The organism is Bacteroidetes Order II. bacterium (assembly GCA_016788705.1).
Lineage (GTDB): Bacteria > Bacteroidota > Rhodothermia > Rhodothermales > UBA2364 > UBA2364.
Genome location: JAEUSQ010000021.1, coordinates 115,344 through 158,560, shown reverse-complemented (window position 1 = coordinate 158,560; position 43,217 = coordinate 115,344). Strand labels below are relative to the sequence as shown.

Here is a 43,217-nt window from a genome sequence, read left to right as displayed (position 1 = left end):
GTTGCTGCCGGAGTGGGGCATCACATGCGGATTGATTCGGGTAGCTACTGGGCCTCTGGGACGTACCTTGTGGTCTTAACCGCACAACAAGGCAACCAAACCTTGGTACAAAGAAGCAAAATTGTGCTGCTGAAGTAGGGGTACCACAAACCCACTTAAATTCAGGGCTACCTCTTCTTATGGGGTGGCTCTTTTTTTAAATAGGCACATAACGATTAACAAAAAACAACTACAAACCGCTTGTCCAAACTCATCAAAAAATTAAATAACTACTTAATACGCCTCACCACTTGCGGTGACGATATTTCCTTTTGAGAATGTTATATTCGGAATAAGTCTAATGTATCCAACTTTCCCGTTCCTCATCAACACCATTATGAGCAATTTACGCTTTCTCTCCCTCCTGCTGCCCTTAGCCACCAAAACGGCGGCGCAATAGAGGTGACGCGGAATAAGTTCATCGGGGCGCAACAAGGGGTCATCGTTTCGGGAAGCGGCGGGGTTGAGTTTGTCGAAAACGAAGTAACTTTGTACAAAGGCGGCGTTCATTTTGCCGATGCACCCCCTGGCATGAGGCTCATCGGCAATCGGATCACCGCAGAAGAACAGGGCATTTACCTCAATAATTGTCGCGCCACTGCCGATAGCATTGGGGTGATTGCCAATAACTTTATTCGCATTACAGGCGAAGGCCATACGGATGGCATGCGCTTCAACAACTCGCCTTATTACCGCCTCTACCACAATACGATCCGTATGGCTAGCTCTGATCCGCTTTCGGCTGCTGTAAAAGTAGAAGGCACGGACACTCATAACCTCGACTTACGCAATAACATTTTTTACCATGCGGGCGCGGGAGCCGCTTTTCAGGCAGATCGCTTAGCGGCGTTTTCGCACCTGAACTACAACGCCTACTGGACAACTTCCGGCCCGATTGCAAGATGGGCAGGAACCAACTATAACACCTTGGCCGACTGGCACGCCGCAGTTCCAAGCGTGAATACCCAGAGCATACAGGTTCCCATTTTCTTTACTTCGGCTACTGATCTCCACCTCACGGGAGCCTCCGTAGGAGACGGACGACTGAAGGGCGAAACCAATTTACCACATCCCATTACACAAGACATTGACAAGCAGACGCGGAATAGTCCCTACATGGGAGCTGATGAAGCCTTGGGTGCTGTTTTGCCCATCCTCCTAACCACTTTTAGCGCACAAGTAGCAGCGGAAAGCGTAACCCTGAACTGGCAGACAGCCCAAGAACTGCATACCGACCAATATGTCATTGAGCGCAAAATGGGGAATCAATGGCAAGAAATGGGAGCGGTCAAAGCCGTTGGCACAACTTCCGAACCTCAGACCTATCGCTACGAAATCAAAAACCTGCCTCCAGGGCGACATGTTTTCCGGCTCCGTGTGGAAGACATCGGCGGGCAAAAAACATTTAGCCCCGAAACCGAATTGGAGTTAAGCCTAAAAGGAGCCTACTTCTTGTCCGCAGCTTACCCCAATCCCTTTAATCCACAAACCACCTTCACACTGACTGTAGCGCGCACACAAACGGTACGGATAGAGGTATATGATGCCGTCGGGCGGCGGGTGCGGGTATTGCATCAGGGCGAACTCGGCGCAACCGAAGCCCATACCTTCCGCATAGACGCACAAGGGCTTTCGAGCGGAACCTATTTTATCCGTGCGACGGGCGAGGGTTTTAGTGGAACCCAAAAAGTGATGTTCGTGAAGTAAGTATCTATCCAACCAAACAATCATCTCTCAAACACACTTCTCTCGTGGGTTTAAGGCGGTCTCAAAGGAGGTCGCCTTTCTTGGTTGGTATAGGCAACCCCCGCCTATGGAAGGCCGTTTCGGCGATGCCCCGCTTGCAAAAGACCTCTTTGAGGGGTCCATAAAATATTTTCCTTACTGTATTTATTCAAACAGATTGATAAACAAAAAATGTTTTTAACACATTAAACAAATTCAATAATTGGCTATCAAATAACATTTTTTAAACAAAAAAAGACAACACCCCGTAAGATGTTGTCTTTTTCCTATTCCAAACACGAAACATTTACCCAATTTTATTATTTTGCCGTAGGCGTATGCAATTCAATGACATCGTAGGTTTTTTCTTTAACCCAAGTTGACTTCTCAGACTTGACCGATCTCTCTAAGAAATCATTGGCCCAAGGGTTATTGATGCTCGAAAGGGCGGAGAGTGCCAGAATACGCATGGATTCATTTTGGCTATTGCGGTATATTTTAACGATTTCGAATACGGCAGCCTGATCTACTTTGAGGTCTTGACCATACATAACATATTGTTGGAGTGCGCTCTGACGTACTCCGAGATTATCAGACGTCAAGGCAATTTTTAATCCTTTCGCAAACAGTACTTTATTAACCGTTTGGGGAATATAATTATTTGCAAAAACAGGAGTTAAAAAACCAAACACTAACGTGATGGCAACCAAGAGTGATTTGAGATTTTTCATGGCGATTATGTAGTTTGTGATTAATTGTTTTTGTATTTACAACATACACTACGGCCATGAAAATCATTTTGTTACAAATATTTTTTATCAAGTTTAGATGGTGTTTTCGTGTTCTTTAAATGAATCTTGACTGAACGGTGTAACTTTGCAGGTGAATGGTTTTTCAGGACTATCCATGATGATGGCCAAACACAGTAAGCCCATACGCAATACCCAGCCCAGCCAAAATCAGTAGTGTGGGCCGCCATCCGGGTTTATGAGCTGCTTCGGGGAGCAAATCCGCAGCTCCGATATAAAACAGTGAACCTGTTGCAAGCGCCATGGCCCAGCCCAGCACATCATGACGTTCGGCAGGCAATATCATAAAGCTCAAGACCGCCATAACGGGCGTAATGGCGGCGACCAACAGTGCCTTTCGGAAAGCCGCTTGCTCAGAATGGCCACTATACCGAAGAATGGCATACGTAGCAATGCCTTCCGGTATTTCATGAACCAAAATTGCCAGTGCAGCCATCAGGCCAATCTGCCAGTCGTATGCAAAGCCGGCACCAATGGCCAGTCCATCGAACACAGAATGAACCCCAAACCCGATGGCGGTCATCAGCCCCACTTGTTTGTGGTGATTTTCACAATCATCGTGCGAGTGACCATGATGAAAATGTGGCGCAAAATGGTGCTCTAATACATACAGACTCAGAAACGGAACCAGCATCCAAGCAAATTGCTCCGGCGCATGATGGGCCAGTTCTGGACCAAAATGCAAAAAAGCAATGCCCACCACGAGCCCAGCGGCAACCGAAATCAGGTCATGTTCAAAACGTTTGGCCCATGCTCCACGGCGACTAACCAGCCAAATACCCAGCCAATTGGCCGCAAAAGCTGCCATTCCAGTAAGAAAAACAGGTAAAAACGTCATCATTTTAAAAAGTAAACCCTAAAAAATTACCCAGCCATGTGCGAGACATTTTTGTTATACGCAGATAGGTTCCCGCACAACCATATTATGTTACAGTAGATGTCGGTCGTTTCGGGAATCCTCATCAAAAAGGCAAGAACAAAGCGACAGGCTCATGGTGTAAACTTAGTGCCAAAGTGTCAAGGTAGGTCTTTGAGATTGAGAAAAAACGGACTATCTTACAAGTTTATATCTGCCATAATTACAATCGGCAAGGTGTTTGCCGGGTTCATTCTTAGAAAGACGGAGCAACGATGACGCATTCTTCTTCTACCAACAGCGGGAGAATTCTGACTGATCGTGAACAGGCGGTATTACGTGCTGTGGTGCAGCGGTTTATCCAGACGGCAGACCCCGTAGGCTCTCGAACGCTTTCCAAGGAATTTATTCCAGGGCTGAGCGCGGCTACGATCCGCAATACCATGAGCGATCTCGAAGAATGGGGTTATCTGGATCATCCCTACACATCTGCGGGGCGGGTCCCCACGGATATGGGCTATCGGACGTATGTGGACGAATTGATGGATGTGGTTCAGATTCCGGCCTCCGAAGCCCTCTTTATACGGGAAGAGATTGCTTCTTCGGCACGGGATACCGAGCGGCTTTTGCGGGAAACAGCCAAGTTAATGGGGAAGTTCACCAATTTACTGGCCATTGCCCTCACGCCCCGTCTCTCAAAAGGTATTTTGCATCGGTTAGATGTGGTTCCATTGGCCTCCGATCGGGCGATGTTTATCATTAGCGTGGAAGGAGGTTTAGTGAAAACGATTGTTATGGAAGTGGCTTCGGCACTCAACCGTTTTGCCTTAGACCGAGTTGTACAATTGCTCAATGAACGACTTTCCGGACTATCGTTAGACGAGATCCGTCGAACCTTTGCCCCACGAATGCGAGACCTAAGTGAATCGGATCCGACAGGCGTGGTGAGGTTGGTGATGCAAAAAGCGGATGTATTGTTCAATGAATTGCCCGAAGAGCGTCGTGTACAGTTAAGTGGAACCACCCATCTAATGCACCAACCGGAGTTTCGGGAGCCAGAACAGATTCAGCGGATTATGGGCCTGATTGAGCATGAAGAAGTGGTTGTGCAGCTACTGGAACGCCATGCGCACCTCACAAGAGGTGGCAAGGAGCAAATCCGCATCACTATAGGGCGGGAAAATGAAACAGAGGCGGTGGATTCGTACTCTTTGGTTACGGCCAATTATAAGATGCAAAATGCCATTGGTACCATTAGCCTCATTGGGCCGCGCCGGATGGACTATGCCCGTGCCGTCGCCTTGATTGAATATGTTTCAAAACTTTTGGGAAAACTCTGAAGCATCCAGAACAGATTTAAAGAACAGATTTAACCATACAAATTTGAATCACAACATGGAACAAACGAAAAAGTTGGACGAGGCCCTGCAAAACGGTACCGAGAAGGTGACTGTGGAGCAGGAAGTTGCCGCGATGATGGATGACGAGGAAGCAGCCCGGATTGCCGTGGCGGCGGTGGATGAACTGGCTGAAAAAGACCAACAGATTGCGGCCCTTCAGGAAGAGCTTGGTCACATGAAAGACATGCTCACCCGTCAGGTAGCAGATTTTCAAAACTATCGGCGGAGAATGGAACAAGAAAGCAGCCGCCAAAAGCAATTTGGACGTGAGGAAGTATTAGTCGGTTTTTTAGAGGTCTATGACGACTTCCGCCGCTCGATGGATGCTGCTGAAAAAGTAGAAGCACAGGCACAAAGCCAATCTACGTTTAATGCGCTCAAATCTGGCGTGGCATTGATTTTTGAAAACTTTGGCAAACAACTCACCCGCCTTTCGGTGGAGGCTATCCCAGCCGTCGGACACCCCTTTGATGAAAACTTGCATGAAGCCCTGATGCAACAGCCCGCACCCGAAGGGACGGCATCGGGCATTGTATTGATGGAGTTACAAACTGGATATAGAATCGGAGACCGGGTAATTCGTCATGCAAAAGTAATCGTAGCTACCTAAGCCCTATTCTACGCTTTCCATCTTCAGACTACAAACGACTATGAGAGATTTTTATGAAGTGCTTGGGGTTTCCAAAACGGCAAGCGCCGATGAAATCAAAAAGGCCTACCGTACCCAAGCCATGAAGTACCACCCAGATCGGAACCCTGGGGATAAAGAGGCCGAAGCCAAATTTAAGGAGGCCGCCTCGGCCTATGAAGTGCTTTCTGATGCCGAAAAACGCCAACGCTACGACCGATTTGGCCCTGCTGGCTTGGGAGGGAATGCAAGCGGAGGTGCTGGTGGGTTTGGTGGGTTCCAAGAACGGGACATAGAAGACATTTTCCGGAACTTTGGCGATATTTTTGGTGGGCACAGCATCTTTGATGGGGTTTTTGGTGGTGGTAATAACCGCCGATCACGGGCCGGGCAACGTGGCGTTCCGGGTGGAAACCTGCGTGCCAAACTCCAGCTCTCGCTTGAGGACATCGCCGATGGCGTGGAGAAAAAAATCAATGTCAAAAAATATGTGGCCTGCAAATCTTGTAGTGCCACTGGAAGTGCCGATGGGGATGCTGGATATACCACCTGTACCACGTGTAATGGAACGGGCGAAATCCGACAAGTAGCACGCTCCGTATTTGGCCAATTTGTTAATGTAAGTGCTTGTTCTACCTGTAATGGGGAAGGACGGGTGGTCAAAAATAAGTGTCGTTCCTGCCACGGAGAAGGGCGGATTATGGGTGAGGAAGTGGTGAGCATCAATGTACCAGCCGGAGCCACCGATCAGAATACCATGACGGTACGTGGAGGCGGACATGCTGGCATCCGAGGCGGCTCCAGTGGAGACTTAAACGTAGAGTTTGAAGAAGCAAGCCATGAACATTTGGTGCGGGACGGCCTCAATCTGTTCTATGAACTGAATCTTTCGGTGGTGGATGCTGCCCTCGGTGCGGATGTAGAAATCCCCACGCTGAAAGGTCGCGTGAAGATGGTCATTGATCCGGGCACCCAATCGGGCAAACTCTTGCGCCTTCGCGGAAAGGGCATTCCCGACGTACACAACCGTGCTCAACGGGGCGATCAGATTGTTCGGGTACAAGTTTGGACGCCCAAGAACCTCACGCAGGAAGAAACCCGCCTGCTCGAAAAACTACGCCATTCGCCGGGTGTTCAGCCACCTGCCAAAAAGACAGAAGACAAGCAGTCTTTTTTTAGCCGTATGAGCGCCTTTTTCAACTGATGCGCATGAGTACAAATATAACTTCCGGAGACACGATAGACGGAGAACAACTCCGTCTGGTCATGCGGTCGGTTCCTTCTCCTATAGTGGTGGTCACCGCTGTGTATGATCAGGAAGCATGGGGCATTACGCTTGGCTCGTTCACCAGTGTATCGTTAGATCCGCCGCTAATCAGTTTTAATGTTGCACGGCAATCCCGCATGCATGACATCTTGTCTCTGGCTACACAGTATGCTGTTCATCTCCTCGGCTCGGAAGATGTGCCCCTTTCGAGCCGATTTTCGGATCCAACGCGCAGTGCAGACACACAATTTGACGGCTTACGGCATGAAGTCTCTTCAAACGGCTTGCCGTTGTTACAGGAAACGATCGGAATCCTGCTTTGCAAACCCTTTGCGTGCCACGAGGCCGGAGATCATTCCTTGTTCATCGGGCAAGTGACCGGAGCACAACAACTTCAAACCGACAAATTACCGTTGCTTTATTATAATCGTTCTTATCGAACCATCGGAGAGCCAGTGACGGGGTAGCTAACCCGATTGCCTTTTCCGTTTTATCTATCCCAATCCATAATTTTGTGCAAAAACCGCCTTACCGCAAACCCTCGCAGCCCGCAGCACCTGCCCCTTATCGGCGTCCTTCGTCCGCCAGCCACCCAACCAAAAACACCGATCAACCAAAAGCCCCCTCGAAACAATATATTGGTGGCCGGAATCCAGTACGGGAAGCACTTGAGGCGGGTCAGTCGCTCGAAAAAATTTTTTTAAAACAGGGCATGGATGACCGCGTGGCTGGCGAAATCCGGGGGCTCGCTGGTAAAGCCAATGTACCCATTATGGTGGTCCCCGTGGAAAAGCTCAATCGGTTAGACCCCAACCTTAACCATCAGGGCGTGGTGGCACAACGGGCGGCTGTTCAGTATTGGGAATTAAACGAGATGCTGGATATGATAGCACCTAATGTGGGCGCTGTTCAGAAAAAGAAGCCTTTGTTGGTCTTGCTGGACCAGATTGAAGACCCTCAGAATTTTGGTGCGATTATTCGGTCGGCGGTAGCTGCTGGGGCGTCGGGCTTGATTATTCCGGAGCGTCATATGGCCCCATTAAGTGCCGTTGCCATAAAAGCCAGTGCGGGAACCGCCCTCCGTTTACCCATTGCCAAAGTCGTCAACTTGGCCGATGTTATCCAACAACTTAAGGAAAGAGGTTATTGGGTTGCCGGATTGGCAGGAACTGGCGAGCAACATATTTGGGAGATAGATTGGGATCGCCCTTTTGCCCTAGTGATTGGAAATGAAGGGAAGGGCATGCGCGAGCGGGTTCAGAAATCCTGCGACTATGTAGCGGCGATACCGATGGCAGAGGGCATAGAGTCATTAAATGCCTCGGTTGCTGCCGGAATTGCCTTGTTTGCCGTCGTACAAAGCCGATTGACTTTGCCCGTTTAACGGATGCCATACACGATTTTACGCAACGTGTCGAACTGTAAATAGGGATAATCTTCGCGTAGGATTTCTATGGCGGCGCTTGTACTCATGCCGGATAGGCGCATCTGGCGAAAACGATCCCGCATGGCATGATCTCGGAGACCCTTTTCATCCAACACCCCTAATTCCATCAACTTCAAGAAAAGGTCATCCGAAATCAAGTCTCGTAATGGATTTGCGATGGTTTCGGCAACAGCGGTACTCATGATGATTTCCTCCTGTGGTTTCTTGATACCTTAGATTATTTTGATTTTACGCAACAATACATTGTTTACCCCCCCATTTCAGAAGAATGGGGGCGAATGGATTTTTTTTACGTTTGAATGGTGAAAGTGTCTGCCTAAGAAGTTGTATCAGACTTTAGCGGAGCTGTGTATTGAAAGAGGCCGAAAATGGTTTCACCTTGTAGGAACAAACTCACAAAACCTAAAAGGGTGTACACAATCATTTGTGCCGTGTGGGTAACAATGGCAAAGGCAATAGCATTTTCATTGGAAAAGCCCCAAAGGGAGACCATCGCCCAACGGATAATGACGTGATAGCTGCCCACTCCACCGGGTGTTGGAATCATGCTAGTGAGCGAGCCAATCACGAGCAATACCCAAGAATCCTGTATGCCCCAAGAAACCACATCGTCCAAATGTAGCAGATAGGCCGAGAAGAGTACCATCATCGTATAACTGGCCCAAATGAGCACGGTGGACAGGAGCATCTGTATTTGCTTAGGTGTTTGAAGGTAAGACACAAACCCGGCCTTAAAGCCCTTCCATATCCGCAAAAACCGCCCTTCTCCTGCACGCACATAACGTCGGGCCATCCAAAAAGCGAAACCAAAAGCGAAAGCCAATAGGGTCCAAAATAACAATCCATAACCCGATACCGCCCATGCGATTAGCGGCGAAAAATACCGAAGATAGGTGGCCAGAAGTTTATCGTGTGCCAACGGGATAAGGCTCAAAAACCCCAATAACAACACAATCACATCCGATGTACGGTCGGCCACCACTGTTCCCAACACCCCAGAAAACGATAGCCGTTCCTTGCGTGCCACACTGCCCACCCGCACAATTTCCCCTACTCGTGGTAGCACGTAGTTCACCATATAGGAAATAAAAATCGCATACAACGGAAACCGAAAAGTGGTTACACGGCTTTCGGCTCGGGCTTCTGGCAGATGATCCAGCATCAACTTCCATCGCCAAGCCCGAAACCAGTGGCTCAAAACCATCACCAGAACCGTTGGCCCCAACCACCGATATTCGGCATCACGGAGCGACATCCAAAGTTGTTCAAACGATACGCCACGAAGCGCCAGCACCATCAGCACCAACGCCAAAGCAAAACTTAGGAGATAAGTCAGTTTTTGCTTCATAACACAAAGAAACGGGTGAGCAGACGAGGTTTCGTGCCCACCCGGAAAAGAGGTATTAAAATTTTTATCGTAAATCCACTACTTGGACCCCTTTCGGAGCAGAAAAACTAAACGTGGCCGTATTAATGGCCGGATTTTTCTGAACGTTGTTCAGGGTGATGAGGGTGCGCGTATTGTTCTGGTCCAACAAACTAAGCCGAATGGGCATGTTGTCGGATTTTCTGACCCAGATGAGGGTCTCTTTCATGACGGCATCGCCGGATTTAGGGGTAAACTTCATCTGGAAACAATCTACGCCATTGATTTTTTGATCCGACAGTTTTTGCACATTGAAACGATTCGACTGTTTCATGAAAAACATATCGGGCGAGAAGGCATTTTCATCTGCCTGATAATGGTCTATCAAAACCCGTTTTTGTTGCCGTGAATAGGCCCAAGTCGTTTTGCCATCTGTCACCAAGGTTTGGTCTGTTGTCTCCACGCGGTATTTGCTTTTTTGCATGGTGATCGTCCCAGTCATGTTTCTTGATTTGGTGCCTTGGCTCATCGTTTGCGAAAAGGTGGCCTTAATGGCGCCCGTTGCATCGTATTTGGCTTTCATCCGGTTTAGTACTTCTTGTGCAGATTGGGCACTCAGGAGGGTAAATAAGCCGGTCAATAAGACCAAACTGGTTAATAAGAAGGTTTTTTTCATGTCTTTTAGGATTACAAAGTGGAGGTAGTGGTTTACACCCAATATTTCTGCAAATGGCGTGCCCAGCCTTTATGAAGGGCCAAAACAGGCTTTCTCTTAATGTTAGGGAGAAAAATAGTGTATAGAAGATAGGACGCTCCAAAAGGCTCAACTGTACAAATTAGGCAAAATCTGACGAATATACGGTTGCTTAACCAAAAGGGAACCGGAGTTCACTTTACGGGTGAAAAGTGCTTTTACATCCCAGACGTTACAATCCCCATGAAAAAACAATTCCTACTCCTGCTCTGCTTGTTGACCCCGATGTACGCCTCTTCGCAGTCCGCAGAAGAATCCCTGACGCAAGACGAAATGAGTGACCATATTCGGTTTATCGCCTCCGACGAGTTACGCGGACGAAAACCGGGCACACCGGGCATAGACGTGGCCGCCCGATATATTGCACACCACTTTGAAGCCTATGGCCTCAAACAAGTTCCGGGAGTGGAAGGATGGTTCCAAACCGTACCTTTTACAACCGTCATTCCGCCCCAGACAGGTTCCATTACCTTAGCTGGAAAAACCTATACACAAGGGGATAACTTGCTGACGCGCGATGGGCAAAAATCCATGCTAAATGCCCTTGTTGTGGTTGCAGGATATGGCTGGGTGGACGAAAAATTCGGTATAGATGATTATAAAGGGGTGGATGTACGCGGAAAGATCGTGGTTGTTAAAATGGGGACGCCCAATGAAACAAACCCCGGCGCGGCATTTAATGCAGGACGCAAAAAAAAGAAGTTTGCATCGGATCGCGGTGCGGTTGCCCTTATCGAAGTATATGACTTGGCTTTCCCGTGGAACAATGCCAAAAACTTTGTAGGACGAAGACAAGCCTCGGTGGATGATGGCGTCCGTTTCCCACATTTTTGGATCAAGCCAGATGATGCCGCCACTTTTTTACAACAAAACTTTGGCAATGCACAAGCAGCCGTGACCAGCCCAGGCGCGACCTTTGAAGGCTTCCCCAGCTATAACGTCATGGGCATCGTTGAAGGCAGTGACCCCCTCCTCAAAAACGAATACCTGATGCTAACCGCGCATTATGATCATGTGGGGGTGGGCCGACCACACCCTGTTGTTCGTGCTGACAGTATTTATAATGGTGCAAGGGACAATGGCATGGGAGCCGTGGCGCTTATTGCAGCAGCCAAAGCCCTTTCCGCACAGCGCCCAAAACGTTCTGTGTTGATTGTCGCACTTACTGCGGAAGAAATGGGTCTGTTGGGGAGTCGTTATCTGGCAGATCATCCGGTGATCCCCCTTAATAAAATTATTTTCAATTTAAATATAGACAACGGTGGCTGGAATGATACAGGGCTGATTACGGTGGTGGGATTGGAAAGAACCACTGCCGCTGCCGAAATCAAGCGAGGTATAACCGATTTTGGGCTGCGGGTGATTGATGATCCGGCAGGAGAACAAGGACTATTTGACCGTTCCGATAACGTAAGTTTTGCCGCAAAGGGGATTCCAGCCCCCACATTTAGCGCTGGTTTTACGGCTTTCGACGAGCAGATAATGAAATACTATCATCAGGCCATTGACCAGCCAGACGAAAATTTTGACTTTGCTTATTTGCTGAAATACTGCCAAACGTATGCACGAACGGCCCGCTACATTGCAAACCGAGAGACGCCGCCTTTCTGGGTGACGGGCGATAAATATGAGGCTGTGGGCAAAAGCCTGTATGGGCGATAAGCTGTCTCGCACTCGGAAAACGAATACGGAAAAGGGCGTAAAGAGGGAAAGTCCCTACCTTGCGCCCTTCTGTATTTTAGGCTAAAATATACTTTTCTGTGCAGAACCCCTCGATCATATTTAACGTATTGGAAGAAAACTTCTGACGAATAGGAGACGGGGCAGAAGATTACCCAGAAACGACCGCCCTCCTTACTGATGTAAATTAGGCAAAACCGCCAAAATCTGCTCGCGGTATGCCTCGTATTGTGGCGGCAACTTCAGCGACTCGCCCAAAGAGTCCAATGGCTCATCTACCATAAAACCGGGCATATCGGTGGCTATTTCGAACAAAACGCCGCCCGGCTCACGGAAATATAACGAGTGAAAGTAGTTCCGGTCTATCGGATCGGTTACTTGTAGGCCAGCCGATCGGATTTTTTCTAATAATGCCTGCTCTGCCGTATCATCCGGAACGCGAAAAGCCACATGATGAATGGTTCCAGCGGCATTTAGCCCTTTACGCCCACCATCCTCTTCCAGCAAGTCCACAATGCCCCCTGCTGTTGCTAACGGATTAACAAAGCGATGGTACTTGCCCTCCGTTATAACCGGCTCATACCCAAGCAATTCTGTCAGGATGCGGGCGGTGGGGGCTATGTTTTGGAGTGAGAGTGTGGTCTGGTGGAAACCCTTCAGCGCTGCTTCTGCCGGAACCTCGTTCGTTACATGCGCCAATCGGGAATCCGAGATGGACGGAATCGTGAGTTCCAGCAAGAGACCATCGGGATCCCAAAAGCCCAAAACAGGCTCTCCGAAACGTTCTGTGGGTGACAAAGAACGAATGCCGAGTGCGTCAAAGCGTTCTTTCCAAAAACCAAATGCGCCTTCTGGAACCGAGTAGCCGATACTGGTCGCTTGCCCAATCCCTGCACGCCCTTGTCGGATATTGGCCCAAGGAAAAAACGTGAGGATTGTGCCCGGCTCGGCGGCATAGTTTCCATAGTAAAAATGATACGTGCCCGGATCATCAAAATTGACGGTCTTTTTTACAAACCGCAAGCCAAGTGCCTGTGTGTAGAAGTCGTAATTTCGTTGGGCATTTCCCACAATGGCGGTGATATGATGTAACCCGGTTGTAAGGTTGTTCATGATCGTTTTGTCTAGTTTGCGTGTTATAACACACATTTACGAAAAAGTTTCCACCCGCACATTATATCTGAGAACGCCGTAGAATCGGTTCTCAGATGACCTCAAAGACACGTCAGACGATATTCTAAAGGATTTTGAGAAGAAACAGAAGGGTTCCCAAAGATGATTCCCGGTTATGTGTATTTTATGGTTCTTTGCAAGCAATACAACCCTAACCAACCAACAGACCATACATGTCGCGAGAATTAACCGATCAGGAAGTACAGCGCTACCAATCCAGAACGTGGCTTCTTGAAAACGGCCTCCAGCCCTATGGCTACGCTTGGGATGTGACCCATCAGGCCACTGAAATTTCATCTCTATTTGATGCCGCTTACCCCGAAGGCGCGAAAGAAGAACCCGCCGAGACCAAAAAAGTGAAAGTAAGTGTGGCTGGTCGTATGATGACCCAGCGCATCATGGGAAAAGCCGCATTTTTCAACCTACATGATGAAACCGGCAAAATTCAGGTTTATGTCCGACGAGATGACTTGCCAGAAGGGTATTATAATGACGTTTTTAAGAAGCGGTACGACTTGGGAGACATTGTGGGCGTATCCGGCTTTGTTTTTCGCACCAAAACCGGCGAGCTATCCATCCATGCCGAGCGTTTGGAATTGCTCACCAAAACACTGCGCCCGTTGCCCATTGTCAAGGAAACGGAGGAAAAATCTTATGGCGGTTTAGAAGACAAAGAATTGCGGTATCGCCAGCGCTATGCCGACTTGGCCATCCACCCAGAAGTGCGCGAGGTTTTCCGAAAGCGTAGCCAACTTATTAGCGCCATGCGCCGATTCTTGGACGAAAATGGATGTTTGGAAGTGGAAACGCCGGCGCTCCAACCAATCTATGGCGGCGCGGCAGCCCGACCATTTACCACCCATCACAATGCGTTAGACATGGAATTGTTTATGCGCATATCGGACGAACTATACCTAAAACGCCTGATCGTAGGCGGGTATGACCGGGTGTATGAGATCGCTAAAAACTTCCGAAACGAGGGGCTTAGTCGTTTTCATAATCCAGAGTTTACGATGATGGAGGTCTATGTGGCCTTTCAGGACTATCAGTGGATGATGGATTTTGTAGAGCAGATGATCCGCTATATCGCTACCGAATTACACGGGAAACCGGAAGCACAAGTGGGCGACCACCTGATCTCGTTTGCCGAACCCTTTAAACGGGTAACGATGTTCGAGGCCATTGCCGAAAAAACGGGTTACAACCTTTATGGCAAAACCCGCGACGAAATTGCGGAAATCGCCAAAAAACTCCACATCCAGGTGGATGCAAGCATGGGTAGCGGCAAGTTGATAGACGAAATCTTTGGGGCTTATGTAGAACACACCCTCATCCAACCAACGTTTATTACCGATTATCCGGTCGAGCTGAGTCCACTTGCCAAGCGCCACCGCAACGATCCGAACTTAGTGGAACGTTTCGAGTTGATTTGTAACGGGAAAGAAATTTGTAATGCGTTCTCGGAACTGAACGATCCGATAGACCAACGCGAGCGCTTTGAATCCCAAACCCGTCTCAAATCTGGCGGAGACGACGAGGCCATGATGATGGACGAGGACTACCTGCGCGCCCTTGAATATGGAATGCCGCCAACGGCTGGCTTGGGGGTTGGGATAGACCGCCTGACGATGATTATGACCAATCAGGAGTCTATTCGGGATGTCATTCTGTTCCCATTGCTACGCCCAGAAGTAGAGCATTAGTCTTATACCAGCACGTTATTTCAAGGGATTTTACTTCGGTAAACTCCCTTTTTTTGCAAGTCTTCACTGGAATACTATCAAAAGGTGTTAAAAAAACTCTACTTAGGGGCTACACCACCGCCTTTGGCCAGTCCTTTACCTTATTCTGAACGCTTACAATTGTTCTATCGTTGATCACTTCATTTTGTGCAAGAACATTTTTCACATTTTATAGATCGGCGGGCGTTTATGAACGCTTTTAACCCAATGGTAAACAGATTTTCCATAACGTTTCTACGATCCAAATAACAACATCAAGATACTGTAGCCCTTAAGCTTATATAGCAGGCCCTTTTCCATGTTTTCCAGAAAAAGAAGACCGCCCTTCTCTGCGCATGGCATAAAAGAGCGGCTTTCGGTTTACTAAGAAATTGATCGGTTTTATTTTACGACAATGCTACCCGTTTTAATTTTGGTTTTTGTAACCACGCGCCAGAAATACATACCAGATGCCAGATTTTGGGTGGGCAAGGTGGCCTCTTCTTCTACAATCATGCGGGTTATTTTCCGGCCTTGCACGTCAAACAACTCCACTTCGGCAGTATCGGCCAATTCGTTGCGGATGTAGAGTGATTGACCTTTTACTACCGGATTGGGGTACAAAGAAATATTATTGCCAATACTCTCTAAGAGGATTTCCTGCATCGGCGAGTACTGAATGTTACCGTTTTTACTCACCATTTTCAGGCGGTAATAACTCACGCCTTTGTAGGGTTTTGCTTCTACGTAGGCATACGATCCAGTGGATTTGGCGCCGCTATCTGCGGGCAACTCGGCAATTTGGGTCCACGTTTTTCCGTCACGGCTTTTTTCCACTTCGAACCGATCCAGATTTACCTGAGAAGCCATTTGCCACTCGATTTGTAAGGACTTGTTAGGTAAAATACCCAGATTAAACGCCGCCAACGTAATTGGGAGCGAGGTTCCGCTTTCGCTGACGACCAAAAACTGGCTGAACGACGTAAAGGTTGGGTTTCCGAAAGTCACCAACCCGTCGTCACCCGCTGTTGCAGCGGTTGCATTACCTACCGAAGTGCCCCATGTAGGGCCTTCATCACGGGTACCACGTTTATAGAGTTTAAACATCCCAGGATCAGCAGCATCAGCACTGGAAACATTGCCCACTTGGTCGAAAGTGATCGCATTTGGGGCGGTGATGGTGCTGTTAGATCCATAATTATGGACGACCCAGTAACTGCGGCTTTTCGGATACGCATTGGGAGACTGATCGGGCTGTGTGTTGATTCGACTGGCAACCAATTGACCATTCGGCAATGTCCCAGAAGCAGGGAAGTCTATACTGACCCCTGTTCCGGTAAAGGTTTTGACTCCGCCCGATGTCACGCTCAGGGCAAAACTGGTTCCTGGGCCAACGGGTGCTTTGGAAGTGCTCCGACTTGCCGAACCATTCAACGTTGCATGGGCCGTACCCACGCGATCTACCACCTGGCCTTCCGTTTCATTAAACTGGTAGTAGCTAACAAGGTCTGCATCACTTTGTGTACCCGTCAGGTGCATGATTTTACGAATTTCCTCTTGGCTAAAGGCACGCTTATAAATCCTGATTTCATCTATCAAACCATTAAACGTTCTGCTGGAATTGCCCCGGTCGTTTCCAATATTAAAACCATTCGTAAAGTTAACGGCAGCATGGGTGGCTGTGCGGGTGGCGGCCACACCGTTCAGATATAACGTGGCGGAAGTACCTGTTACCACCAGGGCAATGTGCGACCATTCGTTGGCGGGGGCAAACAATCCAGAGGAAAAGTTGTAGCTCCCCGATTCGTCCCGCCAATGATACCCCAGTTGGTTGTTATTAAAAAGATTAAGCCCTGTTGCGGAAGCATTTGAGGAAAAAATGAGACCGGTAGCCCCCGTGTGGGTAGTAGAGGGCTTAAACCAACCCATTAACGTAATCGTATTCGTATTACCCAATGTGGTGGCAGCGCCGGTGGCATAATTACTTCCCGGAGAGGTACTAAGCGCATTACCTGCCAAGGGTTCCGGAGAGCATCCATCCACCAATGTAATGAATTCGTGATAGGTCTGATTATCCGATTGTCCATTTTCTGTAACCGTAAGTGTTGCGCTATAGGTTCCGGAGGTGGCGTATAGCACCGACGGATTTTCGTCGGTCGAGGTAGCGGGAGTACCATTAGGAAAACTCCAACTAAAAGTGGCACCGCTGCCTGCAACCGAAGTGTTAATAAACTGGATCGGTGTACGGGCGCAGGTGGATTGCAATGGCGTTGCCGTAAAGTTTGCTATGGGCGCGGATACCTCGAACAAGTCTCCACGGTGTACACTACGTCCATAGGTTCCAGCGTAGATTTTTTTGTTTACGTAGTCTATGGCCAATTGGCGCGTCGAGACAATGGCCGGAAGCCCATCATTGTGCATCTGCCACTCGGCATGGCTATTGTTGCGGTAATACACCGTTCTGTTCGTAGCAATATACACCCCGCCGTCTGTTCCGTGTTGGTGTACAATACTGTATATGTATTCGTTGTCTAAGGCGGCAGTGGTCAGGTTGGTCCAACTGTCTCCGCCATTGGTCGTTTTGAAAACTTTATTCCCGTCGTAGTCATTCCAGCTATACCGGTGGGCCTTGCTCAGCCATAAGGTTTGTGGGTTTTGGGCATCCACCGTAAAATCAAATCCAGCAGCATTAAGCCCCCCGATCGCAGCGTTGGGGGTGATATCGGTCCAGTCTATACCTCGGTTGGTAGATTTCCAAAGTTTCCGATCATTATTGGCCAGCGCATCGCCAAACTGTGCTGCATAAATCGTGTTTGGATCGGAAGGGGCGACCTCGATTTTGGTCACCTTCCAGCCATTTCCAAAGTTTTTGATCAGAGAAAACGAACGTCCATCGTCGGTCGTGTACCAAATATTGTCACTTTGGCCCATATAAAAACACGTACCACATTCGGGCGAATATGCCAAATTTCCAGCATCTATGGCCATTGCCCCTTGATTCATGGTTTTGGAAACAGAAGCGCTACTCCACCCGCTCATCCGGTTTCCTGTGAGGGTATAACGAGTGAGATTCCTGCCAAAAACCGTTCGGTCACTCGCAGGACTGGCCCCTCCAAAATAATCATCTCCCCCGCCAGTATGCACCCATCCGCCATCAAACACATTCCCATCTTTGAGCAAGGTCCCATTATGATACGTTCCGCCCAGCATCACTTCACCGTTTTGTGGACTAATAGCAAATCCCCAAAAGTCAGATGCCTGAATGCCATTGTGCTTTTGAACAAATGTGGCGCCATTATCGGGCGAGAAAAAAGCACCTCCATCACAGGCCACCCAAATGGAACCATCGTTATAGACATTGATATCGTGTACATCGGCATGGATATATCGGTTTGGTTGGTTGGCCCGCCAATACCAACGTCCGATTAGGTTGTTGAGCGTTGCCCCCCCATCGGTGGATTTCCAGACCGCAATTCCGGCGGTATAAACTTCGTCCGCATTTGTCGGAGAAACAGCTAAGGACATATCGTAGTAATATTGTCCACCTTCTTCTGTCCCATCGGATGAGTATCCCATCACGTTTGGATTGCTTAGAGAAGCTGCTCCTCCTGGTCCAGCTCCACAACACCTGTGCGTCCACGTTTCACCACCATCATCACTCCTATATAGTCCGACCAAGCCAGAACCTCCATTCATGTCTCCCGAAAGCAAGGCATAGATTCGATTAGGATCGGCGGGTGTTACGGCAATTTCAGTCCGCTTTTGTTCTTCACTGCCACTGCCAAACGACTCCACAATACGATCCATGTTTTGATTAGTCATCCAAGCATACGTACCAGCACTCCCACTAATCGTCCCTGTATTACTTCCTCTACTATCGCCAACATTAGTACCAGCACCTTCAGTAAAGCGCCATTCATGTAAAAGATTGGCATAATTGGGATGGTCCGCCGGTACATCCGCTGCCCAATAGGCATCAAGTGTGCTTTGCGAAAGTGCGGTGTTCCAAATGCGGGCATGCGACACATTTGCCGGAAGGTTCCAGCCTGCGGTATAACTAAAAAGCCGCAATGTTGACGCATTTTGGGTATTGGTGGTGATATTGGTGGTAGAAGAAGCCTTTAGCGTCCCATCCACCCAGAGTTCTTTGGTTCCGGTTGCCCGATACACCACCACCACATGATGCCACTCGGCGTCTGCGATATTAGGACCGCTTAAGGCCACCTCGTTGGTTCCATCTGCGATTCTGAAGCGCAAACTACCACCGCCACCCAAGCCCAACGAAACACCTGCCCGTTTGTCGAATTGCCACGCCACATTTCCGAGCAAAGAACTCCAATAGGAATCGGCAGTCTGGCGTACCCGTAGTTCTATGGTAAAGTCTGTATTGTTCCCAGACCCCAACTCTGGATCGGAGGCAAAGGTTATACTGGCACTGCTATTGTTGGCAAATCCAGAAAAATTGGATGCGCTACTGGCACTGCCAATTCCTACCCAACCCGATATTTTTACATTAAATGTTAGTCCACTATCGGTGGATTTCCAGAACTCGGTATGTTTGTCCACTATGCGGACTGCATAAACGGTATTATCGTCTCCGGGCTTAAACTCCACCTCTTGCCAGTTGCCACCCCTGATACGGCTCCAGGTATTACCACCGTCATTTGTTCTAAATAAGCCGTTGGTGGTTGCCGCGAAAAGGATCAGTGAATTGCTGTTTGCTACCGTAATATCTTGGAACGATACGTCGTAATCGGAAAAATTAGTCCCACCCAGTTTCGTCCAACTTGCACCGCCATCGGTGGTTTTATAGATTTTCTGATCCCGCTTATTACCAAAATAAACCGTATTGGCGTCCACCACGGTTAGCGCATACACTTCTGTTACGAGTTCGTCTTTGGTCTTTAGTACCCAGTTTTCGCCAGCATCAGTGGTTTTCCAGACACCACACGCGGCACAACCCGCATAGACCACACTGGGATTATCAGGCGCTCTGCGAACGATGTACAGGTGTCCGGAGCCGGGGTTTCCCCAATCGGTGGACGCAATTTGATCTGTTCGGAAAGGACCAACGCCTTCCCAGTTTGCGGCAGATTTTTTATTGAGGCGTTGTTGTAGAATGGCTTTCAGATAGGCCCTGTCTTTTTGTTCTTGACGCTGCAAGTTTGCCTTGGCCACAAATCCCTGACCATCAATACGGTTAATACCGCGCATCCATCGCCGAAATTCATGGTTCCAGGCATCTTCTTGGCCTTCTTCGCCCTCGAAGCCTTCTTCGGCATCGCATTCTCGGTTTTGACACCAGGTATCACGGAGCCGTATGACTTCGAGGACATTGGGGGTTTTCGAGCGCATGAGGTGAACCCATTCGGGCGTGGATTCTCGCGATTGGGCATGGGCAGTGCTTCCGTGTATGACCGGAACTGCCATCATGATGATGAAAATAAACCTGAGCATTATGATTAAGAGGAACAATAAGAAGGAATGAGGCAAGGTCTTTATTTTACGAAATTTATCGTGTATTCGGAATGATTGATTTATAATTCTAATTTCACGATTAAGTAAAAGCCTGTAACTTATACAAATTTGGTAGTACTCAAGGTATTTCAAATGGGTCACTATCGTGCAGAAGACCGCATCCGGCGGCAGGATACCAGGTAGTGGCTTGGTAATTCCCCATCCTTTAACAGCAACCAGCGAGTGGAGGCCGTAGTTTTTTAGCTTTATTACGCTCCAACACCTTAACCCCAAACAAACGACATGCAAGATTTGGCCCACCTACGCCGCCGCTGTGCCGACACCATCCGCTTTCTCTCGGCAGATGCGGTTCAGAAAGCGAACTCTGGACACCCTGGAATGCCTATGGGCATGGCCGATGCCGCTGCTGTGCTTTGGACCGAGCGAATGCGTCACAACCCCGCCGATCCAACGTGGTTTAACCGCGACCGCTTTGTTCTTTCAGCTGGGCATGGATCTATGCTTTTATATAGCCTACTCCATCTTACGGGCTATGACTTATCTATGGATCAAATCCGGAACTTCCGACAATGGGGTAGCAAAACCGCTGGCCATCCAGAGTATCGCCATACGCCGGGTGTGGAAATGACCACGGGGCCGCTAGGACAGGGAATTTCTACGGCGGTTGGTATGGCCATTGCAGAACGTCATTTAGCCGCACGCTACAATACGATGACGCATCCCATCATTAATCATTATACCTATGTTATTGCTTCCGACGGCGACCTGATGGAAGGGGTCTCGCACGAAGCCTGTGCCATTGCTGGGCATCTAGGCTTGGGAAAACTAATTGTGCTATATGATGATAACGGCATTTCGATTGATGGCCCCACCTCGCTTTCATTTACCGAAGACGTGCTTAAACGGTACGAGGCATATGGATGGCAGACCATAGAGGTAGATGGCCACAACCCAGAAGAAGTCTTAGCCGCCATTGACAAGGCCAAAGCAGATTCAGACCGCCCGACCATCATTGCGTGCAAAACCCAGATCGGGTTCGGAAGTCCAAACAAGCAAGGAAAATCAAGTGCGCATGGCTCTCCATTGGGTACCGACGAACTGAAACTGGCAAAAGAAACGCTCGGATGGCCTATTGGACCTGAGTTTTATGTGCCCGATGATGTATTTGATTACATGCTTTCAGTACGGATTAATGGCCGAAAACTTCAATCTGAATGGGACGACCTAATGGCCGATTATCGGGCTGAGCATCCGGAAAAATCGTTGGAGTTGGATCGGGCCATTGCTGGCATCCTACCTACAGATTGGGAAGACGCCCTGCCCCACTTTGCATTGGGAACCAAAATGGCCACCCGCGAAGCTTCTGGACATGCCCTAAATGCACTAAAAACAGCGATTCCAAACCTCTTGGGTGGCTCGGCAGACCTTACACCCTCCAACAATACCCGCGCCAAGGCAGATGTAAGCATGAGCCACGACGACTTTAGTGGACGCTATCTGCATTTTGGTGTACGCGAACACGGAATGGGTGCTATCGTAAATGGGATTACCTTACATGGGGGCTTAGTGGCTTATACGGGGACTTTTCTGGCCTTTTTAGATTATATGCGTCCAGCGGTCCGGTTGGCGGCTCTGATGGAAATCCCGTCTTTGTTCGTCTTTACCCACGACAGTATTGGCCTTGGGGAAGATGGCCCCACGCACCAGCCCGTAGAACACCTGGCCTCCATTCGGGCGATGCCCAATGTGGTCAACTTTCGTCCTGCAGACGCAAACGAAACCGTTGCGGCATGGAAGTATGCCGTTCAAAGCCGTGTTCCTGTCACCTTTGCCCTTTCGCGTCAGGGGCTGCCCGTTGTTTCGTCGGGCGAAGGCGTGGCGCGTGGCGCCTACATACTTTCGGATGCCCCTGCACCACAGGCCTTGTTGCTTTCCACAGGCTCCGAGGTACAAATTGCCCTGGCTGCCCAAAAACTACTTTTAGATCAAGGAATATCCAGCCGTGTGGTCTCTATGCCTAGTTGGGAGTTGTTCGAGGCCCAAGATGACACCTATAAAGCATCTGTTCTCCCGCCCAGCGTCACAGTACGTGTGGCCGTAGAAGCGGCCAATCAATTTGGTTGGGAACGATATCTTGGCACAAATGGCGCCTTTGTGGGCATGAAGGGTTTTGGGGCTTCTGCCCCGATAGACGACCTCTACCGTAATTTTGATATTACCGCCTCGGCGGTTGCGCTGGCTGCTAAGACACAATTGGGCCTATCTTGATTGGCATTCGGGGGAATGGCTAATACGTCCATTCCCCGCTATATTCATTATTAAGTTATATACATATGCACACCTTTTTCGTATCGGTCCCTAAAAAAGAAGTTTTCGAAACCTTAGCCTCTACCATCGCAGAGATGGGGTTTACCGTTATCGGAAAAGACGAAAATCGGCCTTGGGGAGGTTTTTTTGTGATCGAAGAAGCCGAAGCCCCTTTGTTTATCGAAGCCTTCTTTCCGCATTTGTCGTTGAAAGACTTTGAAGGATTTGAAAAATTAAGCCCCAAAATTCTGGTGGTTGCGCCGGAAAAACGCCTTTCGTGGCAATACCATCACCGTCGCGCCGAAATCTGGAAAGTAGTAGGAGGCGTTGCTGGGGTAGTGGTAAGCAATACCGACGAAGAAACGCCCCTTCGGAAACTGGCAACGGGCGACGTGGTAGCGTTACAGCAAGGCGAACGCCACCGTTTGGTTGGCCTGGAAACGTGGGGGATAATTGCCGAGATATGGCAGCATACCGACCGCGAAAACCCATCTAATGAAGCAGATATTGTGCGGGTCCAAGATGATTTTGGCCGCTAAGCGAGTATGCCATTTTAGATCACCAAGTCCAAAACCTCGGAAAGCCGCTCCACCCCAATAACCTCGAGCCCTTCGGGACGGGTAATGCCTTTGAGGTTGGTTTTGGGCAGGACAGCCCGTTCAAACCCTAATTTAGCGGCCTCGTTCAGCCTGCGTTCTACATGGCTCACCGTCCGGAGTTCACCTCCCAGCCCCACTTCGCCAATCAGAACAGTACCAGAATCGGCCGGTACATCCCTGAAACTGGATGCCACGGCCACCACCACGCCCAAGTCCACAGCTGGTTCCTCCAGTCGAACACCACCAGCCACATTTAGAAACACATCCTGCTTCCCCAATTGCCAGCCCTCTCGTTTTTCCAAAACGGCCAACAACATCTGCAAGCGGCGGTTGTCGAAACCAGTGGTCGTGCGTTGTGGCACGCCGTAATTCGAGTCCGAGACCAGCGCCTGAATTTCTACCAAAAGCGGTCGTGATCCTTCTATCGAACAAACCACCACCGAACCACTTTGCCCATAGCGCCGTTCGGAGAGAAAAATCTCGGAAGGATTTTCCACCTGACGTAACCCCGTTTCTCGCATCTCGAAAAGGCCAATCTCGTTGGTAGAACCAAAACGGTTTTTAACGGTACGTAAAATGCGGTAACTGTGGTGTCGGTCCCCTTCAAAATACAAGACAGTATCCACCATATGTTCCAAAAGGCGGGGTCCGGCAATTTCGCCCGCTTTGGTGACATGGCCAACGATAAAAGTAGCCATTGGCAGCGATTTTGTGAGGTGCATCAGCGCCGCTGCCGATTCTCTCACTTGCGAGACCGAGCCGGGCGCACTCGTGAGATCGGGACGAAACACGGTTTGAATGGAATCTACCACCATTATTTCAGGCTCGATGTCTTGTACTGCCGCAATAATTTCTTCTATATTCGTCTCTGGAAACAATAAAAAATGATCCCCATTCACCCCTAATCGCTCCGCCCGAAGTTTTACTTGGCGTCCGGATTCCTCGCCGGTAACATATAAAATGCGGGTATTTTCCAAGTATTTCCCTATTTCCGTCATGAGCGTACTTTTACCAATGCCGGGATCGCCGGCAATAAGGGTAAGGGAACTTTGCATAATGCCGCCGCCCATTACCCGATCAAATTCTAACACGCCAGTTTTGAGGCGGATCTCGTCTGTAAGTTCAAACTCCCGAAGTGGCTTAGGGCGTGTATGATGCCCCAGCGTAGGACGAATGACCGAGGCTTTTACCTCGGTGCGAGGTTTTTCTTCCACCAATGTATTCCAGTTCCCGCAGCCGGGGCAATTGCCTTGCCAACGGGCAGTCTCATAGCCACATTCCTGACAGACAAATCTGGTTTTCTGTTTTGCCATATTTTTTTGTTTACAGGAAAATACGCCACCCCAATGTCAGATGGTGTCATATACACAGGATTTTATCCCAGTAGCGAAACGAAGCACGCGGAATGGAAGACTGCAGGCGATATTGATGAAGGTAAACGCTCAGAAATTGAGCTATTCAACGCCACTAAAGGCCAAAAAAGTAGCACATCTGATTTTTCGACCCAATAAACCAAGAATCTTTATACGGTTCGGGTGGTTCTGCCACAATCCTGATCCAACCTTCTACCAATATTGTCGGTAACATTGTATCTTACAGCAGTACTTCAAATTGCTTGGAAACACATGAATACCTTTAAAGACAAAGTAGTGGTCCTCACGGGGGCCTCCTCTGGAATTGGCAAGGCACTCGCATTACAACTAGCCGATCAGGGTGCAAAGCTCGTCTTGGCGGCACGTGATTTGACAAAATTACAAGAAACAGAAGCTCTTTGTATCAAAAAAGGCGTGCAAACACATGTAGTTTCGCTGGATGTGAGCATTCGCGAAGCATGTTCGGCATTAATCCGCGAAACCATCGAAGCGTTTGGGCAATTGGATGTACTTATCAACAATGCCGGGGTTACGATGTGGGCACGCTTCGACGAAATTACAGAACCGGAGGCCTTGCCCCGATTAATGGAGGTAAACTTTTGGGGCAGTGTTTGGTGTACGTATTATGCCTTGCCCCACCTAAAACAATCCAAAGGCAGGGTGGTAGGCGTGGCCAGCCTTACCGGAAAAACAGGTGTTCCCACCCGTAGCATCTATGCCGCCACAAAACATGCCATGACTGGTTTTTTCGACTCGCTCCGCATAGAACTTGCCGGAAGTGGTGTAGATATCACCATGATCTATCCGGGGTTTGTGCAGTCCGAAATTCGGGGAAGGGCGATTGGTCCGGACGGCAAAGCCATTGGCGACAGCCCGGTAAAGGAACGAGAAGTGATGACGGCAGAAGCGTGCGCACGCCAAATTTTGGTTGCAACCGCCGCCCGTAAACGTGAACTGGTGATGACGACCCGTGGAAAACTGGGCCTTTGGGTGAAACTTATTGCTCCACGCTTGGTGGATAACATCGCCCGTAAAGCCATTGAAACAGGCAAATAGTCCCAAAAACATTGGTATCTCTCTTCAAAAAACAACGCACCCCGAAACCTCCTTTGCTCTAAGGCGTGCAAAGCGCTTTTGTTCATCGTTTTTCGTCATGTCTTTATGTCCGGATTTGAAGGACATAAAGTCAGTAACTCATTTTATGCTGCCCATGATGCTCCCCTTTACCGAACTTAGTGGCTTTTCATCCCTTTTTCAGACTTATGTGTCAAATTTTGAGCATGTGGCCAAATACTTTGCTGGAAATCCTGCAAGTGTGACCAACATAAAGACCGTTGCAGATTCTGTAGTGGCACATCCACGCAATCACCGCAACCTATTGGTGGAAGCACTCCAGCGGCAAGCAATAGACTATGGCGCAGATGAAGCCAGCCGCCGGAACATTAACCTGCTCTTAGCGCCTGACACCCTAGCCGTCGTTACTGGACAGCAACTTGGCTTGGGGGGTGGGCCGCTTTACACCCTCTTCAAAACCATCACAACCATACAGTTGGCCAAGTCGCTCAGCAAACAAACCGGAAAAGCGGTGGTTCCCATATTTTGGCTGGAAGGAGAAGACCACGACTTGCCAGAAGCAGGTTATCTGGGACTACCGACGGCTGCGGGTGTAGAAAAAATCGCTTATACCGGACACACCCTGCCAGAAAAAGGCAACCTCGGCCCTGTCGGTCAGATTGTATTCACCGAGCAAATCAACGAAGTCTTGGCACAAGTTGAATCATTACTAGCCCCCACCGACTTTCGTGCGGAGCTAATGGCATTGTTGCAGTCTGCTTATTGGCCAGGAACCACTTTTTGCCTTGCTTTTGCACGATTTATCACCAAACTTTTTCCCGATACTGGCTTGGTATTGATTGCGCCAGACGATCCCCTATTAAAACAAGCCTCTTTACCGCTGTTTAAGAAAGCGATTCAAGAACAGAAGCCTTTGTTTGAGGCACTCGCCACCACCTCCGAATCGTTACGTAATGCGGGTTTCCATGCCCAAGTTACGCCCCGTCTCCTCAATTTATTTTACGTGTACGAAAGCGTCCGGCATGCCATCGAGCCAGATGAAAAGGGCTATCGGCTAAAAGGGCACAGCCAAACTTTTTCCGAACCGGAACTACTTGCAGCATTAGAGGACGCGCCAACCTCTTTCAGCCCGAATGTGGTCTTGAGGCCACAAATGCAAGATTGGCTCCTTCCAACGGTGGCCTATGTTGGCGGCCCTGGTGAAGTGGCCTATTTTGCTCAATTTAAAAAGGTTTACGAATGGAGCGGGATCCCCATGCCCATCGTCTATCCGCGTGCAAGTGTAACCTTGGTGGAAGGACGAATCCGAAAAATTATAGACAAAAACCAATTATACTGGCCAGACCTCGCGGGTGATTTTGAATCATTTTTTCAACAACTGGTACGGGAGCGCTCCGGTGGTAAGACCGATACCGCTTTTAATCAGGCAATTCAGGGGGTTTACACCGAAATTGACCGCTTGAAGCCCGATGTACTTGTACACGACGGATCGCTGGAGCGGGCCGTAGAGGCCACACGCACGAATCTGACCAACGAATTGGAAAAACTCCGGAAACGGGTTCTGCAAGCCGAAAAAAGGAACCACGATACCTTACGGGATCAAGCTTGGAAAGCAAAATTGGCGCTTTTTCCGGCGGGCCTGCAAGAACGGAGCGTTTCATTATTGTACTTTCTTAATAAATATGGCCTTGAATTAATCACCCGTTTGACAAACGAATTGTTATTGGAAACACATGCGCACCAAGTAGTAGAATTATGAGTAAACAGGGATTCATTTAAGGCCAGATAAGAACACCCAACTTCACCAAGTCGGCAGTTTTGGCCTTGGGGTAACGGCTCCTAATGTCACGGAAAGCGCCACGAACGGTTGGTGACCAAGGTTCGAGGTCATCAAAAACGACCCATGCACCCGATTCCAAGTGTGGGGAGATAAGGTCGAAATAACGCAGCGTAGCATTTCTTTCATGGTGTCCATCCAAAAAAACCATGTCGAATGGGCCCCATTTGGACAAAACCGTTGGTAGTGTGTCCATAAACATCCCCGTAATCACCTTTACGTCCACCTCCCCACACAATGCTGCCAAATGCTTTTCTGCACGCTCAGACAACGAAGGATTACCCTCTAAGGTGATCAACCTTTTGTGCCGGTCCCGGTTTTCCTGCATCGCCTGTACAATATACGCGCCAGAAACTCCCAAATTGGTTCCTAATTCCAAGACCGTTTTTGGCTGTTTCTCTTTGATTAGGTGATACAATAGCATCCCCCAAGCATGGCGTGCCGATGCCTTTTGGAAAATTTCGGAAACAATACGGGTTGGGGGTTTGGCAAACGTGCCCGTATCCAGCGTGGTTTTTCGGCGGCCACTCCCAAAATCGGGCATGGGAATTCCTGAAACATCTTCGCGCAGGTCTCCCCGCAACTTCCAGACAGGTGCGAGTTGGTTCTTTGCTCTTTTCGAGGATCGCATCCAAAGGGCTGGGCGCACTTCCGACGCACAAAACGGAATAAGCCCCCATAAAGCCATTCGTAGCAGGTTAAATTCGATCAAGTCGGCTATTTTAGCGGTCATGTACAACAGTTTAAAAGGTGCGGCATAAAGTAAAGATTTTTTAGCACAATTATTCAATAAAAAAACAATCACTGAACCTTTTTATTCATTTTATTTATTACAAAAAAATTAACATCCATAAAAATCATTTTATAAACACAAACTTATTATAACTATTTAATATCATAATTAATGAATATATTTATTATGATATGTCTGTTATTTGCATAATTTTATTATCTTTAAACATAAAAATTGAAATCCCTTTTAATACAATTTTTTCTCCTTTTTTTAATCCATTTGAAAAATCTATTGCTAAAACAGCCGAATATTCTATTTCAATTTCTGTTTTGTCATCGCTGTGGCTTATGAAGGTCATTTTTTGTTCCCTACTCTCAAAATATGATTTTGTTTGTTCGGCTTGTTGTTTAAATTCAGCAATGCCATATAGCGTCATGTTTACCTTTCCATTTTGCATGTTTTGAAAAACAATTTCATCACTAAAATCAATTGTCATTTTATCAATATCAAAATTATTATAGCCATCTAAATAATTTTGAATAATCTTTTTTCTTTGATTGCTCATATTATCACTGCCTCATGTTTCATGAATATTTCAATCTTGTAACCATTAACGACTGGCTTCGTTATGAAGGGAGAGATTTTTAACACACAGCGGCCAACCCTGTCCAAACGTTAGTTAAAAAACCAATACTAAATTTTACCATTGGACTCACCATTACGCCAAGCCGTTGTTCTGGAGTAGCGCTTTCACCCCTTAATCTCATTAGATATTATAGACATATAGTTTAAGATAATTAATTATTTTTGTAAAAGATGATTTTTAAATAAAGGGCAAATAAAAATTTCACATTCTTCTTTGAGAAACAAGGGGCAAGTCGTTTGGTAAATTTTGGTTTAGTTAGTAATCGTTACCACTTGCCAATATACGTTAAGTTTGCAAGGCTCTTCTCCATTGGGAAGAATGGATGAATAGCCAATTTTTAATCAGATTCTAAAGGCCGGAATGCCAAGTAAAAGTATTTTACACACTTCTTACTTAACCTAATTTTTTTATGTTTACACTCCTCCAAAACAACCTTGGTCGGTTGCGGATCATCGGTTTTGTTGAAGGTTGGTCTTACCTGATTTTACTCTTTGTGGCCATGCCCTTAAAATACATATGGGAAATGCCCGTTTCCGTCCGGGTTATGGGGACCATACATGGTGCTCTATTTGTGTTTTTTATGATTTATGTCACCCTTGTGTGGTACGAAAAAAACCATTCATGGAGCTGGGCTATAAAGTCTTTTGTGGCCTCTATTGTGCCTTTTGGTACGTTCTGGGCTGATAAACATTTATTTCAGCAAAATACGCGATAAGACAGGATTGGCGCGTTTTCGGCAACCAAGGGCTTTGGTGCGCTCAGTTGCCGTTTTTTTAATTATGTTTATGCGGTTGGGCCAAAGTGGTGGCTGCAATATACCTGCATGGCGCGGCTTAGGTAAGCGGCCAAGCCCGCACGGTACTTTTCGTAGTAGGCCGTAAACCGGGGGTCATCCACATAGAGCGAAGCCAAACCTTGATACATTTTGGGCGTGACGGTATAAAAATTTCCGATCATCTCAAAGTGCCGCTTTACCAATTTTTGTACATATTCATCTTGGGCATCATAGGTAGCCATAGCATCCGCCAATGCTTGGTTTAGGGCCTCGACGTCGGCTTGGATCGCCTCCCATTGTTCCTTTCCAGCCGCCATAACACGATTTTTCGAGGCTTCTACGGCTTCCGCCCCCCATCGTTCTTTTGCTTCGGCCTCATAAGCCTCGGCTGTTTCAGGGTCAAAGCCTTTATAAAGGTCTTCAGATTTCATGGTGTCTTGCTCCTGTTTTAAGTGCAACAAGGTTTTTTGAATGGTTTCAAGGAGCATGGTTGTACGCTTTTGGCGAAACTCTAATACCGCTTTATGAGATTCCAGCGCTGTAATTAAATCAAAATGGGGGGCATCCAATACCGAATGAATCTTTGCCAGCGGTAGTCCAAGCTCCTTATAGAACAAGATTTGTTGTAGCCGCAACACTTCCGCCTTGCCATAATAGCGATACCCAGAGGCCCGTCGAAGACTAGGCTTGAGAAGCCCGATTTCGTCGTAGTGGCGCAAGGTCCGGAGGCTAACACCCGCTATTTGAGAAAGTTGGGAAATGGAAATAGCTGTCATATTCTTGTTTTTCAGAAAGATAGACCCTTCCGTAGCGAGAGAGTCAAGCCGCTGGAAAAGAAATTTTGCCACCGCTGTACCGCCTTTTGATGGCTTGGCCTGATGCGACCAATACAAAAAATTGTTCACGGCCTTGTTTTGATCTACTTTAAATGTGATTTCCTTGATTAGGCCAGCAAGACATTGGATCAATAATTTATGTTCATCAAAAATACCATGATTAATCTTCACTACTACACTACTCAGATTGTTCTACAAGATGGAATATATTTTTCCAATAAAACCAGTGAAATTTCTTATCCCGCAACGGGAAATGAAGACTTTTTTCAGATAGAAGACCAAAGTTTCTGGTTTCTTCATCGAAACCAATGTATTACAGAAGCGGTATTGCATTACTCTCCCAATCAGGTATTCTTTGATATTGGTGGCGGTAATGGTTTTGTTGCAAAAGGACTACAAAGTGCGGGCATCCAAACCGTATTGGTTGAGCCAGGCATACAAGGTTGTTTAAATGCAAAGAAAAGAAATCTGGAATATATTCTTTGTTCTACACTCGAAAATGCTGCATTTAATAAAAATAAACTGCCAGCAATTGGACTGTTTGACGTGGTCGAACATATCGAAAAAGAGACAGAGTTCTTACAAACCATTTATGACTTATTGCTTGAAAATGGATTGGTTTTCATAACGGTTCCCGCATATAATGCACTTTGGTCTGATGAAGATATTGCAGCAGGTCATTTTAGACGGTATCGCGCAAGGGAGTTGGAAAAGAAACTTAAACAAATTGGATTTAGCGTCGAATATTCCACCTATATTTTCTCCATTCTGATTATTGCTGTTTTTCTTTTTAGAACCTTACCCTATACTTTAGGATACGTAAGGAAAAACATACAAAGGAAAGACGTGCATCAAAAAGATCATCAAGAAAAAAAGGGCTGGCTGGGTAAACTTCTTATGCTGATCTGGAATTATGAGATACGAAAAATAAGGAATAAAAACAAAATACCTTTTGGCGGCTCTTGTTTTGTAGTGGCCCGAAAAGTGGTCAAAACGCTTGACCAAGACCCGGTATAAACCGAAACCGGATACCATTGGGAAAAAAGGCACCACCAGGTGCCATCATTTGGACAGCCCAATCGAAGCGCAGAATAAGGTATGCCCACGAGACCCGTATCCCAAAACCACCTCCTAACCCCATTTGACGAAAGGCATCGGGTAGGATAAATTTTGCTGAAGCCACATCAGACACATTCCGACGGTCGTACCAAATATTTCCAGCATCCAGAAAAGTGGCGAGCATATAATCGGCACCAAACAAGTTCCGTACAAAAACCTGACGATACTCTAAACTGCCTTCGAGTTTTACATCCCCACCAAGTACACCATTCAGACCGTCTTTGGCCGAAGTTGCCGAACCCGGCCCCAACTCGCCCAGTCCCCAAGCACGTAAACTTGAGCTTCCACCAATAAAAAACCGCCGTTCATAGGGCACCTCGGCACGCCGACAATCTTGTGCATTGGGGTTTACGGCTGATTCGCCGCACCGGGTATTGAGGGCACTTTCCACATGTCCACCCATAGGAAAGGCCCAACCTGCAGAAACTTTCCAAGCCAATGTACCGAAATTTCCCCTCGGCTCGTATTTCCTGAAATCCAAGTTAAAACGGGCATATTGACGGTATGCCAAGCTACTTCCGCTCCCCACACCGGGCAACGTACCTTCCAGAATACTAGGCGTAATCACAAAACGGTCTAATAAAAACGGCAAATTTCCGCCAATTTCCGCCCCAAATTCACTAGAATACCCTTTATCGCGTCTAAGAGGATCCGCATTTCCACCACGGATGGCATAACGAAATGCGTTATTGACCTTACGAACGGTATAGTCTTCTACCGCACGCTGGTATTGGATAGGATCGGTGATGAGGCTCAGAAACAATTCTTCGAAGCCTTCCGCGGGTTTGGGGTCACTAAAGGAAAAATCGAAGAGGTTCAACGTAGAAGTAATGGCGCGGTTGTGCCGAAAATCTAACTGGTACAACAAAGAGGCACGGTCACGTGTCAGCTTGATCACTTCTCGTTTCTCGTGCAAAAAATTAAGTTGGATACGGGTGGATGCACTATAAAAGGGGACCCCAAACAGTGGACCCAACCAAGAAACCCTTCGTCTTAGGTAGGGGAAGCTCCAACCAAAAGCCGCATCATATTGTGTAGAACGGCTAAAATTACCCGATTGGCTATTGGTTGAAAGGGTAAATCCGCGTTCTAAGGTTCCGGAGGCGGAGAGGCGTAGCCGCATCTTTTCACCTTGTCCCCACACATTTAAATCCGATACCGAAGCTCCTGTCCCCAAACCAATTTCATCACTGGTATTGGTATTGAACCGCTGCAACAAAGAACCATCCCAATTAACCTCGAACCGTGGGCGGGTGCGTAAATCCACCTCTATCGGAACATACGTATGGCTGCCATGTGTTTTACTTGAAGCATACGCCGGAAGAAAATTGGTAAAAGGAAAAAGTCCCGTCTGCTCTAAGAGCAATTTGGTTTGCAGTAACTTGGATTGATTGTACCATTCGCCCGGTGTAAACTGCATCAAGGCATTAAGTAAATGCGGATTCAGGGACGCTTCGCCCTTTCGGGTAGCGGTCACATGAAGGCGGGGTTGGTCTTCCCGCTCGAGCCACTGCAGCGTGTCGCGTTGCGTCGCGCTGCCATCCGGGCCATTTACCCTGAATCGGATCTCGCCCATCCGATAGCGTTTGCCCATACCAACCAACATAGAAACGTCAAAAGAGTCTGTCCGTACTGGCGTTACAATCACCCGGATAGAGTCACGGGTGATTTCTGGGTATCCTTCATCTTGCAAAAACGTGATGATACGCCTGCGTTCTTCGTAAAGTTTGGGTTCAATGTAGCGTTGTCCGGCTCCATCAAACGTAAAAGCCGCAATCGGCGTTTTTCCGGCACCGAGCAGCGACTCCGAGAGTAGGCGAGACTGCTGGTCTGAGGTTAATTTCTCTAATCCCAGATACCGGAAATTTCGGATAAACGTTGGAGTTCCTAGAGTAATGGTGAATTGCACGACGACCTGAGAGGAGTCCGGATTGTTTTTACGAATCCGTGGCGTTACAATGGCAGCCCGATATCCTTGTTGTCTAAAGAACAGCCGGAGTCGGTCGGCGTCTTTTTCCACCACCACCAGATCTAAATAAGCGGGTTTCTCGCCGCTTTTGATGATCCCTTCCTTGAGACGATGTGGGAGGCTACTTTTGGTCCCCCAGCGATAAATCCACAACCAAGGAGTAATACGGGGTATTCCGAATAACTTTCGGTTCACCTCCGTATTGACCAATGGAAGAAGTTGAGACTCGGCATTAAAGAGTGACTGGCCTGTAATTTCGATGGAAGCGACGATGGGGCCTGCTTGGTAGGGTGCTGATTGTGCATAACCCATTCCTGCACAAATGACCTGCACAAAAACGCAAGCACCCATTACAAAAAAGTGCCTAATGACTTTGCACCAATTGGAATACCCCTCGTACTGGTGATACATGAGGGAGGAGTTAACAGGCCCCAAGCGTTTATTCTTCTGTATAGTAGAAGTCGTCGGAACTGGTTGGGTAATCTGGCCATATTTCTTGCATGCTTTCGTAGGGCGTTTCGTCCTCTTCGAGCATATCCAGATTTTCTATAACCTCTTCCGGTGCGCCAGTTCTGGTGGCATAATCTATCAACTCTTCCTTTGTTGCAGGCCACGGTGCGTCGTTCAAATAAGAGGCTAAATCAAAAGTCCAGTACATATTTGTTGGAGGGGATTATGTTTTGGTGAAAAAAGGGATTTTAATGGGCGGGTAAGGCAGGCGGACAAATCCCTCATCATTTTCATTAAATGGTTGCCATAAGAGCCGCCTTCCCATAATAAAACGGAACGGGTGGATAGGTTCCCGTTCCGTAAAAAAAAGTAAAAATGTGTGGATCAATAATCTAAAGTAGCGGATTCGCCCTCGGCGCCCTTGATGGCTTCTTTCAGGGTTGCAGGTGACATACTGGGCGCGATAAAGTCCATCGGATTGAATTTTTGTTGTCCATCGGCACTTTGTACTTCGTAATGAAGGTGAGGCCCAGTTGAACTGCCCGAATTTCCGGTATAGGCAATGAGTTGGCCACGCTTTACGGTTTGTCCCGACGAAACCACATATCGGGAGAGGTGGGCATACAAGGTCGCATAACCACTGTCTCCATGCTTAATCACCACAGTATGACCATATCCACCTTTCGTGGCGGCAAAGTCAACCGTTCCATTTGCAGGCGCATAGACGGGTGTACCAATGGGGACCACAATATCCACCCCCTCGTGCATTCTACGGGTGCGGGCAATAGGGTGAATGCGGTAGCCAAATCCAGATGTAAAACGTCCACCTTCTACCGGAACCATAATGGGTTTATGCGCCAAGTCTGCATTTTTGGTACGGGCAATAGTGATTAATTCCCGGTAGGAAGAACCTTGGAGGTTCATTTGGCGTTCCAACTTATCTAAGGTGGTATTCATTCTTCGTAGCAGCCCTCCTGTCTCGTTCGAGTATCCATCGAAGGCTTCATAGGTGTCGGTACCGCCCACTCCTACATCACGCACATCCTTGGAGATCGGATCTACCTGCAAGACTACACGGTAAAGTTCACTGTCTTTTTGATAGAGTTCGTCCAATTTATCAAAGACCGCATCCACCCGTTTTTCGGTCTGGCCCAATTGTGCACGTAGGGCTTCGTTCTCACTCTTCAGTTGATACTCTTTCGCAGAGCCACCTCCGAGGCCACTAAATAGCCAAATTCCGGCGGCGATTAAAACGGTGGCCACCCCAACGGTTATCGCACCCCAACGAAGAGGGTTACGCTGTACCGGAGCCGCTTCCACGAACGACATGGTTTCGTGGTCGTAATAATAATACTTGTTATCAGACATGATATAATGTTTTGGACACGTTTGAAGGTGTAATTAGAGGGGGCGTGTCATCAAATACCGACAAAAACAAGTCGGTTGGCCGCTGAGAGGGTGGGATAATAAGGGGTGGTGAAGGTAGCCTTTTCTCTCAAACGTAATAAATATAAGGGCAAGAAGCCGATGTGTCAATCAATCTTCGATTAACACCGATAGATGCCCTGATTTTTCGCAAACAGATCAAGGGAGGCGATGCAACACAACATGTGCAATACAGGAACTGACCCAAGGCTTTGCAACAGACCAGCAGACAACGTCTTACGGATCGGCACGTTTCCCCTTGACCTCGTAGGTCTGTTCGATTTCCACGACGGTCATATTGCCATTCAGGACGTTATTTTCGGCTGAACCTGTAAATTTTACAGAAAACGTTTGCCCGTCCGCCACTGTAACCGAAGCCGAAAAGGTAAACGTATTGCCCTTTGCCACGAGGTCTTTCACTGGGACCGTTTCCAGAAAGGCATCGTTGGCCAAGGTCGCTTGGCCGTCTTTCCCGATGGTGAGAACGCCCGAAAGGTCACCTTGTGGGGTATTATAAATGGTATAAGTCCATTTTCCGGGTAGGTCTCCCAGGTTGAGTGGGCGCTTGGCTACAACCTCGAAGTCCCGACCCATCTCCATAACCTCCAGTTTGCCTTCCAAGCCCCCCTCCTTAAGCATCCCCCAGAACTTACAGTTAAAGGTATAGCCATTGGCCAGAGAAACTTTGGTAGAGAATGTCAACCCATTGTCGGTAATGGAATAACCATTAATTTGGGCAGGCGTCAGGAATGAGTCGTTCGTTAGTTGTCCCTTTCCATCAGGCTCAATGGTCAACTGGCCAGCCATATCACCATCGGGCGTGTCCAGGATGGTATAGTTCCACACTCCCAGATAAGGGTTTGTACTGGGCGGCGTAGGGGTATTGTTTTGTGCTTTGGCATGGCTCCCTATCAAAAGAAAAGCACATAAGAAAACATAAAATTTCATACTATTAAGCATCTGATTGATATTTTTTCGTAAATATTTAAAATTTATCGGCTTCTATATAGGCATTAATGACCGCCCATTCGCCCGCCTTGTCGGGCATAGCATTGCCATGTTCCATTCCCAGAACCCCCCGAAAGCCTTTTTTGTAGATAAACTCGAACACCTTCCTGTAGTTGATTTCGCCCGTGCCGGGTTCGTTGCGTCCTGGATTATCACCAATCTGGAAATACGCAATTTCGTCCCAACACTTTTCGATATTTGGGATTAGGTTGCCTTCGGTAATTTGTTGGTGGTAGATATCGAATAAGATTTTACACGATGGGCTATTGACGGCCTTACACACCAAATAAGCTTGTGGAGACCGACTCAGGAAGAGGCCCGGATGGTCTCGATACGGATTAAGGGGTTCGAGTACCATAACCAGGCCGTGCGGCGCCAAAATTTCGGAGGCACGCCGAAGGGTCTCTACCACATTGGCCGTCTGGTAATCTAAGGCCAGCCGCTTGTCTAATGCGCCAGGCACGACTGTCATCCATTTGGCATTACAACGTTTGGCTACCTCCACCGATTCTCGGATTTCAGCGAGAAACTGATCCCGCTTAACCGGATCTCCAGAGGCTAAATTGGCCTCATTCCAAGCGATGTTGTGTGCCACAAAAACACCCATCGTCATGCCCAACTGGGCCAAGAGGTTGCCAATAGCCTGTTGTTGCTCTATAGGGCGACCCCGCATCCCATTGTCCTCGAAGGCCGTAAAGCCTGTTTCGGCCATAAAGCGCAGTTGGTCTAAAATGTCTTTTCCGCCATAATGCCTGAACATCCCATCGTGGGGCGCATAATGATGTTTAAACGTGTATTTTCCGACCTCGGTGCGTCCTTCCGCAGAAAGGGGAAGAGGAAGTCCTGCTGCGGCTACGCCAAGCGCACCGGTTTGGATAAAATTTCTTCGGTTCATAATGCTTCCGGGCTATTGTTTAAAAAGGCTCAGGGCTTAGATTCAAAAAAATGGCCATATGCCGGACGATTGATTTTGGTAATGCCCGGATGGGCGACAGGCGCGACCGGGACATCCCCAAAGACCAATTGGGCAGGAGACAAGTCCTGATCGGCATTTAAGAGTTCGTCCCAAGTAATCAGACTCCCTGTATAAGCCGCTTCGCGTCCCATAATGGCCGAGAGGTTACTTTCTGCTACTTGTTTTGCCTCATTGATTAGATTTCCGCTTCGGATGGCTTTCACTAGGTTGGTGTGTTCGTTTACGTATGGGTTTACGTCGGGCCCTGTTCCCTTATACCGCCACGATTGTGCCCCACGAATGCTGTCTTTGGCATTGCTCGTGCCCTTCGTCCCATAGAAAAATTCGCTCACATTAGACTCGGTTCCATCCTGTTGGCGGCACATCGAAAGGATTTTTACGCCATTGGCATATTCAAATTCGATTGCAAAATGATCAAAAATATGTCCATATGCCGGATCTACACGTACTTGACGTCCTCCCATACCGATGGCTTTTACAGGGTGGCCCTTCATTACCCAGTTTGCGACATCTATATTATGAATGTGTTGCTCTACGATGTGGTCGCCAGAAGTCCAGGTGAAGTATAACCAGTTGCGGATTTGCCACTCCATGTCGCTCATACCCGGTTTACGGTCGTACTTCCACAAACCACCCTGATTCCAATACACCTGCCCGGTCACAATATCACCGATGGCATTGTCATGCAGCCGTTGAATGGTCTCAACATACTTCGGATCATGACGACGTTGGGTTCCGGCCACCACGCAAAGTTTTTTCTGTACCGAAAGCGTTGCCGCAGCCAACACCTTTCGAATGCCGGCAGGATCCACCGCAACAGGTTTCTCCATGAAAATATGTTTTCCCGCATTAACCGCTGCCTCAAAGTGCGTGGGACGAAACCCGGGAGGTGATGCCAAAATGACAACATCTACACCAGAAGCCAAAACTTTTTCATAGGCATCAAAACCCGTAAATTTACGTGTGTCTGATACTTGTAACTTGTCGCCAACATGCTGTTTTAGTTGGGTATAAGCGTTGTCTAAGCGATCTTCAAAGAGATCCCCCATTGCCCATATGACGATGCCTTCGGATCCGGCGACACAGTCTCGGGCTGCACCTGTGCCACGTCCGCCACAGCCAATGAGGCCCACTTTTAGGGTTTCGGCCACGTTGGCCCATGCAAAATGACCGGAAACCATTAGTCCAGCAGTGGCCATGGTCGAGGTTTTTAGGAAATCACGTCGGGTATTGTTCATGGTTAAGGTGAGTTATATGAAAAGGGGCAGAAAGGCTCATGTTTGCTTATTCTTCCATCGCAAGCCGGAGTCCGACGTAAGAGGCGTCGGAAAGCCACCAACGGCTTTTAGGCAGTTGCGGATCAGTCATGTTCCATTCAGGGGTTTGTGGGGCACGTGTGGTACAAGAAACTGTTGCAGCATCATCTAAATAATGACCGCCTTTGGTAAAGGGTACTTCTGCATCCGATTGTACCCACTCGGCCACATTACCGAAGAGGTCTGATAGACCCACTTCATTGGCCGGTTTGGCCCCCACTTTCCGCAATTTGTCGTCCGAGTTTTCCCAAACCCACCCTTCATCGGTCACTACCACATTCGGTTTACGACCTTTTGCACAGACGTATTCCCATTCTGGTTCCATTAATAGGCGAAATTTCTTTCCGGTTTTGGCTGAAAGCCATTTGGTAAACATATTGGCATGGTAATACGACATGGCCGAGGCCGGAAAACCAAGGTGGCCAAAAACGCGGCCCGGCAACACATAAGGCTTGCTGGGGCGGGCTACTGCTGCCACCTCCGGTGAAGGGCTGGTGTTTTTAAGGTCTAATCCATACACAAAGACATCAAATAGGTCCCAAGTGACTTCGGTTTGCGAAACCCAAAGGACTTTGTCAAGAGAACGGACAACAGACGCCCCATCCAATTGGATCGTGACCTGACCTTGTGGTATCTTTACCATGTCGAAGGCAACCACCGTACCGGCTATACGGATGGTTTGTACCTCCGGTGTTTGTTGACTCCACGCTAAACGCGCTCCGAAAATGCACATTAAAAGGATGCTTATCATCAGTCTGTTCTTCATATGGGTAGGGTGTGGTACAGGAAACGAAGCACGGGTAAAGAAAACGTTAAAGAGGTTTGAATTTAGGCAACACCACCTTGGGATGCAAGTACGGATTGTATTGTTTTCTGAGGATGAAGCCTTGGCGATAACTAATGCACGTCGGGCATTTGTAGAAATAGACCGCTTGGATGCTATTTTCAGCGATTATCGCGTGGATAGTGAATTGAATATATTGGTACGGCAAGCGGTAGATTCGGCACGGGTGGTAAGCCCTGAACTGTTTTCGGTATTGACGCGGGCGCAAGAAATGGCCGCTTGGTCGGGCGGAGCCTTCGACGTAACGGTGGGGCCGCTTTCCCAATTATGGCGAAAAGCACGCCGTTTGCAAACGCGACCACCTGCCGATGAATTGGAAGTAGCCAAGCAAAAAACAGGGTGGCGGCTTATAAAGTTGTCTCCTACATCAGGCAAAGTCCAATTACTACGTCAGGGCCTTCAATTAGACTTAGGTGGTATTGCGAAGGGCTTTATTGCCGAGGCTGCCTTGAATGCGTTACGAAAAGCCGGATGCCCCCGTGCAATGGTGGAAATCGGGGGCGAGGTGGCCATTGGTGCGCCTCCTCCAGATACCAAAGGCTGGTGGGTAAACCTTCCGAATGACACCCAAAAACCGCTGCATCTTCTACGAGGGGTGACGGTTTCCACAAGTGGTGATACCGAACAATTTGTGGAACTTAATGGCGTGCGGTATTCGCATATTCTGGATCCGCGAACAGGTTTGGGGCTAACCTCCCGCATCAGCGTTACCGTAATTGCCTCGGATGGTGCATTGGCCGATGCCCTCTCTACCACGCTTTCCGTTTTGGGTGAACAAGCCATCCCCGCCGCCCGAAAACGCTTTAAAGGCATACAGATCTTTTTTCGAAGGGCCACCGGATGAGTTGAAAATCTATTGACTTCCTTTATTAATTAACATTCCCCCCTCCGATTCGGAAATAGTATTTTTTTGATTGCTTGCCCATCAGATTAATAGTCTTAGTTTTTTGTATTATCTAAATTCAATATAATATGCTTTGCATGTCTTTAATATAGTACATGAATGCCTGTCATGAGGATGAAAAGCCATCTGGCGGTTGGGTTTTTTACTTGTTTGTTCACCTGATTGGGGGGCGTCTCGTTCTCTTTGCTCAGCTGACTTCGTTACCCGGTACTCGAACTCAACAAGCATTTGGTGGTCGGGTAGCTTGCCAGTATCTCAGTGGTTTGTTGCAAGGATAAACCGACCTTTTGTCGCAGTTTGCGCCTCAAACGCAAGGTCACGATCTCCTTGCAAGGCTCAGCTTTTGCCCATATGAAAGGTTCTTTCGCGATACAATTTCGTGCAACCGTAGTCATAAACCGAATCTAATGCCCGCCCCAACACCTTGTCATTTAGCCCCAACACCTTGTCATTTAGCCCCAACACCTTGTCATTTAGATGATTAGCCGAGATATTAGGCCCCAAAAGTATGTCAATAGGCAGGTTTTCAAAGAACTTACTTGTCATATACAATGTCCACTGACTAAAGCATAAACCATTGATAATCATGACTTTAACAGCCCATGCTGCTATAGGGTGACGGTCGCGGGTCTCTTGGATAATCGCCGAATCTATTACCTATGCCGAGTTCGTCTATCATGCTGGCCATCATTCCCAAGTGGCCAAGATTTTTAGCGGTTATTGTTGTTCCCATCAGCCTAGAAAAATACCAAAATACAACGTCCAGAGGTGGGGAATGTCTGCTGTATGTATCGGCCCGGCCCTGCACGTTTTGACCCGCTTTATCGTCGTGCCAAAGCCGTTTTTGATCCATTACCATGCGGAAAAAGTAGCCACTCCATGTAAGCAACTTACCTAAAACCGCCACCACGCCTTGACACGGGGTATTTTCCGGGGCGTTACATCCACCTGAAAAACATTGTATTGATTGGGCTTCAGGTGGCGGATACGGAGGCGGAGTTGGGTACTCGCTTCGTTAATGATGGCAAAATCTTTACCCGCTACCAATTCCGTTTTTACCCCTTTCATGGTCTCTATCAGGTTTTCCATACGCATGGTTTCTGGCCGGATGGTGATGCGCTGGTTGTCGGCATCATAGGGCCGAGGCAACCAGATGTACAACGCGAGGCTATCTATTGCCAAGTTGGAGTCGTTCGAGATTTGTACCACAAATCGTTCATCACTGGTTTGTCGAATAGTGGTGCGTACCCGTTCGCGGGCATTCATCCATGTGGCCAACCGCAGGCCACTTGCAAACCAAAACCGCTTCGCCTGCATCGTCCTGATGGCCCCACGGACGCCGCTTAGGAATCCATTGTTTTCCAAGTCGGAGGTACGGAACAAAACCGGATATAGCCCGCCATCCATCCGGATGCGCTCGGCTTCGGAGAGCAAGCCACTTTCCACACCCAACGCACCGCGTGCTCCGGCCAGCAGGGTTTCGGTTCCTGTTCTACCCGATTTATACACCTGCACCAATTTGGCAAAAGGCTTTTCAGGGCCAATCGGTTGCAGGCTCCGGTCGGACGCAGCAGAAACGGTATAACGATAGCCCGCTTCTTGCACAGCCGACAAATTCCCTAAGCTCGGCATGTGTGGAAAAAAAACCCCCCAGACGGGTTGTTTAGAAGTTTTTGTTTCCAATTCAGATTTTTTAGGGCCCAACAATGCCTGAATTGCTCTTGGATTTTCGGCATTGTCCCACAAACCAATATCGCCCATTTGGTGGAGGTTATTCAGGAAGTCCTTTGGCATGCGGAGGTCGTTTGCATCCAAAAAATAAGTTCCGCGCACGTTTTCGCCAGCAAGTACGTCTTGCATATACGACAACTTCAGCGGGCTGTCATCGGCAATGGTCATTACGGATGCCGCTGCTTCGTACCCAAACGGCCAGACTGAGGCCCAGGCAACGGGTTTTCGGGTAAGCCAATCTATTATGTTATTGAACAGATACTCCAATACTTTGGCGTCTCTGGGATCAAAACCGAGTTGTTTGTCTTTGCCTCCCATTGCAGCCAATTCGTGGCCTATATATACAAAACGTCCGCTTCCATAGGTTCCAATGACCATTCCGGCAGATTCTTCTATGGCAACACGGGCTGGACGGTCTTCCAACTGATGGTCATACCAATACCCGGCAATTGTTGTTTGTTTTCGCACCGACCGAAACATAATGGGGCGGTCATAGGTCCCCACCCGAATGCGATAACCTGCGGGAATACCGTGGGTTACTGGCGTTTCTGGCCGGACGGTAAAATTACGAAAACCTTTCTCGGAACCAGGCAAAATACGAGGCTTTGCTGGATTTCCACCCGCCCATTCATAGCGCGTAACCGAGACTGATGGAATGCGCGTGCGTTTACCTTTATTATTGACTTGTACCGAGGTAAAGGTATCTGCAACCACATAGTCTTTTGCCAGTCCATCAGGCAGTTGAGACGAAACCCATTTATAACCATCCAATTCTTTCAAAGAGGTGCTTTGTGCATTCGGAAAAATTATTGCATCCACAGATTTCAGGTATAAACCGGGCTTAGTCCGTCCGGAAATCATTTCCTGCGTCACCCGATGACTTGCCGCACCCGGCGCAACAAACCCCGAAATATTGATGCCAAACAAGTCTTCCATAAACCCCCAGCCACGC

36 protein-coding genes (1 of these 36 only partly in view) are annotated in these 43,217 nt (G+C 48.1%); 16 read left to right on the top strand and 20 right to left on the bottom strand.

Annotated elements, in window-relative coordinates:
- On the top strand, positions 1–138 hold a 138-nt coding region (locus JNN12_05485; protein MBL7977775.1), incomplete at its 5' end, for a hypothetical protein.
- A 303-nt stretch (positions 139–441) separates the two neighbouring features.
- The gene (locus JNN12_05480; GenBank protein ID MBL7977774.1) at positions 442–1,746 is read left to right on the top strand and encodes a T9SS type A sorting domain-containing protein; all 1,305 of its coding nucleotides are present in this window, start codon (positions 442–444) and stop codon (positions 1,744–1,746) included.
- Positions 1,747–2,084: 338 nt separating this feature from the next.
- On the opposite strand, the gene JNN12_05475 is transcribed toward JNN12_05480, so the two are convergent.
- Positions 2,085–2,495, bottom strand: coding sequence for a hypothetical protein (locus tag JNN12_05475; protein ID MBL7977773.1), 411 nt, complete (start codon positions 2,493–2,495; stop codon positions 2,085–2,087).
- Positions 2,496–2,664: 169 nt separating this feature from the next.
- Positions 2,665–3,414 (bottom strand): ZIP family metal transporter, encoded by a 750-nt coding sequence (locus JNN12_05470; GenBank protein MBL7977772.1) that lies wholly within the window; start codon positions 3,412–3,414, stop codon positions 2,665–2,667.
- Between the two features lie 290 nt (positions 3,415–3,704).
- Here JNN12_05470 and hrcA point away from each other — a divergent pair, with 290 nt between their 5' ends.
- From hrcA to rlmB, 5 genes are all read left to right on the top strand, one after another.
- On the top strand, positions 3,705–4,769 hold the full coding sequence (gene hrcA, locus JNN12_05465; protein ID MBL7977771.1) for a heat-inducible transcription repressor HrcA: 1,065 nt from the start codon (positions 3,705–3,707) through the stop codon (positions 4,767–4,769).
- A gap of 55 nt (positions 4,770–4,824) precedes the next feature.
- Positions 4,825–5,439, top strand: a complete 615-nt coding sequence (locus JNN12_05460) for a nucleotide exchange factor GrpE (GenBank protein ID MBL7977770.1) — start codon at positions 4,825–4,827, stop codon at positions 5,437–5,439.
- Between the two features lie 40 nt (positions 5,440–5,479).
- A complete protein-coding gene (gene dnaJ, locus JNN12_05455) occupies positions 5,480–6,661 on the top strand; it encodes a molecular chaperone DnaJ (protein ID MBL7977769.1) in 1,182 nt (393 codons plus the stop codon).
- A 5-nt stretch (positions 6,662–6,666) separates the two neighbouring features.
- The gene (locus JNN12_05450; GenBank protein MBL7977768.1) at positions 6,667–7,191 is read left to right on the top strand and encodes a flavin reductase; all 525 of its coding nucleotides are present in this window, start codon (positions 6,667–6,669) and stop codon (positions 7,189–7,191) included.
- Between the two features lie 170 nt (positions 7,192–7,361).
- Positions 7,362–8,108: a 23S rRNA (guanosine(2251)-2'-O)-methyltransferase RlmB gene (rlmB, locus tag JNN12_05445; GenBank protein ID MBL7977767.1), complete on the top strand. Its 747-nt coding sequence runs from the start codon at positions 7,362–7,364 to the stop codon at positions 8,106–8,108.
- On the opposite strand, the gene JNN12_05440 is transcribed toward rlmB, so the two are convergent.
- From JNN12_05440 to JNN12_05430, 3 genes are all read right to left on the bottom strand, one after another.
- Entirely contained in the window at positions 8,105–8,353 is a 249-nt protein-coding gene (locus tag JNN12_05440) for a hypothetical protein (protein MBL7977766.1), read from the bottom strand. The genes rlmB and JNN12_05440 overlap by 4 nt on opposite strands.
- 134 nt (positions 8,354–8,487) lie before the next feature.
- Positions 8,488–9,519 (bottom strand): flippase-like domain-containing protein, encoded by a 1,032-nt coding sequence (locus JNN12_05435; protein MBL7977765.1) that lies wholly within the window; start codon positions 9,517–9,519, stop codon positions 8,488–8,490.
- Between the two features lie 64 nt (positions 9,520–9,583).
- The gene (locus JNN12_05430) at positions 9,584–10,213 is read right to left on the bottom strand and encodes an outer membrane lipoprotein carrier protein LolA (GenBank protein ID MBL7977764.1); all 630 of its coding nucleotides are present in this window, start codon (positions 10,211–10,213) and stop codon (positions 9,584–9,586) included.
- Positions 10,214–10,474: 261 nt separating this feature from the next.
- Here JNN12_05430 and JNN12_05425 point away from each other — a divergent pair, with 261 nt between their 5' ends.
- Positions 10,475–11,953 carry a M20/M25/M40 family metallo-hydrolase gene (locus JNN12_05425; GenBank protein ID MBL7977763.1) on the top strand — a complete coding sequence of 493 codons (1,479 nt, stop codon included), beginning with the start codon at positions 10,475–10,477 and terminating at the stop codon, positions 11,951–11,953.
- A 192-nt stretch (positions 11,954–12,145) separates the two neighbouring features.
- On the opposite strand, the gene JNN12_05420 is transcribed toward JNN12_05425, so the two are convergent.
- A complete protein-coding gene (locus tag JNN12_05420) occupies positions 12,146–13,084 on the bottom strand; it encodes a ring-cleaving dioxygenase (protein MBL7977762.1) in 939 nt (312 codons plus the stop codon).
- Between the two features lie 233 nt (positions 13,085–13,317).
- On the opposite strand from JNN12_05420, the gene lysS reads away from it, so the two are divergent.
- Positions 13,318–14,847 (top strand): lysine--tRNA ligase, encoded by a 1,530-nt coding sequence (gene lysS, locus JNN12_05415; protein ID MBL7977761.1) that lies wholly within the window; start codon positions 13,318–13,320, stop codon positions 14,845–14,847.
- 420 nt (positions 14,848–15,267) lie between these two features.
- Here the strand turns inward: lysS and JNN12_05410 are convergent, their stop codons facing one another.
- Entirely contained in the window at positions 15,268–20,322 is a 5,055-nt protein-coding gene (locus tag JNN12_05410; GenBank protein MBL7977760.1) for a T9SS type A sorting domain-containing protein, read from the bottom strand.
- Positions 20,323–20,625: 303 nt separating this feature from the next.
- Here JNN12_05410 and tkt point away from each other — a divergent pair, with 303 nt between their 5' ends.
- Together tkt and JNN12_05400 are read left to right on the top strand one after the other, a co-directional pair.
- Complete coding sequence (gene tkt / locus JNN12_05405; GenBank protein ID MBL7977759.1) at positions 20,626–22,611, top strand: transketolase; 1,986 nt, start codon at positions 20,626–20,628, stop codon at positions 22,609–22,611.
- 65 nt (positions 22,612–22,676) lie between these two features.
- Complete coding sequence (locus JNN12_05400) at positions 22,677–23,189, top strand: hypothetical protein (protein ID MBL7977758.1); 513 nt, start codon at positions 22,677–22,679, stop codon at positions 23,187–23,189.
- 14 nt (positions 23,190–23,203) lie between these two features.
- Here the strand turns inward: JNN12_05400 and radA are convergent, their stop codons facing one another.
- Positions 23,204–24,562 carry a DNA repair protein RadA gene (gene radA, locus JNN12_05395; protein MBL7977757.1) on the bottom strand — a complete coding sequence of 453 codons (1,359 nt, stop codon included), beginning with the start codon at positions 24,560–24,562 and terminating at the stop codon, positions 23,204–23,206.
- Positions 24,563–24,874: 312 nt separating this feature from the next.
- On the opposite strand from radA, the gene JNN12_05390 reads away from it, so the two are divergent.
- Both JNN12_05390 and bshC read left to right on the top strand, forming a co-directional pair.
- A complete protein-coding gene (locus JNN12_05390) occupies positions 24,875–25,678 on the top strand; it encodes an SDR family oxidoreductase (GenBank protein ID MBL7977756.1) in 804 nt (267 codons plus the stop codon).
- Between the two features lie 97 nt (positions 25,679–25,775).
- Positions 25,776–27,455, top strand: coding sequence for a bacillithiol biosynthesis cysteine-adding enzyme BshC (bshC, locus tag JNN12_05385; protein ID MBL7977755.1), 1,680 nt, complete (start codon positions 25,776–25,778; stop codon positions 27,453–27,455).
- A gap of 16 nt (positions 27,456–27,471) precedes the next feature.
- On the opposite strand, the gene JNN12_05380 is transcribed toward bshC, so the two are convergent.
- Positions 27,472–28,266, bottom strand: a complete 795-nt coding sequence (locus JNN12_05380; protein MBL7977754.1) for a class I SAM-dependent methyltransferase — start codon at positions 28,264–28,266, stop codon at positions 27,472–27,474.
- 184 nt (positions 28,267–28,450) lie between these two features.
- On the bottom strand, positions 28,451–28,831 hold the full coding sequence (locus tag JNN12_05375) for a nuclear transport factor 2 family protein (protein MBL7977753.1): 381 nt from the start codon (positions 28,829–28,831) through the stop codon (positions 28,451–28,453).
- Positions 28,832–29,321: 490 nt separating this feature from the next.
- On the opposite strand from JNN12_05375, the gene JNN12_05370 reads away from it, so the two are divergent.
- Positions 29,322–29,627: a DUF3817 domain-containing protein gene (locus tag JNN12_05370; GenBank protein ID MBL7977752.1), complete on the top strand. Its 306-nt coding sequence runs from the start codon at positions 29,322–29,324 to the stop codon at positions 29,625–29,627.
- A gap of 68 nt (positions 29,628–29,695) precedes the next feature.
- Here the strand turns inward: JNN12_05370 and JNN12_05365 are convergent, their stop codons facing one another.
- Complete coding sequence (locus JNN12_05365; GenBank protein ID MBL7977751.1) at positions 29,696–30,592, bottom strand: MerR family transcriptional regulator; 897 nt, start codon at positions 30,590–30,592, stop codon at positions 29,696–29,698.
- An 87-nt stretch (positions 30,593–30,679) separates the two neighbouring features.
- Here JNN12_05365 and JNN12_05360 point away from each other — a divergent pair, with 87 nt between their 5' ends.
- On the top strand, positions 30,680–31,540 hold the full coding sequence (locus tag JNN12_05360) for a class I SAM-dependent methyltransferase (GenBank protein ID MBL7977750.1): 861 nt from the start codon (positions 30,680–30,682) through the stop codon (positions 31,538–31,540).
- Here the strand turns inward: JNN12_05360 and JNN12_05355 are convergent.
- The 7 genes from JNN12_05355 to JNN12_05325 form a co-directional block, all read right to left on the bottom strand.
- Positions 31,512–34,022 (bottom strand): BamA/TamA family outer membrane protein, encoded by a 2,511-nt coding sequence (locus tag JNN12_05355; GenBank protein ID MBL7977749.1) that lies wholly within the window; start codon positions 34,020–34,022, stop codon positions 31,512–31,514. The two genes, JNN12_05360 and JNN12_05355, sit on opposite strands and share 29 nt — an antisense overlap.
- 28 nt (positions 34,023–34,050) lie before the next feature.
- The gene (locus JNN12_05350) at positions 34,051–34,269 is read right to left on the bottom strand and encodes a DUF2795 domain-containing protein (protein MBL7977748.1); all 219 of its coding nucleotides are present in this window, start codon (positions 34,267–34,269) and stop codon (positions 34,051–34,053) included.
- 176 nt (positions 34,270–34,445) lie between these two features.
- Complete coding sequence (locus JNN12_05345; GenBank protein ID MBL7977747.1) at positions 34,446–35,429, bottom strand: M23 family metallopeptidase; 984 nt, start codon at positions 35,427–35,429, stop codon at positions 34,446–34,448.
- Positions 35,430–35,723: 294 nt separating this feature from the next.
- The gene (locus JNN12_05340) at positions 35,724–36,434 is read right to left on the bottom strand and encodes a hypothetical protein (GenBank protein MBL7977746.1); all 711 of its coding nucleotides are present in this window, start codon (positions 36,432–36,434) and stop codon (positions 35,724–35,726) included.
- Positions 36,435–36,471: 37 nt separating this feature from the next.
- The gene (locus tag JNN12_05335) at positions 36,472–37,389 is read right to left on the bottom strand and encodes a TIM barrel protein (GenBank protein ID MBL7977745.1); all 918 of its coding nucleotides are present in this window, start codon (positions 37,387–37,389) and stop codon (positions 36,472–36,474) included.
- A gap of 29 nt (positions 37,390–37,418) precedes the next feature.
- Entirely contained in the window at positions 37,419–38,708 is a 1,290-nt protein-coding gene (locus JNN12_05330) for a Gfo/Idh/MocA family oxidoreductase (GenBank protein ID MBL7977744.1), read from the bottom strand.
- A 46-nt stretch (positions 38,709–38,754) separates the two neighbouring features.
- Positions 38,755–39,552, bottom strand: a complete 798-nt coding sequence (locus tag JNN12_05325) for an SUMF1/EgtB/PvdO family nonheme iron enzyme (protein MBL7977743.1) — start codon at positions 39,550–39,552, stop codon at positions 38,755–38,757.
- A gap of 82 nt (positions 39,553–39,634) precedes the next feature.
- On the opposite strand from JNN12_05325, the gene JNN12_05320 reads away from it, so the two are divergent.
- Positions 39,635–40,474 carry an FAD:protein FMN transferase gene (locus tag JNN12_05320; GenBank protein ID MBL7977742.1) on the top strand — a complete coding sequence of 280 codons (840 nt, stop codon included), beginning with the start codon at positions 39,635–39,637 and terminating at the stop codon, positions 40,472–40,474.
- A 396-nt stretch (positions 40,475–40,870) separates the two neighbouring features.
- Here the strand turns inward: JNN12_05320 and JNN12_05315 are convergent, their stop codons facing one another.
- Both JNN12_05315 and JNN12_05310 read right to left on the bottom strand, forming a co-directional pair.
- Complete coding sequence (locus tag JNN12_05315; GenBank protein ID MBL7977741.1) at positions 40,871–41,188, bottom strand: DUF4277 domain-containing protein; 318 nt, start codon at positions 41,186–41,188, stop codon at positions 40,871–40,873.
- Between the two features lie 240 nt (positions 41,189–41,428).
- A protein-coding gene (locus tag JNN12_05310; GenBank protein ID MBL7977740.1) for a hypothetical protein crosses the window boundary here: on the bottom strand, positions 41,429–43,217 show its 3' portion. Its footprint extends 491 nt past the window's final position; the window shows 1,789 of its 2,280 coding nt (coding positions 492–2,280); its start codon lies beyond the right edge, outside the window; it ends in the stop codon at positions 41,429–41,431.

Excerpts from the sequence above, each read along its gene's own strand:
- JNN12_05380 (MBL7977754.1), bottom strand. The coding sequence starts at position 28,266 with ATGACCGCTAAAATAGCCGACTTGATCGAATTTAACCTGCTACGAATG.
- JNN12_05440 (MBL7977766.1), bottom strand. The coding sequence starts at position 8,353 with ATGAGTACCGCTGTTGCCGAAACCATCGCAAATCCATTACGAGACTTG.
- tkt (MBL7977759.1), top strand. The coding sequence starts at position 20,626 with ATGCAAGATTTGGCCCACCTACGCCGCCGCTGTGCCGACACCATCCGC.
- JNN12_05330 (MBL7977744.1), bottom strand. The coding sequence starts at position 38,708 with ATGAACAATACCCGACGTGATTTCCTAAAAACCTCGACCATGGCCACT.
- JNN12_05470 (MBL7977772.1), bottom strand. The coding sequence starts at position 3,414 with ATGATGACGTTTTTACCTGTTTTTCTTACTGGAATGGCAGCTTTTGCG.
- bshC (MBL7977755.1), top strand. The coding sequence starts at position 25,776 with ATGTCTTTATGTCCGGATTTGAAGGACATAAAGTCAGTAACTCATTTT.
- JNN12_05475 (MBL7977773.1), bottom strand. The coding sequence starts at position 2,495 with ATGAAAAATCTCAAATCACTCTTGGTTGCCATCACGTTAGTGTTTGGT.
- JNN12_05390 (MBL7977756.1), top strand. The coding sequence starts at position 24,875 with ATGAATACCTTTAAAGACAAAGTAGTGGTCCTCACGGGGGCCTCCTCT.
- JNN12_05460 (MBL7977770.1), top strand. The coding sequence starts at position 4,825 with ATGGAACAAACGAAAAAGTTGGACGAGGCCCTGCAAAACGGTACCGAG.
- JNN12_05430 (MBL7977764.1), bottom strand. The coding sequence starts at position 10,213 with ATGAAAAAAACCTTCTTATTAACCAGTTTGGTCTTATTGACCGGCTTA.
- JNN12_05435 (MBL7977765.1), bottom strand. The coding sequence starts at position 9,519 with ATGAAGCAAAAACTGACTTATCTCCTAAGTTTTGCTTTGGCGTTGGTG.
- JNN12_05370 (MBL7977752.1), top strand. The coding sequence starts at position 29,322 with ATGTTTACACTCCTCCAAAACAACCTTGGTCGGTTGCGGATCATCGGT.
- JNN12_05420 (MBL7977762.1), bottom strand. The coding sequence starts at position 13,084 with ATGAACAACCTTACAACCGGGTTACATCATATCACCGCCATTGTGGGA.
- JNN12_05375 (MBL7977753.1), bottom strand. The coding sequence starts at position 28,831 with ATGAGCAATCAAAGAAAAAAGATTATTCAAAATTATTTAGATGGCTAT.
- lysS (MBL7977761.1), top strand. The coding sequence starts at position 13,318 with ATGTCGCGAGAATTAACCGATCAGGAAGTACAGCGCTACCAATCCAGA.
- JNN12_05400 (MBL7977758.1), top strand. The coding sequence starts at position 22,677 with ATGCACACCTTTTTCGTATCGGTCCCTAAAAAAGAAGTTTTCGAAACC.
- JNN12_05345 (MBL7977747.1), bottom strand. The coding sequence starts at position 35,429 with ATGTCTGATAACAAGTATTATTATTACGACCACGAAACCATGTCGTTC.
- hrcA (MBL7977771.1), top strand. The coding sequence starts at position 3,705 with ATGACGCATTCTTCTTCTACCAACAGCGGGAGAATTCTGACTGATCGT.
- radA (MBL7977757.1), bottom strand. The coding sequence starts at position 24,562 with ATGGCAAAACAGAAAACCAGATTTGTCTGTCAGGAATGTGGCTATGAG.
- dnaJ (MBL7977769.1), top strand. The coding sequence starts at position 5,480 with ATGAGAGATTTTTATGAAGTGCTTGGGGTTTCCAAAACGGCAAGCGCC.
- JNN12_05325 (MBL7977743.1), bottom strand. The coding sequence starts at position 39,552 with ATGAAGAACAGACTGATGATAAGCATCCTTTTAATGTGCATTTTCGGA.
- JNN12_05425 (MBL7977763.1), top strand. The coding sequence starts at position 10,475 with ATGAAAAAACAATTCCTACTCCTGCTCTGCTTGTTGACCCCGATGTAC.
- JNN12_05320 (MBL7977742.1), top strand. The coding sequence starts at position 39,635 with ATGCAAGTACGGATTGTATTGTTTTCTGAGGATGAAGCCTTGGCGATA.
- JNN12_05360 (MBL7977750.1), top strand. The coding sequence starts at position 30,680 with ATGATTAATCTTCACTACTACACTACTCAGATTGTTCTACAAGATGGA.
- JNN12_05340 (MBL7977746.1), bottom strand. The coding sequence starts at position 36,434 with ATGAAATTTTATGTTTTCTTATGTGCTTTTCTTTTGATAGGGAGCCAT.
- JNN12_05450 (MBL7977768.1), top strand. The coding sequence starts at position 6,667 with ATGAGTACAAATATAACTTCCGGAGACACGATAGACGGAGAACAACTC.
- JNN12_05410 (MBL7977760.1), bottom strand. The coding sequence starts at position 20,322 with ATGCTCAGGTTTATTTTCATCATCATGATGGCAGTTCCGGTCATACAC.
- JNN12_05335 (MBL7977745.1), bottom strand. The coding sequence starts at position 37,389 with ATGAACCGAAGAAATTTTATCCAAACCGGTGCGCTTGGCGTAGCCGCA.
- JNN12_05350 (MBL7977748.1), bottom strand. The coding sequence starts at position 34,269 with ATGTACTGGACTTTTGATTTAGCCTCTTATTTGAACGACGCACCGTGG.
- JNN12_05355 (MBL7977749.1), bottom strand. The coding sequence starts at position 34,022 with ATGTATCACCAGTACGAGGGGTATTCCAATTGGTGCAAAGTCATTAGG.